General features: G+C 71.5%; 53 protein-coding genes and 1 pseudogene (2 of these 54 cut by a window edge). 23 read left to right on the top strand and 31 right to left on the bottom strand.

Translation table 11 applies throughout. The annotated features are described in order from the left end of the window. The 3 genes from ACFMQL_RS18925 to eccB form a co-directional block, all read left to right on the top strand. A protein-coding gene (locus ACFMQL_RS18925) for an FtsK/SpoIIIE domain-containing protein (protein WP_364059920.1) crosses the window boundary here: on the top strand, positions 1 to 1137 show its final stretch. The gene continues 3456 nt to the left of window position 1, outside the view; 1137 of the gene's 4593 nt are visible here — the last part of the coding sequence; the start codon falls outside the window, past its left edge; its stop codon occupies positions 1135 to 1137. A 123-nt stretch (positions 1138 to 1260) separates the two neighbouring features. After that, a complete protein-coding gene (locus ACFMQL_RS18920) occupies positions 1261 to 2166 on the top strand; it encodes a M23 family metallopeptidase (protein ID WP_364059917.1) in 906 nt (301 codons plus the stop codon). Positions 2167 to 2265: 99 nt separating this feature from the next. Beyond that, entirely contained in the window at positions 2266 to 3681 is a 1416-nt protein-coding gene (eccB, locus tag ACFMQL_RS18915) for a type VII secretion protein EccB (RefSeq protein ID WP_378786275.1), read from the top strand. Between the two features lie 134 nt (positions 3682 to 3815). On the opposite strand, the gene ACFMQL_RS18910 is transcribed toward eccB, so the two are convergent. Both ACFMQL_RS18910 and ACFMQL_RS18905 read right to left on the bottom strand, forming a co-directional pair. Continuing rightward, positions 3816 to 4613 (bottom strand): hypothetical protein, encoded by a 798-nt coding sequence (locus ACFMQL_RS18910; RefSeq protein WP_364059911.1) that lies wholly within the window; start codon positions 4611 to 4613, stop codon positions 3816 to 3818. Between the two features lie 4 nt (positions 4614 to 4617). Further along, positions 4618 to 5739: a hypothetical protein gene (locus ACFMQL_RS18905; RefSeq protein WP_364059908.1), complete on the bottom strand. Its 1122-nt coding sequence runs from the start codon at positions 5737 to 5739 to the stop codon at positions 4618 to 4620. A 100-nt stretch (positions 5740 to 5839) separates the two neighbouring features. Here ACFMQL_RS18905 and ACFMQL_RS18900 point away from each other — a divergent pair, with 100 nt between their 5' ends. The 6 genes from ACFMQL_RS18900 to ACFMQL_RS18875 are packed head-to-tail and all read left to right on the top strand — an operon-like array spanning position 5840 to position 10324. Further along, positions 5840 to 6262: a WXG100 family type VII secretion target gene (locus tag ACFMQL_RS18900; RefSeq protein WP_364059905.1), complete on the top strand. Its 423-nt coding sequence runs from the start codon at positions 5840 to 5842 to the stop codon at positions 6260 to 6262. Between the two features lie 18 nt (positions 6263 to 6280). Then, a complete protein-coding gene (locus ACFMQL_RS18895; protein WP_364059902.1) occupies positions 6281 to 6592 on the top strand; it encodes a WXG100 family type VII secretion target in 312 nt (103 codons plus the stop codon). 40 nt (positions 6593 to 6632) lie between these two features. Continuing rightward, the gene (locus ACFMQL_RS18890) at positions 6633 to 7019 is read left to right on the top strand and encodes a hypothetical protein (RefSeq protein WP_364059899.1); all 387 of its coding nucleotides are present in this window, start codon (positions 6633 to 6635) and stop codon (positions 7017 to 7019) included. Beyond that, entirely contained in the window at positions 7019 to 8485 is a 1467-nt protein-coding gene (locus ACFMQL_RS18885) for a hypothetical protein (RefSeq protein ID WP_364059896.1), read from the top strand. The genes ACFMQL_RS18890 and ACFMQL_RS18885 overlap by 1 nt, the downstream gene beginning before the upstream one ends. Next, on the top strand, positions 8482 to 8895 hold the full coding sequence (locus tag ACFMQL_RS18880; protein ID WP_378786274.1) for a hypothetical protein: 414 nt from the start codon (positions 8482 to 8484) through the stop codon (positions 8893 to 8895). The genes ACFMQL_RS18885 and ACFMQL_RS18880 overlap by 4 nt, the downstream gene beginning before the upstream one ends. A 19-nt stretch (positions 8896 to 8914) precedes the next feature. Continuing rightward, on the top strand, positions 8915 to 10324 hold the full coding sequence (locus tag ACFMQL_RS18875; RefSeq protein ID WP_364059890.1) for a hypothetical protein: 1410 nt from the start codon (positions 8915 to 8917) through the stop codon (positions 10322 to 10324). Between the two features lie 269 nt (positions 10325 to 10593). Here ACFMQL_RS18875 and ACFMQL_RS18870 read toward each other — a convergent pair whose 3' ends face one another. Continuing rightward, positions 10594 to 11031 (bottom strand): YbaB/EbfC family nucleoid-associated protein, encoded by a 438-nt coding sequence (locus ACFMQL_RS18870; RefSeq protein ID WP_364059887.1) that lies wholly within the window; start codon positions 11029 to 11031, stop codon positions 10594 to 10596. 29 nt (positions 11032 to 11060) lie between these two features. Next, on the bottom strand, positions 11061 to 12557 hold the full coding sequence (eccD, locus tag ACFMQL_RS18865; protein ID WP_378786271.1) for a type VII secretion integral membrane protein EccD: 1497 nt from the start codon (positions 12555 to 12557) through the stop codon (positions 11061 to 11063). 227 nt (positions 12558 to 12784) lie between these two features. Here eccD and eccCa point away from each other — a divergent pair, with 227 nt between their 5' ends. Genes eccCa through ACFMQL_RS18850 form a run of 3 tightly spaced genes read left to right on the top strand, consistent with a single transcriptional unit; the run spans position 12785 to position 18103 of the window. After that, positions 12785 to 16657 carry a type VII secretion protein EccCa gene (gene eccCa, locus ACFMQL_RS18860; RefSeq protein ID WP_378786269.1) on the top strand — a complete coding sequence of 1291 codons (3873 nt, stop codon included), beginning with the start codon at positions 12785 to 12787 and terminating at the stop codon, positions 16655 to 16657. Continuing rightward, a complete protein-coding gene (locus tag ACFMQL_RS18855) occupies positions 16644 to 16976 on the top strand; it encodes a hypothetical protein (RefSeq protein WP_364059878.1) in 333 nt (110 codons plus the stop codon). Before eccCa ends, ACFMQL_RS18855 begins: the two co-directional genes overlap by 14 nt. A gap of 23 nt (positions 16977 to 16999) precedes the next feature. Then, positions 17000 to 18103: a WXG100 family type VII secretion target gene (locus ACFMQL_RS18850; protein WP_364059875.1), complete on the top strand. Its 1104-nt coding sequence runs from the start codon at positions 17000 to 17002 to the stop codon at positions 18101 to 18103. Between the two features lie 98 nt (positions 18104 to 18201). Here ACFMQL_RS18850 and ACFMQL_RS18845 read toward each other — a convergent pair whose 3' ends face one another. From ACFMQL_RS18845 to ACFMQL_RS18835, 3 genes are all read right to left on the bottom strand, one after another. Next, positions 18202 to 20745: a protein kinase gene (locus ACFMQL_RS18845; RefSeq protein ID WP_378786267.1), complete on the bottom strand. Its 2544-nt coding sequence runs from the start codon at positions 20743 to 20745 to the stop codon at positions 18202 to 18204. Between the two features lie 232 nt (positions 20746 to 20977). Beyond that, the gene (gene mycP / locus ACFMQL_RS18840; RefSeq protein ID WP_364059869.1) at positions 20978 to 22120 is read right to left on the bottom strand and encodes a type VII secretion-associated serine protease mycosin; all 1143 of its coding nucleotides are present in this window, start codon (positions 22118 to 22120) and stop codon (positions 20978 to 20980) included. Between the two features lie 144 nt (positions 22121 to 22264). Further along, the gene (locus ACFMQL_RS18835; protein ID WP_364059866.1) at positions 22265 to 22537 is read right to left on the bottom strand and encodes a WXG100 family type VII secretion target; all 273 of its coding nucleotides are present in this window, start codon (positions 22535 to 22537) and stop codon (positions 22265 to 22267) included. 270 nt (positions 22538 to 22807) lie between these two features. Between ACFMQL_RS18835 and ACFMQL_RS18830 the strand changes: the two genes are divergently transcribed. Then, on the top strand, positions 22808 to 24556 hold the full coding sequence (locus ACFMQL_RS18830) for a biotin carboxylase N-terminal domain-containing protein (protein ID WP_364059863.1): 1749 nt from the start codon (positions 22808 to 22810) through the stop codon (positions 24554 to 24556). Positions 24557 to 24759: 203 nt separating this feature from the next. Then, entirely contained in the window at positions 24760 to 26130 is a 1371-nt protein-coding gene (locus ACFMQL_RS18825; protein ID WP_364059860.1) for a hypothetical protein, read from the top strand. A gap of 271 nt (positions 26131 to 26401) precedes the next feature. Here ACFMQL_RS18825 and ACFMQL_RS18820 read toward each other — a convergent pair whose 3' ends face one another. Continuing rightward, on the bottom strand, positions 26402 to 26812 hold the full coding sequence (locus tag ACFMQL_RS18820) for a VOC family protein (protein WP_364059857.1): 411 nt from the start codon (positions 26810 to 26812) through the stop codon (positions 26402 to 26404). Positions 26813 to 26969: 157 nt separating this feature from the next. Between ACFMQL_RS18820 and ACFMQL_RS18815 the strand changes: the two genes are divergently transcribed. After that, on the top strand, positions 26970 to 27500 hold the full coding sequence (locus tag ACFMQL_RS18815; RefSeq protein WP_364059854.1) for a GNAT family N-acetyltransferase: 531 nt from the start codon (positions 26970 to 26972) through the stop codon (positions 27498 to 27500). A gap of 124 nt (positions 27501 to 27624) precedes the next feature. Here ACFMQL_RS18815 and ACFMQL_RS18810 read toward each other — a convergent pair whose 3' ends face one another. The 11 genes from ACFMQL_RS18810 to ACFMQL_RS18760 form a co-directional block, all read right to left on the bottom strand. Beyond that, entirely contained in the window at positions 27625 to 27921 is a 297-nt protein-coding gene (locus ACFMQL_RS18810) for a gas vesicle protein K (protein ID WP_378786263.1), read from the bottom strand. Continuing rightward, entirely contained in the window at positions 27918 to 28109 is a 192-nt protein-coding gene (locus ACFMQL_RS18805; protein ID WP_364059848.1) for a gas vesicle protein, read from the bottom strand. The genes ACFMQL_RS18810 and ACFMQL_RS18805 overlap by 4 nt, the downstream gene beginning before the upstream one ends. A gap of 28 nt (positions 28110 to 28137) precedes the next feature. Next, positions 28138 to 29073, bottom strand: a complete 936-nt coding sequence (locus ACFMQL_RS18800; protein WP_364059845.1) for a GvpL/GvpF family gas vesicle protein — start codon at positions 29071 to 29073, stop codon at positions 28138 to 28140. Beyond that, the gene (gene gvpJ, locus ACFMQL_RS18795; protein ID WP_364059842.1) at positions 29066 to 29398 is read right to left on the bottom strand and encodes a gas vesicle protein GvpJ; all 333 of its coding nucleotides are present in this window, start codon (positions 29396 to 29398) and stop codon (positions 29066 to 29068) included. The genes ACFMQL_RS18800 and gvpJ (ACFMQL_RS18795) overlap by 8 nt, the downstream gene beginning before the upstream one ends. Position 29399: 1 nt before the next feature. Continuing rightward, positions 29400 to 29747, bottom strand: a complete 348-nt coding sequence (gene gvpO / locus ACFMQL_RS18790; protein WP_364059839.1) for a gas vesicle protein GvpO — start codon at positions 29745 to 29747, stop codon at positions 29400 to 29402. Between the two features lie 6 nt (positions 29748 to 29753). Next, positions 29754 to 29978, bottom strand: a complete 225-nt coding sequence (locus ACFMQL_RS18785) for a gas vesicle protein GvpG (RefSeq protein WP_364059836.1) — start codon at positions 29976 to 29978, stop codon at positions 29754 to 29756. A 13-nt stretch (positions 29979 to 29991) separates the two neighbouring features. Further along, a complete protein-coding gene (locus ACFMQL_RS18780; protein ID WP_364059833.1) occupies positions 29992 to 30786 on the bottom strand; it encodes a GvpL/GvpF family gas vesicle protein in 795 nt (264 codons plus the stop codon). Between the two features lie 16 nt (positions 30787 to 30802). Next, on the bottom strand, positions 30803 to 31219 hold the full coding sequence (gvpJ, locus tag ACFMQL_RS18775) for a gas vesicle protein GvpJ (protein WP_364059830.1): 417 nt from the start codon (positions 31217 to 31219) through the stop codon (positions 30803 to 30805). A 168-nt stretch (positions 31220 to 31387) separates the two neighbouring features. Next, complete coding sequence (locus ACFMQL_RS18770; protein ID WP_364059827.1) at positions 31388 to 32392, bottom strand: LacI family DNA-binding transcriptional regulator; 1005 nt, start codon at positions 32390 to 32392, stop codon at positions 31388 to 31390. After that, a complete protein-coding gene (locus tag ACFMQL_RS18765) occupies positions 32389 to 35178 on the bottom strand; it encodes a glycoside hydrolase family 3 C-terminal domain-containing protein (protein WP_364059824.1) in 2790 nt (929 codons plus the stop codon). Before ACFMQL_RS18765 ends, ACFMQL_RS18770 begins: the two co-directional genes overlap by 4 nt. A gap of 98 nt (positions 35179 to 35276) precedes the next feature. Then, positions 35277 to 36482 (bottom strand): ROK family transcriptional regulator, encoded by a 1206-nt coding sequence (locus tag ACFMQL_RS18760; protein WP_364059821.1) that lies wholly within the window; start codon positions 36480 to 36482, stop codon positions 35277 to 35279. A 274-nt stretch (positions 36483 to 36756) separates the two neighbouring features. Here ACFMQL_RS18760 and ACFMQL_RS18755 point away from each other — a divergent pair, with 274 nt between their 5' ends. The 3 genes from ACFMQL_RS18755 (at position 36757) to ACFMQL_RS18745 (ending at position 40438) form a co-directional block, all read left to right on the top strand. Next, positions 36757 to 38400, top strand: a complete 1644-nt coding sequence (locus ACFMQL_RS18755) for an extracellular solute-binding protein (RefSeq protein WP_364059818.1) — start codon at positions 36757 to 36759, stop codon at positions 38398 to 38400. A gap of 71 nt (positions 38401 to 38471) precedes the next feature. After that, positions 38472 to 39512, top strand: coding sequence for an ABC transporter permease subunit (locus ACFMQL_RS18750; RefSeq protein ID WP_364059815.1), 1041 nt, complete (start codon positions 38472 to 38474; stop codon positions 39510 to 39512). Then, positions 39509 to 40438, top strand: a complete 930-nt coding sequence (locus ACFMQL_RS18745) for a carbohydrate ABC transporter permease (protein WP_364059812.1) — start codon at positions 39509 to 39511, stop codon at positions 40436 to 40438. The genes ACFMQL_RS18750 and ACFMQL_RS18745 overlap by 4 nt, the downstream gene beginning before the upstream one ends. Before the next feature lie 4 nt (positions 40439 to 40442). On the opposite strand, the gene ACFMQL_RS18740 is transcribed toward ACFMQL_RS18745, so the two are convergent. After that, entirely contained in the window at positions 40443 to 40622 is a 180-nt protein-coding gene (locus ACFMQL_RS18740) for a hypothetical protein (RefSeq protein WP_364059809.1), read from the bottom strand. Positions 40623 to 40707: 85 nt separating this feature from the next. Further along, on the bottom strand, positions 40708 to 41244 hold the full coding sequence (locus ACFMQL_RS18735; protein ID WP_364059806.1) for a hypothetical protein: 537 nt from the start codon (positions 41242 to 41244) through the stop codon (positions 40708 to 40710). Positions 41245 to 41432: 188 nt separating this feature from the next. Here ACFMQL_RS18735 and ACFMQL_RS18730 point away from each other — a divergent pair, with 188 nt between their 5' ends. Next, positions 41433 to 41594, top strand: a complete 162-nt coding sequence (locus ACFMQL_RS18730) for a hypothetical protein (RefSeq protein ID WP_364059803.1) — start codon at positions 41433 to 41435, stop codon at positions 41592 to 41594. On the opposite strand, the gene ACFMQL_RS18725 is transcribed toward ACFMQL_RS18730, so the two are convergent. Genes ACFMQL_RS18725 through ACFMQL_RS18710 form a run of 4 tightly spaced genes read right to left on the bottom strand, consistent with a single transcriptional unit; the run spans position 41577 to position 45145 of the window. After that, a complete protein-coding gene (locus ACFMQL_RS18725) occupies positions 41577 to 42218 on the bottom strand; it encodes a VOC family protein (protein ID WP_364059800.1) in 642 nt (213 codons plus the stop codon). The genes ACFMQL_RS18730 and ACFMQL_RS18725 overlap by 18 nt on opposite strands. Then, a complete protein-coding gene (locus ACFMQL_RS18720) occupies positions 42205 to 43005 on the bottom strand; it encodes an alpha/beta fold hydrolase (protein ID WP_378786256.1) in 801 nt (266 codons plus the stop codon). Before ACFMQL_RS18720 ends, ACFMQL_RS18725 begins: the two co-directional genes overlap by 14 nt. Then, entirely contained in the window at positions 43002 to 43943 is a 942-nt protein-coding gene (locus tag ACFMQL_RS18715) for a Rieske 2Fe-2S domain-containing protein (protein WP_364059794.1), read from the bottom strand. Before ACFMQL_RS18715 ends, ACFMQL_RS18720 begins: the two co-directional genes overlap by 4 nt. Then, complete coding sequence (locus ACFMQL_RS18710; protein ID WP_378786254.1) at positions 43940 to 45145, bottom strand: flavin monoamine oxidase family protein; 1206 nt, start codon at positions 45143 to 45145, stop codon at positions 43940 to 43942. The genes ACFMQL_RS18715 and ACFMQL_RS18710 overlap by 4 nt, the downstream gene beginning before the upstream one ends. 51 nt (positions 45146 to 45196) lie before the next feature. On the opposite strand from ACFMQL_RS18710, the gene ACFMQL_RS18705 reads away from it, so the two are divergent. Next, the gene (locus ACFMQL_RS18705; protein ID WP_364059788.1) at positions 45197 to 46384 is read left to right on the top strand and encodes a cytochrome P450; all 1188 of its coding nucleotides are present in this window, start codon (positions 45197 to 45199) and stop codon (positions 46382 to 46384) included. On the opposite strand, the gene ACFMQL_RS18700 is transcribed toward ACFMQL_RS18705, so the two are convergent. The 3 genes and pseudogenes from ACFMQL_RS18700 to ACFMQL_RS18690 all read right to left on the bottom strand — a co-directional run bounded on the left by ACFMQL_RS18700 (position 46377) and on the right by ACFMQL_RS18690 (position 48588). Continuing rightward, positions 46377 to 47228, bottom strand: a complete 852-nt coding sequence (locus tag ACFMQL_RS18700; RefSeq protein WP_364059785.1) for an ABC transporter permease — start codon at positions 47226 to 47228, stop codon at positions 46377 to 46379. The genes ACFMQL_RS18705 and ACFMQL_RS18700 overlap by 8 nt on opposite strands. A gap of 508 nt (positions 47229 to 47736) precedes the next feature. Next, positions 47737 to 48165: pseudogene (locus ACFMQL_RS18695) on the bottom strand (ATP-binding cassette domain-containing protein); the annotation flags it as partial. A gap of 48 nt (positions 48166 to 48213) precedes the next feature. After that, a complete protein-coding gene (locus ACFMQL_RS18690) occupies positions 48214 to 48588 on the bottom strand; it encodes a hypothetical protein (protein WP_364059779.1) in 375 nt (124 codons plus the stop codon). Positions 48589 to 48895: 307 nt separating this feature from the next. Between ACFMQL_RS18690 and ACFMQL_RS18685 the strand changes: the two genes are divergently transcribed. From ACFMQL_RS18685 to ACFMQL_RS18675, 3 genes are read left to right on the top strand one after another with little or no spacing between them, the layout of a single operon-like run. Then, positions 48896 to 50179, top strand: coding sequence for a cytochrome P450 (locus tag ACFMQL_RS18685; protein WP_364059776.1), 1284 nt, complete (start codon positions 48896 to 48898; stop codon positions 50177 to 50179). After that, positions 50176 to 51051, top strand: coding sequence for a class I SAM-dependent methyltransferase (locus tag ACFMQL_RS18680; protein WP_378786252.1), 876 nt, complete (start codon positions 50176 to 50178; stop codon positions 51049 to 51051). Before ACFMQL_RS18685 ends, ACFMQL_RS18680 begins: the two co-directional genes overlap by 4 nt. Next, positions 51048 to 51233: a hypothetical protein gene (locus tag ACFMQL_RS18675; protein WP_364059772.1), complete on the top strand. Its 186-nt coding sequence runs from the start codon at positions 51048 to 51050 to the stop codon at positions 51231 to 51233. The genes ACFMQL_RS18680 and ACFMQL_RS18675 overlap by 4 nt, the downstream gene beginning before the upstream one ends. A 126-nt stretch (positions 51234 to 51359) precedes the next feature. On the opposite strand, the gene ACFMQL_RS18670 is transcribed toward ACFMQL_RS18675, so the two are convergent. The 3 genes from ACFMQL_RS18670 to ACFMQL_RS18660 all read right to left on the bottom strand — a co-directional run. Beyond that, complete coding sequence (locus tag ACFMQL_RS18670) at positions 51360 to 51704, bottom strand: YciI family protein (RefSeq protein ID WP_364059769.1); 345 nt, start codon at positions 51702 to 51704, stop codon at positions 51360 to 51362. 398 nt (positions 51705 to 52102) lie between these two features. Next, positions 52103 to 55036, bottom strand: a complete 2934-nt coding sequence (locus ACFMQL_RS18665) for an NHLP bacteriocin export ABC transporter permease/ATPase subunit (RefSeq protein ID WP_364059766.1) — start codon at positions 55034 to 55036, stop codon at positions 52103 to 52105. Next, positions 55033 to 56103: the 3' end of an NHLP family bacteriocin export ABC transporter peptidase/permease/ATPase subunit gene (locus ACFMQL_RS18660; protein WP_364059763.1), read on the bottom strand. It continues 1188 nt past the right edge of the window; the window shows 1071 of its 2259 coding nt (coding positions 1189–2259); its start codon lies beyond the right edge, outside the window; its stop codon occupies positions 55033 to 55035. The genes ACFMQL_RS18665 and ACFMQL_RS18660 overlap by 4 nt, the downstream gene beginning before the upstream one ends.

The raw sequence follows: 56103 nt of genomic DNA, 5'->3' as shown, positions 1-56103 counted from the left end.
GCCGAGTACCGGCAGGCCGGGCACCGGCTGCCGTGGCTGGTGTTCATGCTCGACCGGTGGGAGGGCTTCGTGGCCGCCTTCGAGGGCTACGACTACGGCCGGCTCATCGAGGCGCTGCTGCAGCTGCTGCGCGAGGGCCCGGCCGTGGGGCTGCGCGCGGTGGTCACCAGCGACCGCTCGGGGCTGCTCGGCCAGGTGTCCACGGTCTTCGACGACCGGCTGCTGCTGCGGCTGTCCGACGCCGCCGACTACGGGCTCGCGGGCTTCCCGCTCAAGGGCCTGCCGTCGGTGCTGCCGCCGGGCCGCGCGCTGTCGATGGCCGAGCACGGCATCGTCGAGCACCAGATCGCGCTGCTCGCCGCCGACCCCGCCGGCCCCGCGCAGGTCGGGGCGCTGCAGGCGCTGGCGCGCAAGGCGGGTCCCGCGACCGGGCGGCGCTGGCCGGGCGGGCCGCCGCTGCGGGTGGACGCGCTGCCGCTGCGCATCACCGCCGCGCAGGCGATGGAGCTGGACCCCCAGTTCGGCCCGCCGTCGCCGCTGTGGGCGCTGATCGGCGCGGGCGGCGACGCGCTCGCGCCGATGGGCCTGGACCTGCTGGCCCAGGGGCCCGGCGCGGTGATCGCCGGGCCGTCGCGCTCGGGACGCTCGTCGGTGCTGATGACCGCGGCCCGGTCGCTGATCGCGCGGGGCACGCCGGTCATCGCCGTCGCGCCCAGGCGCAGCCCGCTGCGGGACCTGGAGGGGGCCGTGGCGGTGCTGGACGGCGAGGCGACCGGGCTGCCCGAGCTGGTGGCCGACCTGCACGACTACGTGGTGCTGGTGGACGACGCCGAGCTGGTCAACCCGGACGGGCCGCTGGGCACAGCGCTGGAGGAGGTGCTGCGGACGGGCAGGGACGGCGACCACGGCCTGCTGATCGCGGGGACGACCGGGGATCTCGCGGTGGCGTACCGGGGGTTCGTGGCCGAGACGCGCAAGGCGCGCACCGGGGTGCTGCTCTCGGTGCAGGGGCAGACCGACGGCGACCTGTTCTCGATCAGGCTGCCGCGCGGCGCGACGGGCGGGCCGCAGGGGCGCGGCCTGCTGGTGACGGCGGGGACGATCACGCCGATCCAGGCGGCCCTACCGGACGACTGACCGGCCCGCTCCCCTAAGCCGCCCGGCTTTCCCCACACATATCCCGAAAAATCGACTCATTCCGGTGAACATCCCGCGAAACCGCTAGCCGGGCAGTGATCGGGAATGGCAGGCTTCATTGCCGTGCGTAACAAGATCCTCTTGGCGAGCGCGTGTGCCACCGCCGTGCTCCCCCTCCTCTGGGCGTCCCCCGCGACCGCGTCCACCGCGAGCGCCGGCGTCAAGTACCAGCTGCCCTTCCCCTGTGGCGAGAAGTGGGTGGGCAGCAGCAAGAGCTCGGCTCACACCGCCGGCTACGAGATCGACTTCAACGGCAGCGCGACGGACGGTGACGGCGACCTCGGCCGCACCGTGGTCGCCGCGGCGGCCGGCAAGGTCGTGATGTCGGAGTACCGCACCACCGACGGCTTCGGCAACGTGGTGAAGATCCAGCACTCCGACGGCACGGTCACCCTGTACGCCCACCTCAACAGCCGCTCGGTCGCCAAGGGCGCGACCGTCAAGCAGGGCCAGAAGATCGGCACGGTGGGCAAGACGTCGGCCAAGTACAAGATGGCCGCACACCTGCACTACGAGCTGCGCACCTCCGCCGGCAAAATCATCCCGGCCACCTTCAACGGCACCCGGTTCGGCTACCCGAACCAGACGCTGACCTCGAAGAACTGCGGTGGCGGCGGCACGACCGGCCAGAACCCGAGCATCGGCGGCAACAAGTACACCTCCACCCAGGTCTGCGGCGCGGGCTTCAAGGAGATCGACTCGGCCTCGCTGGGCAACCAGGGCCGCGTCGCGCTGCTCTACTCCGCCTCCACCGGCCAGAACTGCGTGGTCACGCTGCGCAAGAGCAGCTCAGGCAAGGCCACCATGAGCGCCTACCTGGAGGTCAAGGGCAAGAAGCGGCTGGCCGACAAGGGCAGCTTCCAGTACTACGCGGGCCCGGTCCGCGCCAAGGCGCTGCGCACCTGCGTCAAGTGGGGCGGCTCGATCGGCACCGCCAAGTACGACAGCCCGTTCGAGCACTGCGGCTGACGCTCGCGGACGTGGCCCTGCCGTCTCAGCGGTGCCGATGGGGCTGCTGGGACAGCAGGGCCTTTATGCTGAAGCGCGGGATTGTCGCAGGGAGGTGCCGTGCAGACCAAGAAGGACCTGTATCAGGCCCACCGGCTGCAGCAGCAGCGACTCGGCATGGCCCTGTTGCAGGGCGAGCCTGACGTGGCCGAGCCGCCCACCCGGCGGCAGAACGTCGCGACCTTCGGCGGCATCCTCGTCGGGGTGCTGATCACGGCCGTGTTCGGGATCTGGGGCATGATCAAGCCGGGCAACGCCACCAAGCTCACCGATCCCGGGCAGCTGCTGGTCGAGGAGGAGAGCGGCGCCAAGTACATCTACAGCGAGCAGCAGCGCCGCATCCTGCCGGTGGCCAACTACGTCTCGGCGCGGCTGGTGCTCGACTCGCCGGAGATCACGACCAGGACGGTGACCGCGGCCTCGCTGGCCGGCTTCGCACGCGGGCCGCTCATCGGCATCTCCGGCGCGCCCGACTCGCTGCCGGTCAAGGAGAAGCTGGTCAAGGCGCCCTGGTCGGTGTGCGTGGTGGAGGGGCCTGACAAGCTCACCGGGACGAAGTCGTACACGACCCTGGTGGGCGGACAGGACGTCAGCAGCAGGCCGGTCGGCACGGACGCGATGCTGGTCACCGACGGGAAGCAGAACTGGCTCATCTGGGGCGAGCGCCGCATGCGCGTGCCCGCGCACGGCGTGCGGGCGCTGAACGCGCAGCCCAGGAAGGTGCCGACGGCCTGGCTCAACGCGCTGCCCGTCGGCCACGACTTCGACGGCCCGAAGGTGCCGCAGCGCGGCAAGAAGATCCGCAGCGGCGGCAAGGTGGCGGCGACGGTCGGCCAGGTGTTCATGGTGCCGGCCGCGCAGGGCACGCCGGCCCGCTACTACGTGCTGCTCCCCGACGGGCTCGCGCCGATCTCCCAAGCACAGGCCACGCTCCTGCTGGAGAACCCCGAGAGCAAGAAGGCGTACGGCAGGTCCGCCGTCAAGGTCATCACCATCGACGCCGCCTCCGCCAACGCCTCGCCCTCCCGTACGAACGTCATGGACACCTCGCTGCCGCAGACCATGCCGAAGGTGATCGGCGTCTCCGGCTCGGTGCCTCTGTGCATCGTGTACGGCGGCACGGAGTCGGGCTCGCTGGCCACGAAGGTGACGGCGGGCAGCAAGATCCCGATCCCCACCCCGGCGTCCTCGGCCGTGCAGGGCAAGTTCGACCAGATCCTGCTGCCGCCCGGCAGCGCGGTCGTAGCCGGTCTGCTGCCCGGTGAGGGCCAGCTCGACGCGGTGACCAGCTCGATGTCGCTGATCACCGACCAGGGCGTGCGCTACCCGCTGCCATCGGGCGACGTGCTGGGCAAGCTGGGCTACGACGCGGGCGACGTCGCGCCGGTGCCGGCGAGCATCATGCACGCGATTCCTGAGGGACCGGCGCTCGACCCTGCCGCGGCCTGGACGCCCCTGACGCCGGGCAGCAAGTAGGCCGGGCGGCGAAACAAGGCGAGCGGCTGATGCCGGGCGGTGAATGAGACGGGCGCGGGCGGTGAATGAGACGGGCGGCTGAATGAAGCGGCGCGGCGGGCGGGGCTGCCCGCCGCGCGCTCCGGGGCTCCGGCTCAGAAGCCGAACTCGGGGATCGGCGACTTCTTGAGCTCGCTCTGGTCCAGCTCGGCGCCCGGCATGGTGTCGAAGTTCCCCGATGACGGGTTGTACATGGCACCGGCCTCCAGCAGGTTCGGGGTCTCTCCCTTGACGGCCTTCAGGCCCGGAAGGTCGTGCGTGAACTGGCTGTAGGCCACGCTCGCCGCGGTCAGCAGGAGCGAGCCCTTGAGCATGAACTTGCCGTGGTTCTTGAGCAGCTCCATCGCGCTTTTGTGCAGCATCCGCACTCCGAGGAGCGTGTAATTCGTGACGGAGGCGAGAGCGATGGGGTTGACCCGCGAGATCAGCACAGCGGCGGCCATGGCATCAAGAGCGAGGGCGAAGGACGTGAGGACCTGGAGGATGGTCGTGCTCCACTTGGCCGAGGTCTCCAGCGTGTTGCCGGCCGCCTGCCGGTTCCTGTCGAGCTGCTCCAGGTGCTTGTCGAGCACCTCGGCCTTCTCTTTGAAGGTGGCGTAGGACTGGCCCTTCCAGTCCTCCTTGCCGACCTCCTGGACCAGCTTCTTGAGCTCGGCCCGCAGGGTCGCGATGTCGCCGCCGCCGCCCGCGGCCGGCGCCTTGCCGTCGGCCGGCTCCACGCCGACCGGGGTCTTGTCGAGCCACTGGTCCGCGGCCCGCTGCTGCTCGGGCGGGTCCATGTTGAACAGGTGCATGATGGCGACCACCGGCGCCGCGTACGGCATGACGAGCGTGGCCGCCGTGGCGGTGTACAGAGCCCACTTGAACGTGGAGAGCTCCGACTCGTAGGCCATGCCCTTACTCCTCCTCGCTGCGGATGACGGCGGGACCGGCCTCTTCGTCGAAGCCCCAGGTGCTCTCGTCCTCGCTCAGGTACGGGCCGCTCTCACCGGTCTTCTCCTCCCGGTTCCCGGCCGCGGCGCCGCCCATGGGCGGCGGATAGATGGGCATGCCGGAGTTCAGCGCCCTGGAGATGCTGCCCGGCGGTGGCGCGCCGCCCGCCGCGCCACCGCCGGAGCCGCCGAACCCCATGCCGCTCTCGGGATAGAGGCTCGTCCGCGGCATGCCGTTCGTCGTGCGCGGGTCGAAGGCGGTGGCGTCGGGCATGCGCGCCTGGGGGATCTGGTTGGCGAGGTTGCGGTCGATGCCGGCCAGGTCGGTGGGCGACGGCTGGTTGAGCCCCTTGAGATCGGGGCTGTTGAGGTTGGGGGTGTTGAGCGCGGGATTCTGAAGATTGGGATCGTTCAGCCCCGGGGTCTGCAGGTTCGGGTCGTTGAGACCGGGGTTCTGCAGGTTCGGATCGTTCAATCCGGGATTTTGCAGGTTCGGGTCGTTCGGGTCGGGGGTTTGCAGGCGGGGGTCGTTCGGGTCGGGGATGTCGGTGCCGATGTCGTCGAGGTCGCGCCCGCCCTGCGGATCGAGAGCATTGGGGTCGGGCGTCGGCGTGTCGAACCCCTCGGGCATCCCGGTGTCGAACGAATCGGGCATCTTCGGAGACAAGGGCGTCTTGATCCCGCCGGTGTTCAGCCCGCCGCCGACGTTTTTCTTGATCTTGCTGGCCTCCTCGGCGGTCTCACCGTTGGTGGCGATGTCGTTGATCGCCTGCCGCCATGACTCCAGCACCTCCTTGCCCTGCTGGAACGCGTCGGCGGCGGCGTCGCGCACGGACCGGTGCGCCACGTTCAGACCCCCGCCGATCAGGCCGAAGGTGAACGTGTGCATGTCGATCGCCCGAGTCTTGTCGCTCAGGGACTGCATGCTCGGGGCGTAGTCGCCGACGCTCTTCCCCAGCTTCCGCACGCTGGAGTACTTCATGTGGAACTCGGGGTCCTGAGCGGCGGGACCGAACGAGCCGAGCGCGCCCCCCGCATTCCCTAGAGCGGTGGAGAACGGGTCACTTCCGGACGATGAGTTCGACATACGCCCCCTTAGTCACATCGCGCCCAAGACACGTTATCTGGCAAAACAGCACCTTCCACCCCATTGATATGGAAAATTAACGTGATCACGTGCGACCCTAGTGACCGATCTTCACTACTGTGACGACCGTGCCGACAGCGCGCGGTCGGCGGTAGTAAGCCGACCAGCAAGGAAGGGAGAGCCTGTGGGCGCTGAACCGCAGACTCAAGTAAGCCAATCCGATCTCATCGCGGCGGTGCAGCGCATCGAGGACGCGGCGATCCGTCTGCGCGCCATCCAGCGCAACCTCGACAACGCCGGCATCGAGCTCAAGCACAGCTGGGTCGGCCAGTCGGAGGCGGCCTTCGCCGCCGTGCACAGGATCTGGCACGAGCGCTTCGACAAGGTGATGGAGAGCCTGCAGCGGCTGGCTGAGAACATCACGACCAGCAACAAGAACTACGTCCAGTTCAACCAGGAGCGCGAGGAGGCGACCAACAAGATCGCCGCCGCGATCAACGCTGGTTTCAACAGCCGTCTCTGACGCACTCCGGAGGACAACATGCCTGCAGATGACATCTTCGATATCACAAAGGTCAACTTCTCTGGCCTGGGCAAGGGCGAGGAAGCCTTCGCCAAGGCCTTCAACGACATGGTCACCTGCCTCGAAGACCTCGAGCGCGACCTGCTGGCCAAGAGCGCGATCTGGCAGGGCCAGACCAAGACCGTCTTCGACGAGGTCCGCCGGCTCTGGCAGGCCGAGGCCCGCGACATGTCGCAGTTCGTTGACGCGCTCAAGACGAACATCAACGTCACGAACATGAACATGCAGCAGGTCGAGATGATCAACACCCGGATCTTCGACCACAGGTAAGACCCAGGCGTACGTGCCGGGGCCCTGACGAAGGGGGAGCATGGGCACCGATCGTGGAGTGGACCTCAGCAGGCGAGCGATCAAGGCGGCGAAGACGGACCTGCAGGAAGCCCTCGAAAAGCTGGCCCCGGAGAAGACCGGCGGCAAACTGGCCCCGGAGAAGACCGGCGGCAAACTGTCGCCGGTCTTCACGAACACCGGACCGGTCGGCCGGCTGAGCGCGGACACTCATGCCATGTCCGGCTTCTGGCCTGCCGCAATGGGCTTCCAGAGGAGCGCCTACAACGGCATCACAGCGGTCACCAGCGCGTACGCCGGCATCGTCACCCAGCTGGAAGCCGCCATCGAGCTGCTCGATCAGGCCGTGAAGAACTACGACGGCGCCGAGCTGGACAGCTCCCAGCGCTCCAAGTCCATGCAGGTCTGATGGCCGAGCAGCAGTCACCCATCAGGGCGCAGATCGATCAGACGGAGTTCGACGGTGCCACCACGCAGATGGTGCGTGATGCGCTGACCGCGAACAAGCCGGACCTGATCCGCGAGGCGGCCGGTGAGATGATCACCGCCAAGCGGCGCCTCGACGACCTCGTCGAGGTGATCGACCACCACCTGCGCGTGCTGAACGAGCGCTGGACCGTGGGCAAGGACGCCAAGACGGTCAAGAAGGCGCTGCGCAAGCTGCGCGACGCGGCCGCCGACGTGTCCACCACGATCAGCGACCAGCCCGTGAACGCCCAGCAGTGCCCCGCGCACCCCAAGGGCGTCGCCCCCGCGCTCCTGCTACAGGCGCACACGCTTGCCGCCTACAGCGGGAAGAACCTGCCGCAGACGCCCGACCGCGACGTCGACTTCCTTGAGGCCGCCTTCCAGGGAGGAATGACGGGAGCGGGCGTGGGCGCGGCCGTGGGCGCGCTCGCGGGGGGTTTCGGCGCCGGGCCGGGCGCGGTGGTCGGCGCCATCTTCGGCACGGTCGCGGGCGGCGTCACGTCCTTCTTCACCGACGGCCCCTTCGTCAACATCGTCGGAGAGTCCAAGGAGGAGAAGGACAGGAAGCTCGCCAAGGAGCACCTCCGGCTGCTCAGCGAGGCCACCGCGGCCAACAACCAGGTGTTCCCCGCGGAGCTGCGGACCGATATCCCGATCTTCGACGGCCTGCCGACCCCTCTGCCGGACCTCCCGTACGACGTCAGCAACGTCAGGTTCGGCGACCACAAACGGACGGGGCCGGGCATGGACGGCTTCGAAGCCCCTGGTCAGGACGGCCTCTTCGACCCCAGCCGGCACCGGATTCCCGGTTCCTACGGGATCGGCGACCCCGGCAACGGGCAGGACGGCACCGGCCTGGACAGGACCGGGCTCCGCGACGTGAACGTCCCCGACGGCACGGGCCTCGACGGGACAGGGGCGGACGGCACCGGCCAGAACGGCTCCGGGCTCGACGGGACGAACGCGCTCAACGGCGTGAACGTCCCCGACACCAGCGGGCTCGACGGCACCACCGGCCTGCCCGACCCGCCGAGCACCTCGCTCGCGGGCCTGCCGGACCCGTCACAGCTCGGCGCCTACCCCAACCCCAATCTCGGCGGCACCCCCACCACCAACGGGATCGGCAGCGGCTACGTCACCGGGCCCGGCACGGGAGGCGGTGGCGGCTACGGCGGCGCCTTCGGCGGCGTCGGCGCCCCCGGCGGTGCGGCGGCCACGGCCGGCATGCGCGGCCTGGGCGGCGGCATGCCGATGATGCCGTTCCTCCCCGCGGGCGGCCAGAAGCGGGAGGAGCGGAAGAACGAGATGGAGCGGGCCGCGTACGTATGGGATGACGAGGACTACTTCACCAGCGATGTGCCGACCACCGAGGCGCACATCACCGGTGAATCGAAAGGCAGGGCATGAGACCGGTTGACGACGGCGGATCCCCCGTTCCCGAGCTGGAACTGGCCAAGGATTTCCCGGGCATCGAGGACGACGGGCGGGGCCCGTACGTCGACCACACCGAGGTCAGGAAGGTCGTCTCGCGGCTGCGTGAGCAGCTCGGCGCGCTGCGCGGCAACGCGCCCGCGAACATGAGCGCCACCTGGAGCGGCCCCGGCACGATCGGCGAGGTGTCAGGGCTGGGCAACGTCGGCCCCGCCGAGACCGGGTCGTGGGAGGTGGCCAGCAGCTTCGGCTACAACACCGAGCAGGCGTACAAGGTGTTCGGCGGCAGCTACGGGCAGCTCATCGACTACGTCGAGAAGTGGGCCGACGCGGTGGAGCGGGCCATCGCGAACTACGAGAAGGGTCACGCCGACAGCAGTGCGTGAGAAGCGGCAGGGATGAGAAATGGCCGATCAGTGGGAGCCCATCAGGATCTACAGCTACCTGGGTGCCACCAAACCCGACATCAGTGTCACCCGGGAGCGCGTGGTCAGCTACCTGAACGGCACCGACCCCGACAGAATCGAGGCCGCCGGTAAGAGCTACGTCGAAGCGGCCAAGCTGATCAAGGGCGAGGGCGGCGTGCAGGGCGCGCTGATGAAGGCGGCCAAGGACCTGTCCGAGGTGTGGCGCGGCCCGAGTGCCCGGCAGGCGATGAAGGCGCTGCGGCTGCTGCACGCCAGCGCGGGCGCGCTCGGCGATGCCATGCAGAAGACCGGCGAGCCGATGAAGAAGTACGCCGAGCGGGTCAGGCACTACCGCTCGACCGTCCCCGCCCCGGCGGTGGCTCCCGGCCTTGTCAACAGGGGCGTGACAGGTGGGCAGTCCGGCGGCGGCATCGGTACGGACGGCACCGCGCCGCCGCTGATCACGGGCAGCGGCCTGAACGGCGGCTCGTACACGCCGCTGGCACCGCTGGCCGACGAGCAGGCCAGGCGGCATCTGGAGAACCTCAACATCGAGATCGTCGACATCAACCTGCAGATCGCCGAGGGACTGGCCTTCCAGCTCCCGGAGATCACGCCGCTGACGGTGGACACCCAGCCGGCCAAGAAACTGCACGTTCCCGGGGTCACCGACACCTCGGGCAGCGGCGGCGACGGCCGGTGGACCGGCGGGTCCGGGTCGGAGGGCTCGTACGGCACCGGCGGCTCCGGCCACACGGGCGGCTCCGGCAACGGCGGCACGGGCTCCGGCGGCACCGGCGACGGCTCGAACGGCACGGGCACCGGCTCTGACGGCAACGGCGGCACCGGCGACGGCACCACCAAGCCGCAGGACCCGGGTCAGCAGGGCCAGGACGACCCGTCCAACGGCGGCGACCCCACCACCCAGCAGCCGGGCACGGGCGACCAGCAGCAGCAACAGCCCGGCCAGGACCAGCAGCAGCAACCGGGGCAGGAGGAGGCTCCCGCGGTCATCGGCGGCCCCGACAACCAGCGCACGGAGCTGGCGCAGACCCCCACGGCGACCCAGCCGCCGCCCACGACGACCACACCGAACCCGTACACCTCGACGCCGAACCCCTACGTCTCGACGCCGCCCACCATCTTCCCGAACACCCAGCCGCCGGGAAGCACGCCGTACGGCGGCACGGGCGTGGGCCCCTGGTACGGCGGGGGCGGCGCTCCCGCCACCAGCCCGTCGGTGCTGCGCAGCACCCCGGGCAACGGGAACGGTTTCATGGCCTTCCCGCCCGGCGCGATGGGGGCCGGCGGGCAGAACAACAGCGACGAGCACACCAGGGAGTACTACGACTCCGAGGCCGACATCTGGTCGCCCCCGGTGGAGACCAGCCCGGACAAGCTCGGCTGAGCGCTCGGCCGGGCCCTGCGAAGGGCTTGGAGAGCCGGCCCTGCGAAGGGCTTGGAGAGCCGGCCCTGCGAAGGGCTTGGAGAGCCGGCCCTGCGAAGGGCTTGGAGAGCCGGCCCTGCGAAGGGCTTGGAGAGCCGGCCCTGCGAAGGGCTTGGAGAGCCGGCCTCGCGAAGGGCTGAAAGCGGACGGCCGGGCCTCGCAAGGGGCCCGGCCGTCCGGCTCGCGTGAGGTCCGGCGTCCGGCTCGCGTGAGGCCCGGCCGCCGCCCGGTCAGCCCTCCATGCGGTTGCGGATGCGGTCGAGCTCGCCCATCGCGTCCTCGAACATGCGGTTGGCGACCGACTCCGCCCGCCGTACGAGCTCCATCTGGCTCTCGGGGTCGGTGGCGAAGCGCATCGGGTTGTTCTCGCCGAACTCCTCCTCCATCACCTCCGACAGCTGCCGCTGCAGGTCGGCGGCGGCCTCCTCGAAGGCCCGCTTGATGCGCTCGGCCAGCTCGCCTGAGGTCAGGCGCATGGCCTTGGGGTGCAGGATCAGATCCTTCAGCCCCGTCTGGCCCATCTCCACGGTCACCAGGCCGTCCTCGTCCTGCGCGCGGCCCACGAGGCCGCCCAGCGTCTCCTGCAGCGCCGCGACGCGGGCCATCCGGGACTCGGAGTCCTTCACCAGCTGGTCGATGTCGATGCCGCCGAAGTCACTCTCGATCATGCGGTCGTTCAACCCTCTCGTATACGGGATCAGCCGGACAGGCCGCGGATCCAGGTGTAGACGTCGAGCACGCCGAGCGCGAGCGGGAACAGCGCGATGAGCAGGATGACGTCCACGATCTCGCCCGCCCGGCCCCAGAACGGCGACAGCCGCCCGGACGGCAGCCACAGCCCGAGCCCGACGACCAGCATCGACAGCCAGAGCAGCGCCATCACCACGGCCGCCGCGCCGACGGTGCCCGCGCCCGCGCTGAGCGCGACCGCCATCGCGCCAAGCCCGGCGAGCCCGGTGCACAGCAGCCAGAGCCGCTGCCCGAGGCCGCCGAACACGCGGGCGCGCAGCAGCAGCACCAGGCAGAGCACGACGGCCATCGAGCCGGACATCCAGCCGGGCTCGGTGACCAGGAAGATCAGCGCGCCGATCGCGGTCATGGCGATGCCGGCCACCATGCCGGTGGCGTACCGGCTGGCCTGGGCGGTGCGGGCCAGGATGCCCTCGCTGTCGATGCGCTGGTTGTCGGAGCGCAGCTCCTCGGCGTTGGTGGGCAGCGGCGGCAGCGGCACCCTGGCGATCTTGAACGACAGGGTCGGGATGAGCGGGCTGAGCGAGATCAGCACGGTCACGGTCATGGCGGCGGTGCCCGCGGCGGGCACGCCGAACACCATCACCATGGCGGCGGCGATCGCTCCCGCCAGGGCGGCGATGGCCGTGCCGAGGAAGCCCGCCACGCCGTCGGCGACGACCGTGCCGCCGATCGTGGCCACCAGCGCCGTACAGGCCATCGCGGCCAGCAGGTGCGGCGCGCCCACCCCGGACAGCGTGGCGCCGCTCATGAGGCCGTACAGGCCCGCCACGAAGGCGTACGGCAGCGCCGCGTACCCGATGAGCGCGCCGGCCGATGAGTCGCCCACGGCCCGCGACAGCGCCGCGCTGACGCCGATCAGCAGCAGCGCGAGCATGCCGGCCACCACGGTCACGCCCAGCGGCTCGCTGGCCGACAGCATCAGCGCGGGCACGCCGAGCACGAGCAGCACGGTCGCGGCCCCGGCGCCCAGCAGCCTGGTGTGGCGGCCCTCCCACTTGCCGGTGCTCTCCGAGACGCCGGTCGCGACCACGTCGGCCACGTCGTCGTAGAGCGCGGGCGGCAGCGCCGCCTCGCGCGGGCGCAGGTAGAGGATCTCGCCGTCCAGCACGCCCAGCGCGCTCAGCGTCTGCCCGAGGTCGAACGGCGCGCCGCCGAGCCGCTGCAGCACCCAGCCCGGTGCGGCGGCCGCTTCGCCGTCCGCCTCGCCGACCGCGCGCAGCAGGCCGGGCAGCACGTGCGGCAGCGGCACGTCGGCGGGCAGCGCCAGGTCCACCCTGCGGCGCGGCGCGACGATCGTGACGTGGCACAGCGGGGCCAGCGGCGCGTGCGGCCGGGGCTGCCCGCCCTGCCCGACCTGCCCGCCCGGTCCTGCCGGTGGCATGGGCGGCATGGGCGGCACAGGTCGCATCGGCTGCATCGGCTGGTGGGCGAGCGAGGTCACGACCACTCCAGAGGCTGGCTGGCTAAATCCGACATGGCGAACATATAGGGACGGCGTCTCTGGTAAGAAAGTGTCTCAGGTGACAGGAGGGTTGTCCCGCCAGTGAGCATCGTTGTCGTACGGCGGCCAGAACGCCGCCCGAGTCCTCAGCCACCGCGCGGAGAGATCCTTCTGGAGTCGCCGCCCGAGATCCCCGAGGTGCAGCCTGCGGCTTCACCGGCGTCCTGATGTACGTGCCCATGCTGGCCGGCGCCGCCGCCATGGGACTGATGTTCACCGCCGGCGGCAATGCGAACCCCATCATGTACGTGGCCAGCGGCCTGTTCGCCGTCTCCATGGTGGGCATGACGATCGGCCAGCTCGGCCGCAACTCGGGAGAGCGCAAGAACCGGCTCAACGGCCTGCGCCGCGACTACTTCCGCTACCTGTCGCAGATCCGCAAGCGGGTCCGCAAGGCCGCGCTCCAGCAGCGCGAGGCACTGGAGTGGAGCGGCCCGGCACCGGACACGCTGTGGTGGGTGGCCATGGGGCCGCGCCTGTGGGAGCGCAGGCCGCGCGACGACGACTTCGCCACCGTACGCCTGGGCACCGGCGTGCAGAAGCTGGCCGTGCAGCTCGTGCCGCCCGACACCAAGCCGGTCGAAGACCTCGACGCGCTGACCGCGGGCGCGCTGCGCCGCTTCGTCAGGGCGCACTCCACGGTGGCCGGGCTGCCGGTCGCGGTGGCGCTCAACTCGTTCGCCAGGATCCGGCTCACCGGCGAGCCGCGGGCGATGCGCGCCCTGGTCAGGGCCATGATCGCGCAGCTCGTCACCTTCCACTCCCCCGACGACATGCGGGTCATGGTGTGCGCGAGCGGCGAGTGGATGCCGCACTGGGACTGGGTGAAGTGGCTGCCGCACGCGCTGCACCCCGACGAGGTGGACGCGGCGGGCAAGGTGCGGCTCATGGCCGAGAACATGAGCCACCTCGACAAGCTCGTGGGCGACGAGCTGAAGGAGCGGCCCAGGTTCCGGCCGAACGCGGGGGCCGACGCGCTGCCGTACCACGTGGTGATCGTGGACGGCGGGCACGTGCCGCACGACTCGCAGCTCGGCACGGACGCCATCCAGGGCGTCACCGTCATCGACCTGTCGGACGCGACGGGACCGGTCGAGGAGGCCGCCACGCTGCGGCTGGACATCCAGCCCGACGGCTTCCACATGGTGAAGATCGACCACACCGGCAAGCGCACATCGACCCGGCTCGGCGACCCCGACCGCCTCGACTACGCCAGGGCCGAGGGGCTGGCCAGGCAGCTCGCGCCGCTGCGGATCTCGGTCGGCTCCGACGGCGAGACCCAGGACCTGCTGGGCACCAGCATGAACCTCACCGACCTGCTCGGCGTGGGCGACCCGGCGCAGATCCAGCCGGCCGTCACCTGGCAGCCCAGGGCAGGGCGCAACCGGCTGCGGGTGCCGATCGGCATCGGCTCCGACGGCCGCGTGGTCGAGCTGGACATCAAGGAGTCGGCGCAGGGCGGCATGGGCCCGCACGGGCTGGTCATCGGGGCCACCGGTTCAGGAAAGTCGGAGCTGCTGCGCACGCTGGTGCTGGGCCTGGCCATCACGCACTCGTCCGAGATCCTCAACTTCGTCCTCGTCGACTTCAAGGGTGGTGCGACGTTCCTCGGCCTCGAGGGGCTCTCGCACGTCTCGGCGGTCATCACGAACCTTGAGGACGAGCTGCCGCTGGTCGACCGCATGCACGACGCGCTGCACGGCGAGATGGTGCGGCGCCAGGAGCTGCTGCGCGCGGCCGGCAACTTCGCCTCGCTGCGCGACTACGAACGCGCCCGGGAGCAGGGCGCCGACCTGCAGCCGCTGCCGACGCTCTTCATCGTGCTCGACGAGTTCAGCGAGCTGCTCGCGGCCAAGCCCGAGTTCATCGACCTGTTCGTGATGATCGGCCGGCTCGGTCGTTCGCTGGGCGTGCACCTGCTGCTGGCCTCGCAGCGGCTGGAGGAGGGCCGGCTGCGCGGCCTGGACACGCACCTGTCGTACCGGATCGGTCTGCGCACGTTCTCGGCCATGGAGAGCCGGGTCGTGCTGGGCGTGGCCGACGCGTACGAGCTGCCGCCCGCGCCCGGCAACGGCTACCTCAAGTACGACACGACCGGCATGACGCGGTTCAAGGCCGCGTACGTGTCCGGCCCCCACCAGGCCGAGCCCGGCCGGTCCAGCGCATCGGGCGACCAGGCGCCGATCCGCGAGATCGTCGAGTACAGCCCCGCCTACATGCCGCTGCCCGAGGTCCCCGAGCCGGAGGAGCCCGACGACGAGGACGAGACGCCGGAACCGGCCGCCGCGGGCCAGCGCAGCCTGCTCGACGTCGTCGTCTCCCGCCTGACCGGGCACGGGCCGCCCGCGCATCGCATCTGGCTGCCGCCGCTCGCCGAGCCGCCCACCCTGGCGCACCTGCTGCCACCGCTGTCGGTCACCCCCGATTACGGCCTGACCACGACCGGCTGGCAGGGCCGGGGCAGGCTGCACGCCGTCATCGGCATCATCGACAAGCCGTTCGAGCAGCGGCGCGACCCGTACTGGCTGGACATCTCCGGCGCGGCCGGGCACATCGGCGTGGCCGGCGGCACGCAGAGCGGCAAGAGCACGGTGATCCGCACGCTGATCACCGGCATGGCGCTCATGCACACCCCGCGCGAGGTGCAGTTCTACTGCCTCGACTTCGGCGGCGGCGCGCTCGCGTCGCTGGAGGGCCTGCCGCACGTCGGCAGCGTGGCCAACCGGCTCGACGCCGAGCGGGTCCGCCGTACGGTGGCCGAGATCGCCTCTTTGCTGGAGCGGCGCGAGCGCGAGTTCGGCGAGCAGGGCATCGAGTCGATGGCCGCCTACCGCCGCATGCGCCAGGAGGGCAAGATCGAGGGCGACGGCTGGGGCGATGTGTTCCTGGTCGTGGACGGCTGGCTGACGCTCAGGCAGGAGTTCGAGTCGCTGGAGCCGACCATCACCGACCTCGCCGCCCGGGGCCTCGGCTACGGCATCCACCTGGTGGCCGCGACGAACAAGTGGTCGGAGTTCCGGCCCAGCATCCGCGACCTGTTCGGCACCAAGATCGAGCTGAAGCTGGGCGACGCGTACGAGTCGGAGGTCAGCAGGAAGCAGGCGATGGCGGTGCCCGAGGGCACGCCGGGCCGCGGCCTGACCAAGGACGGCTTCCACTTCCTGTCGGCGCTGCCCAGGATCGACGGGGTGCAGAACTCCTCCGACCTGGCCGCCGGCGTGCGGGCGCTGGTGCAGGCCGTACGCGAGTCCTGGCAGGGCCCGTCCGCGCCGCCCGTGCGGCTGCTGCCCGCCGTGCTGCCGGTCTCGGCGCTGCCGAACGACCCCGACCGCATCCCCATCGGCATCGACGAGAACTCGCTGTCGCCGGTGCTGCTCGACTTCGACGCCGACCCGCACTTCGTGGTGTTCGGCGAGAACGAGAGCGGCAAGTCCAACCTGCTGCGGCTCATCTCCGAGCAGCTCGTCAGCAGGAAGCAGCCCAGCGAGGCGATGCTGATCGTCATCGACTACCGGCGCTCGCTGCTCGACTCGGCCGCCACGCCCCACCGCATCGGCTACGCCGCCTCGAGCGCCGCCGCCTCCAGCCTGATCAACGACGCCAAGGACGCGCTGCTCAGCCGCCTGCCCCCGGCCGACCTGACGCCCGAGCAGCTGCGCGACCGGAGCTGGTGGCAGGGCTCCGACCTGTACGTCGTCGTGGACGACTACGACCTCGTCGCGACGTCGGCGAACCCGCTGGGACCGCTGGTCGACCTGCTGCCGCAGGCCCGCGACATCGGCCTGCACCTGGTGCTGTCGCGCCAGATGGGCGGCGCGAGCCGGGCCATGTTCGACCCGGTCATCCAGCGGCTGAAGGACATGGCGACGCCCGCGCTGCTCATGTCGGGCAGCAAGGACGAGGGTTACCTGTTCGGCAACGTACGCCCGCAGCCGCTCCCGCCGGGCCGCGGCTTCCTGGTGGACCGCCGCTTCGGCTCGCGTCTGATGCAGACGGCGTTCCTGGACGCAGAAAGGGGGGCCGACCATGGCCGACCTTGAGATCCACTTCTCCGTGCTGGACCGGTGCCGCACCGCCATCAAGAAGGCGGCAGGCCAGTACCAGGACACGCTGGTCGAGCGTAATCCCGGCGAGCTGACGTACGACGCGAAGGGCGAGATCCGCAACAACCGCACGCCCATCAGCGCCGACACCTTCGGGCACCTGCCCAGCTCGGCGGGGCTCGCGTCGTCCGCCAACGCCGTCTGGAGCGCGCTCATCAGCGAGATGGACGAGGCGCGCAAGAAGCTCGCGGCCACCGAGCGAGGCCTGAGCGAGGTGGAGGAGAACATCCGCCGCGCCCACCGGGCCACCTCGTGAGCGGGAACGCCGTGGGTGATTCCGTGAGCGTCGGGCACCTGCCCGGCGGCGCCGCGCTCGACGAGATGCTGCGCAAGGTGACCGGCTCGCCGGGGTCGATCGACACGATCGCCTCGCAGTGGCGGACCTCGTCGGGCGACGTCCAGGAGTTCGGAGGCGCGCTGGCGTCGGCGGTCCAGAACGTGGCGGACGCCTGGAACGGCCGCTCGGCGGAGGCGTTCGACTCGTACATGCGCGAGTACGGCACGGCCGCGGAGAGCCTGAAGTCGGCGCTGAGCGACTGCGCCGCCTCACTCGGCGAGGCCGCCTCCGCGTTGCGCGAGTCGCACACCGAGATCTCCTCCATCTGCCGCGACCTCAACACGAACGCCGCGAATTACCGCACCCGCTACCTGGCCGATCATCCGGACGCGACCGAGGCGGACATGCGCAGCGGGCTGTCGGCGCTGGTCGAGCGGGCCAAGAAGGACGCCAAGCCGTGGGTGGACTCGGCCGAGGCGGCCGTCTCCAAGGCCAAGCAGGACATCGATCGCCACCTGCGCGACCGCAAGCTGACCTTCCGCGCCATCCCCGACGTCACCAAGCAGGAGTTCGTCGCCGAGAAGGGCCCGAACCTCGACTGGGTCGCCGACCCCGACTACCGGCCCGACGGCGGCGTCTCCGTGCAGGGCGGCCGGGGCGCGCCGGTCACCACCGCTGGGCACTCGGGTGGCTTCTCCGGTTACGGGCCCAGCGGCCCGCCACCTCCCGGCGGCGGCGCCGCGCCGCCCGAGCGGGTCAGGGAGTGGATCGAGGAGGCGGTCAGGATCCTCGCCGCCAGGGGCGTGCCGACGTCCAAGATGAACGTCAACGACATCTGGCTGATCATCCAGCACGAGTCCGGCGGGAACCCGCACGCCATCAACAACTGGGACTCCAACGCGGCCAGGGGCACGCCGTCCAAGGGGCTGATGCAGACGATCGACCCGACGTTCAACGCGTACGCGCTGGACGGGCATCGCAACATCTACGACCCGGTGGACAACATCATCGCGGGCGTGCGGTACGCGATCGCCAGGTACGGGTCCGTCTCGAACGTGCCCGGTGTGGTGAACACCAAGAACGGCCTGGGCTACGTGGGCTACTGACCCCTGCGTGTTCCTGGCGACGGGACGCGCCCTGGACACCATGACGCCCCCTGGCCGGTCGCTCACCGGCCCAGGGGGCGTCACCGTCAGGAGTGGCGTCAGTTGCAGTTGGCCCAGTCGCTGCTCGACCTGCCCGAGCCGACGTAACCGGAGATGCGCACGCACTTGCCCTTGGCGCTCACCTTCACCGGCCCCGCGTAGTACTCGAAGTTGCCGTTGTCGGACTGGGTGCCGCCGCCCTGCGCCTCGAGCGTGACGCCGGTCGGGGTGCTCTTGCCGACGTCCGCCGTCTTGATGGTGACCGCGCAGTTCTGGCCGGTGCTGTTGTTCCAGAGCTGGTACGTCACACCGCCGGAGAACGAGATCGACCGCTGCACCGAGAACCCGGAGCCGCACACCTGCGTGGCCGTGTACGGGTTCTTGACCGGCGTGGACGGCTTCGCCGTGGTCTTCGTCGGCGCCGGCTTGGCCGTCGTCCTGGTCGGCTCCGGCTCGGGCTCAGGCTGCCGCGTCGGCTGGACCGGCTTCCTGGTCGGCGTCTTGGTCGGCGTCTGGGTGACGGTCTTGGTCGGCGTCGGCTGCACCGTCTTGGTGACGGTCGCCCGCGGCTTGGCCGTCTGCGTGGCCGTACGCTTCTTCGTCGGCTGTGCCCGCTGCGTCACCGTCACCGGCGGCTGCGTCGGAATCGTGACCGGCTGCGACGGCAGCGGGGCCGGGGTGGTCGGCGCCGAGGTCAGCTCGGGCACGTCAGGCGTGGCCGACGACCACTCGGTGGGCAGCACGAGCGGGCCCACGTCGTTGGGATCGCCGCTGGCCGCCCACGGGACGGTGGCCTCGGCGGTCGCCTGCGGGTTCCCGGGGCCGCCGGTGCTCTGCGGCGCAGGGGGCGTCGTGGTGGCGGTGGGCGTGGGGATGGCGTCGCTGTTCGCCTGCTGCGCCACCAGGGACGGGTCGACCTGCTGGAGGCGTACGTACCGGTTGGCGCCCCACAGGCCCACGGCGGAGACCAGCGCCACCGTGGCGACACCCGCGATCAGCCCCAGCGGCAGCCCCCTGCGCGGAGCGGGCGACGCGGGCTTTTCGATCCTGATCTGGGCGGGCGGCTGCGGCGGGTCGGACTCCGGCGGCCCCCACATGGTGGCCTCGGGCGTGGCGGGATGGCCCTGGTGGCCCTGGGCGTGCACGTGCGGCTCCAGCCCGCCTGGGCCGGGCATGCCCGGCCCGGCCTGCGGCGGCACGTTCGGCGGGCCCTGCATGGGCGAGCCGTGCATCGGCGGCATGGGCGGGCCCTGCTGCGCTCCCTGGGGCGGCGGGCCCTGCATCGGCGGCCCCTGAAGGGGACCGGCCTGGGCGGGCACGTGCGGCGGCATCGGCGGACCCTGCGGGTGGCCCTGCGGCGGCACCGGCATCGGGCCGCCCTGACCGTGCGGCGGACCCTGGTACCGGCCCTGCGCAGGCATGCCCTGCATCGGGGGGCGGGCGATCGGCACGCCCTCAAGCGGCGGGCCGTCGGGGGCCGGCCGGGGCGCGGGCGGCTGGGGCGCCTCCGCGCCGGGCTTGCCCTTGCCGGCTGCAGGCGGCTGCTGCGGCCCACCCGCCGCAGGCGCCTCCGCCCCACTCGCCGCAGGCGCGTCCGGCTTGGCGGCCGCAGGCTGCTGCGCCCCGCTGACCGGAGGCGTCCCCGGCTTGCTTGCCGCAGGCTCCTCCGCCCCACTCGCCGCAGGCGTCCCCGGCTGACCCGCCGAAGGCGACCCCGGCCCGTTCGCCGCAGGCGGCTTCTCGTTCGGTGCGGACTCGGGGGACTTGGCGGTGGCCGCCTTGGTCGCATCCGCGGCGACTCCGGCGGCCGCCGCAGACGCGGACTTGGGCTTGGCGGCCGAGGCCGGCTTCGAGCCGTTCGGGGCGGGGGCGTCGCCGAGTACCTGCATGAGCGCGCTGTACGTGGTCGGCCGGTCCCCGACCTCCTTGGTCAGGGCCGACAGCAGGACCCGGCGCAGCGGCTCGGCCTCGATGGCCACGTCGGGCTCGCCGTTCAGCGTCGCTTCCTCGTCGGCGAACGGCGGGCGCCCGGTGCCGGCGTACACGATGGTGGCGGCCCAGGCGAAGACGTCGGCGTAGGGGCCGTACTCGAGGCCCTTGAGCTGCTCGGGAGCCTGGTAGGCGGGGTCGCCGGCGGGGTCGCCGATGGCGGCGTCGGTGACGCGCGGCCCGTCGGGGCTGAGGATCACGTTGTGCGGGGTGAGGGCGCGGTGCGCCAGGCCGGCGAGGTGCACGGCGGACAGCGCAGTCAGTACGCCGACGGCCACGCGTTCGAGCGCGTCGCCCTTCAGCGGCTCGCCGCCGGCGACGGTCTCGGCCAGGCTCTTGCCTTCGACGTACTCGCGCACGATGTACGGCCGGTCGCCGAGGTAACCGGCGTCGAGCACTCTCGCCACGTACGAGCTGGAGACCCGCTTGACCCCGAGGTACCGGTCGAGCTCGCGCTCGGAGTCAGGCTCGGCGGGGAGCAGCTTGATGGCGACCTTGGGCGCGTCCTCGGACTCATGCCCGAGGAAGACCTCCCCTCTCGGCCCCTCTCCCAGCAGCCCGACAATGCTGAAAGCGCCGATCCGCTCTGGATCCCCAGGGCGCAAAGGGTGCATGCCCGAACCTTTCACCAGCAAAGCATGATTGATCACATTGAACCAGATCCGTCACATCAGCATCAGGCGTTTCGGACGCTGGTCAACAAAACGCAGTGCCGTTTTCTTGCAATCGCAGTCATCAGGCCGACAACTTCAGCGCGGTAATGCGGAGGATCGCGGCCGCAACAGCGCCCTGACGGCACCTCGCCCAGCGCGCCGATCGCGCCTCAGCCGTACGCCCCACTCGCGATCACGTCGAACGTCCGGGACGCCATCCCCTCCTGCGCCCCATCGGAACCACCACCCGCAACGCCAGCACCAGCAGCGCCAGCCCCACCGCGCAGACCGCGATGACCACGGCCAGCTCGATCGCCTTGTGGTCGACGGGCGCGGCCTTGGTGACGGCGCTGCTCGGGAGCGGGCTCGGCGGTGGCGGCGCGACGACGGGCGCGTTCTCTGGCTCGAACGGCAGGACCGCGCTCACCGCCTGCATCGGGTTGACCATGCCGGCCCCCTTGCCCGCGCCGGTGGCGCCGTCGGCGGTGGCGATGATGCGCCGGCGTACCTGCGCCTGGTCGAGCGTGGGATAGCGGGCCCTGACGAGCGCGACGACGCCCGCCACGTACGGCGCCGCGTAGCTCGTACCGTCGAGCCCCTTGAAGTAGGAACGGCCGGGCCAGGTCGAGACGAGGTTCTGGCCCGGCCCGAGCACCGACACGGGCGTCTCTTTGTTGGAGAACTCGCTCAGGGCGCCGTCCGGCCCCGCCGCGCCCACCGCGAGCACGCCGTCGTAGCTGGCCGGATAGGCGGGCGAGGGCGTGCCGTCCCTGCGGGATACGTTGCCGGCCGCGGCGACGATGACCGCGTCCTTGGCGAGCGCGTACCGTACGGCCGCTTCGAGCGCGGGGTGGTCGAGGGTCTTGCTCGACACGTTGATGACCTTGGCGCCCTGGTCGGCGGCGGCCTTGATGCCCTTGATCAGGAGCTCGGTCTTGCCGTCGGTCTCGGAGTCGGTGAACTTGTACGACAGCAGCCGCACTCCGGGGGCCATGCCGTGGAACAGCACGCCCCTGACGTACTGGGCGCCGATGATGCCCGCGACGGCGGTGCCGTGGCCGACGCAGTCGTTGTAGCCGGAGCCGACGAGGTCGGCCTTGCCGGCCAGGCGGAGCTGCGGATGGGTGAGATCGACGCCGGTGTCGATGACCGCGACGGTGACGTTCGCACCGGTGGACAGCGACCAGACGCGTTTGGGGTCGAGCCGCTTCTGTGCCCAGGACTCGCCGACCTCGACCGTGCCCCTGGGCGGGTTGCACCGGTCGGGGGCCGCGACGGCGGGAACGAGCGGAGCCTGCAGGGCGAGCATGCTGGCCAGGAGGGCGCGACCAATCATGGAGAAAAAGGGTAGCCCGCCCGATTCGCCGCAAAGCTACGTTCAGCCGGTATCCGATCGGCACAAAACGATCAAGCCGAATTCAGATCCGGTTCCGCGAACGGCAAGAAGCCCCGGCCACTTCGCCAGGGCCTCTTGCGTTGATCATTTCGTGGCGGACTCGATGTTCTGCCGGTAGGTCCCGATGACCCGAGCCGCCTCCTGCAGCTCCTCCGTCATCCGCTGGAATGCCGTGCGGTAGTTCTGCCATGCCTGCTGGAAGCGCTGCGCCCCGGGGCCCGTCCACGCGGTGCCGACCTTCGCGGCCTCACGGTCGAGCGCGGTCATGGTGGTGCGGACCGCCTCCGACTGCTGCGTGAACTGGCTGGACATCTGCTGCATTTCCGCGAGGTCGCCGCCGAACATGCTCTGGCTCATGCATACCCTCCTGGGGAACCTGTGAAAGCGCCCTCACCCTAAGGAAAGGCCACCGCCCGTCGCCGGAGATATGCCAAGCGGCTATGGTCTACCCGAGGAATGCTCGGATCTCATGGGATACCGCCCGCACCTTCAGGAAGCCGGGATGACCAGCGGCGACAGGGTCTGCTCCCGGACGCCTGAGCCGGGCGCGTCCCGGGGCAGGATGCTCGACGCGAACGACGGCGCGCACGCAGGGGCCGCCGAACCTAGCAGGAAGGACGAGAGCCGGTGCGGAAGGTTCTGATCGCCAATCGCGGCGAGATCGCCGTGCGGGTGGCACGCGCGTGCAAGGACGCAGGCATCACCAGCGTGGCCGTCTACGCCGACCAGGACCTCGACGCCCTGCACGCCAAAGTCGCCGACGAGGCGTACGCCCTCGGCGGGCGCACCCCTGCCGAGACCTACCTCGACGCGGGCAAGCTCCTCGACATCGCACGCCGCAGCGGTGCCGACGCCGTCCACCCCGGCTACGGATTCCTCGCCGAGAACGCCGGCTTCGCCCAGGCCGTCATCGACGCCGGTCTCATCTGGATCGGCCCGCCGCCCGCCGCGATCGCCGCGCTCGGCGACAAGGTGCAGGCCAGGCACATCGCGCAGAAGGTCGGCGCGCCGCTGGTCGCGGGCACCAAGGACCCGGTGAGCGGGGTCGCCGAGGTGCTGGCGTTCGCCGAGGAGCACGGCCTGCCGATCGCCATCAAGGCCGCGTACGGCGGCGGCGGGCGCGGCATCAAGGTCGCCCGCAGGATGGAGGAGGTCGCCGAGCTGTACGAGTCGGCCGTCCGCGAGGCGGTGGCCGCGTTCGGGCGCGGCGAGTGCTTCGTCGAGCGCTACCTCGACCGGCCCCGCCACGTCGAGACCCAGTGCCTGGCCGACGCCCACGGCAACGTCGTCGTGGTGAGCACCCGCGACTGCTCGCTGCAGCGCCGCCACCAGAAGCTGGTGGAGGAGGCGCCCGCGCCGTTCCTCACCGACGCCCAGCTCGACGTCCTCTACTCCAGCTCCAAGGCCATCCTGAAGGAGGCGGGCTACGTCGGGGCCGGCACCTGCGAGTTCCTCGTCGGCCAGGACGGCACCATCTCCTTCCTGGAGGTCAACACCCGGCTCCAGGTCGAGCACCCCGTCACCGAGGAGGTCGCGGGCATCGACCTCGTACGCGAGATGTTCCGCATCGCCGACGGCGAGCCGCTCGGCTACGACGACCCGGCGCTGCGCGGCCACTCCATCGAGTTCCGCATCAACGCCGAGGACGCCGGCCGCGGCTTCCTGCCCTCCCCCGGCACGCTGACCACGCTGCGCGCGCCGTCCGGGCCCGGGGTGCGGCTCGACTCCGGTTACGAGGCGGGCATGACGGTGCCGGGGACGTTCGACTCGCTGGTGGCCAAGCTGATCGTCACCGGCCGTACGCGGCAGGAGGCGCTCGAACGCGCCCGCAGGGCCCTCGCCGAGTTCGAGATCACCGGCATGCCGACCGTGCTGCCGTTCCACCGGGCCGTGGTCACCGACCCGGCGTTCACCTCCGAGCCGTTCTCGGTGCACACGCGGTGGATCGAGACGGAGTGGGAGAACACGGTGGCCCCGTACGAAGGGGACGTCGCGACCGCCGAGGAGACCCCCAAGGAGACCGTGACGGTCGAGGTGGGCGGCAAGCGGCTGGAGGTCGTGCTGCCCGCCGGGCTCGGCGCGTCCGCACCCGCGCCGGCCGCCCGCGCCAAGGCGCCGAGGCGCGCCGGCGGAGGCGCGAAGAAGCCCGCGGCCGGCGGCGACGCGCTGGTCAGCCCCATGCAGGGCACGATCGTCAAGGTCGTGGCGAACGACGGTGACACGGTGAACGAGGGCGACACCGTCGTGGTCCTGGAGGCCATGAAGATGGAGCAGCCGCTGGCCGCCCACAAGTCCGGCACGGTCACCGGGCTGACGGCGGCGGTCGGGCAGACGGTCAGCTCGGGCGAGACGATCTGCGAGATCAAGGACTCCTGACCGTACGTACGGGACTCCACGGCTTCCACGGAGAGCGTCCCCCGGCGGAGGGTTTGGCCGGGGATCGACCCTGCCCGGACCCAACCGGTGCCAGGCTGTTGCGCCACGGAGCGCTCCTGCGCGGCTCCGGACGGGTAGCGTGCCTCTTGAGGAACTTTGCCGACCGCCCATTCGTCCTCAAGGGCGAAGGAGGCTTGCTGCCCATGACCCATTCGCTGCGCCGAGCAGGGGCCGCGTTCGCGGCTCTGATCGCCGGTCTTATCGTCGTTCTTGCGCTTTCCCCTGCCGCCAACGCGGCGGCTCCCCCGGATGCCGACACCGTCGTGTCCAACTGGAAGAAGGCGCCGCTTTATGTGGTGGCCGGCTCATCCTTGTCGTCCGGCCAGGAGAGTGAGATCAACGACGCGCTCAAGGACGCTGACACCAAGATCTACGCTGTGGCGCTGCCCGATGGCACGATTGACCAGTCCAATGTCAGGACTTACATGAGCCAGCTCAGCTCCGCGTTGAGCAAGGCGGGACGTCCTCGTGCGACCATCGCCGTCCTCGACGGCACGACCCTTTTCGCCGGTTCGAGCGCCCTGCGCACCGGTGTCGCCGGTGAGCTGGCCAACCTCGCCGTCAACGCCAACTCGGGCGACGTCGTGGCCGGCATGAAGGACTTCGCCAACCGCGTCGACATGGCCGCCAAGGGCGACCGTTCGGCGCTCGACAGCGGCAGCCAGGCCGACCCCGGCTCCGGCGGCACCGGAGCGCTGATCGCACTCGGCGCGCTGGTCCTCGTCGGCGGTGGCGGCTACTTCCTCTACTCCAGCAAGCAGAAGAAGAAGCGGGCCATCCAGGAGGCCAAGGAGCTGGAGGCGGTCAAGCAGACCGTCGAGGAGGACGTCACCAAGCTCGGCGAGGAGATCACCGCCCTCGACACCGACGTCAAGCTGGCCGGTGAGGGCGGCAAGCACATCGACGAGTGGCAGACGGCGCTCGACGCGTACGAGAAGTCGAAGACCCAGCTCGCCGGCGTGCAGCGGGCCGAGCAGATCCGTGAGGTCACCCAGACGCTCGAAGACGGCCGTTACGCGCTCGCGGTGGTCAAGGCCAAGGTCAACAACGAGCCGGTGCCCGAGCGCCGGGCGCCCTGCTTCTTCAACCCGCAGCACGGCCCGTCCGTCCGCGACGTCCGCTGGGCTCCGCCCGGTGGCACCGTCCGCGACGTGCCCGCCTGCAAGATGGACGCCGAGGCGGTCGAGCGCGGCTTCGACCCGCAGATGCGCGAGGTCATGGTCGACGGCCAGCGCCGGCCCTACTACGACGCGGGCCCGGCCTACCAGCCCTACGCCTACGGCTACTACGGCGGCTTCGGCGACATCATGACCGGCATGTTCATCGGCACCATGATGGGCAGCATGCTGAGCGGCGGCTGGGGCATGGGCGGCTACGGCGCCGGTTACGCCGAGGGTTACGCCGACGCCGGCGGTGACTTCGGCGGTGGCGGCGACTTCGGCGGCGGCGGCTGGGGTGACTTCGGCGGCGGAGGCGACTTCGGCGGCGGAGACTTCGGCGGCGGCGACTGGTAATCCGCCCGGGTCCTAGAGCACGACAGAGAAGCCCCGGTTCAGGTTCGCCTGAGCCGGGGCTTCCCCGTGCCGGCACACTTCGGGCTGCGGCGGACCGACGCTCCAGGCGGCGAGCCGACACTTCGGGCGGCGGGTCGAACCGTAGACGCCGCACGAATCGCCGGTGGAGCGCACCGTCTTGCCGGCAGGGTTGCGGAAGGCCGGGATGTCGTGCGTGACAGGTCGGCCGGCGGATCGCACTCAGACGTCCTCGGCCTGGCCCCGGCCTCAGTTACCGCTTGAGTGGCTGGTGGAAGCGGACCGTGTTGCCGGCGGGGTCGCGGAAGGCGGCGTCGCGGACGCCGTAGGGGCGGTCGATGGGCTCCTGGAGGACTTCGGCGCCGGTGGCGCGGACGCGCTCGAAGTCGGCGTCGAGGTCGTCACTACTGAAGACGATCATCGGCAGGACGCCCTTGACGAGCAGTTCGCGCAGCGCGTCGCCGTCCTCCTGGGAGCGGCCCGCGTACGGGCTGGAGAGCACCAGCTCGGGCCCGCCGTGCACCGGGTCGGACAGGCTCACCCAGCGCTGCTGCCCGGGCCCGTTGTCGCCGGTGACCTTGAAGCCGAGCGCGTCGCGGTAGAAGGCGATCGCCTCGTCCATGTCGTCCACGGTGATGTGACAGTACTGAAGTGCGAGAGTCATGCCGCCACGCTAGGAGGCGCCGCCCCGGGAGGCTTCTTCAAAGCTGACCGCTTCACGATCACCGTGCCGGCGCGCCGCTGCCGTTCGCGGCGCCGTTTCCGGTCGTACGGGACAAAACGGCCTGGCGCTGTCGGGGGTGGCCTGCAGAATGGCGGATGTGATCTATCTTGCCGAGGGTGAGCGGGTGGCGCTGCGCTACCTGTGCCTGCAGGACTACGAGGAGCTGACGGCCCTGCACAGGGAGAGCGCCGAGATGCTCGCCCGCTGGATGCCGGGCCCGCCCATCGTCACGTACGAGGCTTTCGTGAGCTACCTGTCCAGGTTCGACGGGCCGGCGAACGAGGGTTTCCTGATCTGCCGGCGCGACACGGGCGCGATCGTCGGCCGGGTCAACGTCAACGACATCATCAGGGGCACGCACCAGAGCGGCACCATCGGCTACTGCGCGTTCGCCTCGACGACCGGCCGCGGCTACATGACGGAGGGCCTGCGGCTGCTGGTGAGGCACGCGTTCGGCGAGATGGAGCTGCACCGGCTGGAGGCGAACATCCAGCCGCGCAACACCGCCTCGATCAACCTGATCAAGCGGGTCGGGTTCCAGCGGGAGGGCTTCTCGCCGAGATTCCAGTTCATCGACGGCGCCTGGCGCGACCATGAGCGCTGGGCCCTCACGGTGGAGATGACATGAGAGAGCCGGCCCGGGTGCTGCTGCTCGACCACGGGTGGCGGTGAGCGAGCGCGGCTGGACGCGCGAAGGGCGCCACCCGGGCTCGCCTCGCTGCTGGGACGCCGCATCGCCCGCCTGCGGATCGTCAGGTCGTGGGAAGGAGGGTGCCCAGGGGGCCGAGGTCGAGGTTGAGGTCCTCGGGCGTGAGGTCGAAGCGCTCGCACAGGTCGGCCATGGCCTCCTCCAAGCGCATCAGCGTGACGCCGAGCGTCTCGATCTGCTCGTCCGTCAGGCTGCCCTCCTCCATGCGGCGTACGCACTGGCGCTCCACGAGCTGGCGGACCAGCTCGATGATGGTGAGGACGAGGCGGGACAGGTCGCGCTCGACCGTCTCAGGGTCGGCGGTGATGCGCCGGCATGGTGCCTCCATGGTGACCGTCACAGGCTCCCTTCCAGCTCGTCGACCGAGGCGATGACGGCGTTCAGCGAGATGCGGACGAGGTCGATGTCGGCGATGGACAGCACGAGGTCGCCGGTCAGCACCACGCCGCCGGCGAGCAGCCGGTCCAGCAGGTCCACCAGCGCGATCCGCTCAGGGGGGAGCTGCTCCAGCGCCACCACGTCCCGCATCACGCCTCCCCAGCCGCGCTGTCGCGGATCACGCCGTCTCCATGACCGTGAACGAGTACGGCGCCCACGGGCCGGTCAGCCTGACCTCGACGCCGTCGCCGCCCAGCGTGCCCGCCAGCTCGGTGAACTCCGCGGCGCGCGCCTCGTCCACCAGGTACGCGCCGTTCAGCAGCATCCAGTCGTTACGGCCGGACAGGCGCGGGTCCTGGGGGCGGTGGCGGCAGCCGTCGGCGGCCAGGGCCGACAGCGTGCGGTGGATGTGGTCGGCGCGGCGCAGCGCCTGCGCACGGAGCTGCTCACGACCGCGCAGGCTCGCCCGCCGCCGCTCCAGGTACGCCCGCCCCGGCCGCGATTCCCGTTCATCGCCGTTCCGGCACCGCGCCGCACGCGCCTCACCGTCCCGGTCGCGCCGGTCCTCCTCCACGGCCGCCCCGCCGGACGACACGGCGGCGCCGGAGCCTGCCCGTTCGGAGGCGTCCGTCGCGGCGGCGGCGCGCGCAGTCGGGCCCGTCGCCGGGCGGCCGACCGCGGTGAGCTCGGCCGCGGCGGGTTCGGGCACGGCGGGTTCGGGCGCGGCGGTGTAGACCTTGACGCCCCATTCCTGGCGGCCCGTCACGTGGGACAGCACCCGCTGGAACGCATCCCCGCGCCGTTCCAGCAGGTCCACCACCTGGTCGTCGCCCGCGTAGACGGTGACGAGCCGGACCGGCGCGGTGGTGGTGACGGCGGCGACCGCGTCGACCACGCGGTGGTGGGCGCGGGCGGTCTCGGCCAGCCAGTCCAGATCCTCCAGGGAGCGCCGCAGCGGCTCCTCGCCGAAGCTGTCGAGCGGCACCGTGCTCACGTACGCCACGAGCCCGTCGTGGACGATGGTCCGCACCGGCGCCCCCGACACGCCGGAAAGGATCTCGCCGACCGGCAGCGGCTCGCGGGCCACCGCGTACAGGTACGTGCCGTCAGCCATGGTCCGCCTCCCGTCCCTCGGCGATGGCCAGGCGGCGGCGCAGCCTGCGGTTCTCCTCGACCAGCTCGCGGTCCCGGCCGGAGAGCCAGGGGTCGTGCGCCCACCAGTCGATGCCCAGCTCCCTGGCGGTGTCCACGGACGCGATCAGCAGCCGCAGCTTGATCGTGAGCAGCTCGATGTCCAGCAGGTTGACCCGGATGTCCCCGGCGATGACGATGCCCCGGTCGAGCACGCGCTCCAGGATGTCGCCGAGGTTGGCGGGCTCGCGGTTGCTGGGTCCAGCACCGTACGAGGGGCGGACGACCGGACCGGATGAGGCCACCATGTCACGCCTCCCCGAAGTCGGCGTTCGACCGCCGGTAGCGGCGGATTCTCCGATATGACAGCAAGCTGCCCCCCTTATCCATCTCCACCCGGTAGACGGCGAGCATGTCGCCCGACGACGGGATGCGGCGGTCCTCGACGATCTCGACCTCGACCAGCCAGCCGTCGTCGGCGGGCATGACCGAGGTGATGCCCTCGGGCTCTTTCCTGGTCAGCTCGGAGATGAGGCGCAGGCCCGCGCCGCCCGCCGCGGCGGCGTCCAGCTCCCCCACCTCGGGCTCCTCCGATTCGAAGTCCTGCTCCTCGGTCTCCACTACGTACCTGCCTGAGGCGGGCCGCTTGGCGCTCACCCCGGCTCACCTCCCCGTCGCCAGGCGCAGGACCTCTTCGACGGCCCGGCGTTCCTCTTCCTCCGAGATCTGGCCGGCCTGCCTGGCCGCCTCGATCGCCTCAAGCCGCCTGCGCACGGCCGCGGGGTCGCGCAGCTCGCGCTCGGCCTGGTCCTGAATCATCTCGGCCAGCCGGACCAGGCCGCGCATCGGCGCCAGCGGCCAGGTGAAGATCAGGGAGATCAGGCCCACGCGGCGCACCCCCTCACGCCTGCGCGATGACGAAGTCGTACGGAGCCATCGGGCCGAGCAGCCGCAGATCGACCCGGTCGGTCCAGCGCTCGCCGAACTCCTTCAGCGCCTGCTCGAGCTCCTTGCTCTTATCGGCCTTGACGAGCAGGGCGACGTGCGCGGCGTCCCATTCGTGCGACGGCTCCCGCAGCGACGCCTGCAGGTAGTGGCCGGTCAGGCCGTCGAGCAGCAGGCGGGTGTCCATGTCGCGCTTGGCCTCGACGGAGGCGGTGATGATCTCGCCGAGCCTGATCCGCTCGTTGCGGGTGGCGTCCTCGGAGGTGCCGCGGATGGCCTCGCGCAGCGAGGCGGCCTCCGGGCTCTCGGCGAGGATCTCGGCGAGCACGGCCCGCTCCTGGTAGCGGCCCTTGACGACGTACTGGGTGGTGCCGGTGAGCTCGTCGAGCGCGGCGCGGAAGTCGTCGTGGTGCGGCCCGAGCAGCTCGTCCACGACGGCGCCGGTGCCGGAGAGCACCGCGCCGAACCGGAACGGCAGCACCGGCCCCTTGGCGGCCATGCCGTCCAGCAGCTCCTCGTGCGCGAGCAGGTCGGCGGGCCTGCCGAGCGGCCGGTCCACGTTCACGTCGCTGACGACGGCGGCGATGTCGCGGTGCGTGATGAGCCGCACCTCGCTCGGAGGCTCGCCCAGCCCCTTCTGGTCGCGGCTCACCTCGGTCTCGGCGGGGACGATGCCGTAGACGTAGGTCGCGAGGTTCTGGGCCTCCTGGGTGGCCTGGCCTGCCCCGGAGACGTTGGTCGAGCGTCCCATGGCGCTGCTTGTCCTCTCACTTGAAACGCATCTTGGTGGGGGCGCTCCGGGGTTGCTTGCGCTGGTGTTCCTCGTCCGAGCCGCCGAGCTCGCGCGGCTCCTCGTCGCCGCCCTCGACCATGCCCTGGATGACGTCCTTGGACTTGTCCTGGCCGACCGCGCCGGTGACCGTGCCGACGGCCTCGGGCAGGCTCTGCTCGGTCTGCGACAGGTCGAGCCGGTTGGCGGCCTCGGCGAAGCGCAGATACGTGTCCACGCTCGCCACGACGACGCGCGCGTCGATGGTCAGGATCTCGATGCCGACGAGGGACACCCGGACGTAGGCATCGATCACGAGCCCTCGGTCGAGGATCGTGTCGATGACGTCGGCGAGGCCGGTGGGTCCCCGCCCGCCGCCCTGCCCGGCCGACGCCGGTTGCACAGACGTAGTCATTGTGTGGTTCTCCCTCCGCCTCACCCGGCCTGCCCGATGAAACCGACACGGAACCACATATGACTGAAAACCGGACAGATTTGGGGTGCGCCTCGCTTACGAGCGGTGACGCACCGCGATTCTTGAGCCCGGAGGGTGTTTATCTCACAGACGCCGGCACCTGAGAGCTCAGGTGCTCGCGCGTACGACGAGCTGCGGCGCGAGCAGCGTCGAGTCGGGCACGCCACGGCCCTCCAGCTTGTCCATCAGCAGCCGCACCGCCTCCCTGCCCACCTCCTCGGCCGGGATCAGCACCGAGCTCAACGGCGGGCTGGCCCGCTCGGCGACGTCGTCGGGGCAGATCGCCACCACCGCCACGTCGTCCGGCACCCGGCGGCCGAGCTGGCGCAGCGCGGCCAGCACGTGACCCACCGCCGACTCGTTGTGCACGACGAGACCCGACAGGCCGGGGTGGTCGAGCAGCAGGTCGCGGACCGTCTCGTACACCTCGTCGAACGTCTCCTCGCAGGGCAGCGCGACGCCCTGGACGCCGTGCGTCTCCAGCGCCTCCACGAAGCCCTCGCGGGTACGGGTGGCGAAGCCGGTGCCCCGGTCGTACACGACGGAGGGGGCGCCGAGCAGCGCGATCTCCTCGTGCCCGCGCTCGGCCAGGTGCTCGACGCAGCGCGCGCCGGCCGCCGCGAAGTCGAGGTCGACGCAGGTCAGCCCGGCCGGCTCGGCGGGGAAGCCGATGAGCACGCTCGGCTCGGGCAGCTCGCGCAGCAGCGGCACCCGCGTGTCGTCCAGCTCGACGTCCATCAGGATCAAGGCGTCCACCAGCGCGCTCGCGGCCACCCTGCGGATGCCCGCGGTGCCCTCGTCGGCGGTCAGCAGCAGCACGTCATGGTCGTAGCGACGGGCCGCGGTCACGACCGCGCCGGCGAACCGCATCGCCACCGGCACGTGCATGCCGGCACGCAGCGGCAGCACGAGCGCGATCACGTTGGAGCGCTTGCTGGCCAGCGCGCGGGCGCCGGCGTTGGGGTGGTAGCCCAGGGCGCGGACGCTGTCGAGCACCCGCTTGCGGGTGTCGGCCGAGATCGTGCGCTTGCCGCTCAGCACGTACGACACCGTGCTCACGGCCACGCCCGCGTGCTTGGCCACCTCCGCGATGGTGACCGTGCGCCCGCTCAAGCCTCGGCTCCTAAGTCGATCACTGTCAGCGTCACGCCTTCGTTCTCGAACACCACATACAGATCGTGCACCCCGTCCACGGCTTCGAGGGAGGCCGGAATGGCGTGATGCTCGTACCGGCCGGTGCGGGGCACGGGGAAGGCGGCCAGCTCCCGGCCGTGCAGCGGGTCGCCGAGCCGTACGGTGATCACGCCGCCCTCCGTGCTGCCCGCCGTGACCACACACGTGGTGGCACCGGTCAGATCGACCTCGCGGAACAGGATCCAGGCGCCCTCGGCCTCGGAGCGCACGGCGTCGCCGTCCAGCCGGCTCTCGTCCACGAACGTGATCGCGTCGTAGGCGTCGTGGCAGGCCGCGCGCAGGGGCCCGCGCTGCGGCGGGATGTCCTCGCCCTCGACCTCGAAGCCCGCGCTCAGCCGCAGGTCGGTGGCGCTGCGGCCGACCATGAGCCGGTGCGGCGCGCGCTCGACGACGAACCTGCCCCTGGTCACGTCCCAGAACGCCAGCTCGGAGACCGGCAGCCGCAGCTCCACGGTCCGGCTCTCGCCCGGCTCCAGGCGTACCTTCTCGAACCCGCGCAACCGGCGCAGCGGCTGCTTGACCCGGGAGCGCTGCTGGTGGGTGTAGAACTGCACGACCTCGACGCCGGGCCGCGACCCGGTGTTGGTGACCGTCACCTCGGCCCGCAGCTCGTCGCCGTCGAGGCGGACGCGCAGCCCGCTGTAGCCGAACGTGGTGTAGCTCAGCCCGTGGCCGAACGGGTGCAGGGGGACGCCGCGGAAGTACTGGTAGGTGGCGTCGGAGGTGACGATGTCGTAGTCGAGCAGGTCGGGCAGCTCGTGTTCCGAGCGGTACCAGGTCTGGGTCAGCCGGCCCTCGGGGTCGGCGTCGCCGAACAGCACCTCGGCCAGCGCGTGGCCGTACTCCTGGCCGCCGTGCGCCGACCAGAGCACGGCGGGCAGGTCGCGGGCGGTCCAGGTGAGCGGGTAGCCGCTGGTGAGGACGAGGACGGTGCGCGGGTTGGCCGCGCGCACCGCGCGTACGACGGCGTCCTGTGCGGGGGCCAGCGCCAGCGTGCTGCGGTCCTCGGTCTCGCGGCCGTTGACCAGCGGGTGGTCACCGGCCACCACGACCGCGACGTCGGCCTCCGCGGCCAGCTTCGCGGCCTCGGCGGCGCCGCTCCTGACCACGTCCATGGTCAGCCAGAGCGCCTGGTCGGCGTCGTCCACCAGGCGCAGCACGCCGTCGTCGCCCGCGCCGACGTAGCTGCCGGTCGCGATGTGGCGCAGGGCGAGCATGCCGCGCGGCCGCTCCTCCATGCGGAACGTCTGGCGCACCTCCCACCCGTTCGGCCCCGGCTGGTCGTTGACCAGGGTGGTGCCGTCCACGGAGACGAACCTGCCGGTGACCACGGCGCGCAGCGCGTACGAGCCGCCGCCCCAGTCGAAGACGTCGAACAGTCCCGCTTCGGACGCGCCCACGGTGAGCGGCCCGCCCGCCGGGTCGGCGGCGACGGGACCCGCCTCGGCGGTCAGCGTCACCCGGTCCACCGCCTCGCAGAACACGGTCTCGCACCGCTCGGCCAGCCCGGCGCGGGCGGTGACGGCGTACGGCAGCGTGCCGCTGTACCAGTCCTCCATCAGCGTGTCGCCGAGCTGCCCGAGCACCGCGATCTTGCGGACGTCGCGCAACGGCAGCAGCCCGTCGTTCTCCAGCAGCACGAACGAGCGCCGCGCCGCCTCCCTGGCCAGCGCCCGGTGCTCGGGGCAGTTCACCACGCTGTCGGTGATGTCGTCGTACGGCGTGGCCGGGTCGAACTCGCCGAGCCTGAACCTGATGGCCAGGGCGTGCCTGGCGGCCTCGTCGATGTCCCGCTCGGTGAGCAGCCCCTGGTCGAGCGCGGCGCGCAGGTGGCCGAGCGTGGCCTGCGCGCGGTCGTCGTCCTGGGTGAAGCTGTCCAGCCCCGCCTTGACCGCGTGCGCGTACGCCTCGGGCAGCGCGTCGTAGTAGCCCTGCAGGCCGGTGAGGTTGCCCGGCGCGTACGCGTCGCTGACCACCAGCAGATCGCCCGGCGCCCAGGCGCGCAGCACCTGCCCGATGAGCGGGCTGAGGTGCGCGGGCCGCCCGTTGACCAGGTTGTACGACGGCATGACCGCCACCGCCGCGCCCGACTCGATGGGCCCGCGGAAGGCCGGCAGCTCGTACTCGTGCAGCACCCTGGGCGGCAGGTTGCTGGAGGTGGTGCAGCGGTCGGTCTCGTTGTTGTAGGCGAGAAAGTGCTTGAGCGTGGGCGCGGTCTTGAGCACGGCCGGGGGCCCATCAGCGTCGGGAGCGCTCCCATTCAAGCCGCGGGCGTACGCCGTGGCCAGCAGAGAGGTCAGCCACGGATCCTCGGAGTAGCCCTCCTCGTTCCGCCCCCACCTCGGGTCGCGCAGCGGGTTGACCACCGGCGCCCACACGTTGCGCCCGGCGCCCGCCGGGTCCTTGTGGTGGAAGGCCAGCACCTCGTCGCCGGTCGCCGCGCCCACCCGGTGCAGCAGGTCGGGGTCCCAGGACGAGGCCAGGCCGATGGCCTGCGGGAAGACGGTGGCGGGACCGAGCCAGGCCAGCCCGTGCAGCGCCTCGGTGCCCGTACGGAAGGGGCCGATGCCCAGCCGCTCCACCGGCGCCTGGTACTGGTGCAGCAGGCCCAGCTTCTCTTCGATGGTCAGCCTGCTCAGCACGTCGTCGATCCGGTCGTGAAGGGGGACCGCTGGGTCGCGGAAGGGGGGTTCTTGCATGATCATCCCTCTGAGAGTGTCGAAGCGCTTCGACGACCGGCCTGGGGAAGTTACGCGGACATTTCGGTGGATTGACTGAAGGGTGCACGTCCCCGTGACCGAGGTCAAGAGGTCTGCGACAATCCTCCCGGCAATCTTCCGGAATCGAGCGAGTCGAGCACCCGTGCCGCGCCCCCGAGCGCGGCCGCGTCGTGCCCGAGCGTCGAGGCCACCACCTCCGGGCCGCCTGGCGCCACCACGCGCCGGCCCAGCTCCTCGTGCACGGCGGGCAGCACCCACGGCGCCAGCGGGACGTAGTAGCCGCCGAGGATCACCACGGCGGGATCGAGCAGGTTGGCCAGGATGGCCACGCCCTGGCCCAGGCCCGCGCCGACCGCGGCGAGCCGGGCGAGCGTGCCGGGGTCGCCGGCCCGCGCCTGGCGGACGACCTCCTCGATCTCGGCCTGAGTCTCGGCCGGTGACAGGTCCTTGCGCAGCACGGCGCCGATGCCGGCCACCGCCTCCAGGCAGCCGCGGCGGCCGCAGTGGCAGGCGGGCCCGTCGGGGTCGAGCTGCACGTGGCCGATCTCGCCGCTGTAGCCGTGGCCGCCTCTGCGCAGCCGCCCGTCGAGGATGATGCCGGCGCCCACGCCGAGCCCGCCGCTGAGATAGACCAGGTCGGCGGCGCCCGCATGGGAGCCGAAGCGCTGCTCGGCCAGGGCCGCGAGGTTGGCCTCGTTGTCCACCTGGATGGGGAAGCCCGGATCGCGCAGCGCCTTGGCCAGGTCGCCGCCGATGTCGGCGTCGTGCCAGCCGAGGCTGGGCGCCAGGCGTACGGTGCCCTGCACGTCGACCAGGCCCGGCACGGCCACGGCCAGGCCGAGCACCTGGCGCTCCTCCTTGGCCATGCGGTTGACCACGCGCCGGATGATCGCGCCGACGCCGGCCACGCTCTGGCTGACCGAGTCGCCGCCCGAGAACGCCCGCCGCCAGGTCAGCAGCCGCCCGCCCGCGAGGTCGGTGGCGATGGCCGAGACGGTGTCGACGCCGATCTCGACCCCGATGGCCGCGTAGGGTGAGCCGTCGAGCACGAGCATCGTGGCCGGCCGGCCGACACGGTTCTCCGTCAGCCCGGTCTCGCGGACCAGCCGGCGGTCGATGAGGTCGGCGACCAGGCTGGAGACGGTCGCCTTGTTCAGCCCGGTGGAGGCCGCGATGTCGGCGCGCGAGCACGGCGCGTGCTCACGGACGAAGCGCAGCACGACCGCCAGGTTGGTGGCCCGTACGTCGGCGAAGTCGGCCGGCTGAGGGCCGGTCGTGGAAGTGATCAATATCAGCCCCGTTCCCGCCAAGAAGTGATCCCAGCATGCCGCATCGCCGGCTTTCTCCACCAACCGGAGAGCGGCGGCTCCGGCGCTTCGTCATGCGGGTTGCTCATCGGCACCAACCTGTGACCGTCGCGATCCCTTGTGGCTGCAGTCACACTCTACTAATTTGTTTGGTCGAAATACCAACTAATTGTAGGTGGGGCGCGGCCTGCGGTCCACCGCGGGCAGCGGCGTTCCGCGCCCTGAGGCCCATCCCACCCCGAGGAGGGACCCAGTCATGCCGACACCCAACCCGACCCGCCGCGGTTTCCTCGGCCTGGTCGGCGCAAGCGTCCTGGTGGCGGGCTGCGCCGAGAAGAGGCAGGCGCCCAAGGGCACGGCCGTCGCCGCCGACAAGCTGTCGAGCCTCGTGCCGACGCGGGTGCCGTACGAGATCCCCGGGCTGAAGCCGGACCTGCCCGGGTCCGAGTTCGTGCAGCCTGGCTTCCTCAAGCGACCGGCCGAGATGGTGCAGGCCGTCACCACCCCGCCGCTCACCAGCGGCAAGGAGGTGACGGCGATGACGCCGCTGTGGGGCACGGTGCCGCCAGGGCTCGGCAGCAACTCCTACTACGACGAGGTCAACAAGCGCCTCGGCGGCGTCGTCCGCTTCAACATCTCCGACGGCAACACCTACGGTGACAAGCTCAGCACCGTCCTGGCCAGCGGCGACGTGCCGGAGATGGTGATGATCCCGCAGTGGGAGCTGACCAAGATCGGCCACTTCACCGAGGCGGCCAACAAGCTGTTCGCCGACCTGTCCCCGTACCTGGCCGGCGACAAGGCCAAGGAGTTCCCGCTGCTGGCCAACTACGACACCGCCGCCTGGCAGTACGGCGTCTTCGGCGGCGTGCTGCAGGGCATCCCGTGGCAGAACGACCCGTACCCGTTCGCCACGTTCGTCCGCGAGGACATCATGAAGAAGCTCGGCCTCGAACACCCCAAGAGCGCCGACGACCTGGTCACGCTCGGCAAGGCCATCACCTCGCCGAAGGACAAGCGCTGGGCGTTCGGCGGCGGCATGGAGCAGGAGGTCCAGCGGGCGTTCGGCGTGCCGCGCGAGTGGCGCAAGAAGAGCGACGGCACGCTGGAGTACAAGTACGAGACCGAGGAGTTCGCCGCCCACATCGAGTTCGTCACCAAGCTGTTCGAGGCCGGTTACGTTCACCCGGACGTCGTGGCCAACAAGGACGCCGACAACAAGGCGATCTTCGGCAGCGGCGAGATCGTCATCTACCGCGACGGCCTCGGCGCCTGGCACGAGGCGCTCGGCCGCTTCCAGGCCGACAACCCCGACTTCGACATGCAGATCGTCGACCCGTACCCGGCGAAGCCCGGCGGGCGGCTCATCATGTGGCGCAACGAGCCCGCCAGCATGTTCGTCTTCATCAAAAAGGGCCTCGGCGACGCCCGCACCCGCGAGCTGCTCGCGCTGTCGAACTGGGCCTCCGGGCCGTTCGGCACCCAGGAGTACGAGCTGTGCTACAACGGCGTCGAGGGCAAGCACTACAACGTCGTGAACGGCCAGGTCAAGCAGACCGCGCTCGGCCGCAAGGAGGTCGCACCGACCTACCTGTTCCTGTCCGGCCGCCCCAACGCCAACGCGATGAGCCAGTACGACGGGCTCGTGCAGTCCCTGTGGGACTGGCAGACCAAGGCGTCCAAGATCCTGGAGAACGACCCGTTCGTCGGCATCCGCGTGGAGACGCCGTCGAAGATGGCCGGCATGGCCACGCCCACCGAGGACAAGATGCAGGAGATCTTCCGCGGCAAGCGGCCGGTCTCCGAGTGGCCGAAGATCCTCAAGGAGTGGCAGGAGCAGGGCGGTAACGAGGCGCGCGAGTTCTACATGAAGGTCGCGCGCGAGAACGGGCGGCTGTGACGGCGCCACGAACGGGTCCAGAGACAGGCACAGAGATCGGCACAGGGACCGGCGAGAGCACGAACGCGGGCATGAGCACGGACACGAGCACAGGCGCGGCTACGGGCACGAGCACGGGCGGGGCCGCGGGCGCGGGCGGCGGCACGGCGACGATCAAGAAGCCACGGCGCCGCCGCGCGCCCGCCCACGAGGCACCGGGGCTGACCTGGCGGGCCAAGCTGCGCAGGGACTGGCCGCTCCTGGTGATGAACCTGCCGATGCTGCTCATCGTGGTCGCCTTCTGGTGGATCCCGGCGCTCGGCAACGTCATCGCCTTCCAGGACTACAACCCGTACACCGACGGCATCCTCGGCAGCCCCGTCATCGGCTTCACGAACTTCGCGCTGCTCTTCGAGGATCCGCAGTTCCTGCGCGCGATCGCCAACACCCTGTCGATCACGGCGTTCCAGCTCGTCTTCTACTTCCCCGTGCCGATCCTGCTCGCGCTGCTGCTGAACAGCATCGTCTCGGCCCGGCTGCGGGCGTTCGTGCAGGGCGTCGTCTACATGCCGTTCTTCTTCTCCTGGGTGCTGGTCATCGCCATCTTCCAGCAGATGTTCGGCGGCGCCGGCCTGCTCGCGCAGATCCTGCGCGAGCACGGGTACGAGGGCGTGGACTGGATGACGAACTCCGACACGTTCATCCTGCTCATCACCTCGCAGACGATCTGGAAGGACGCCGGCTGGGGCGCGATCATCTTCCTGGCCGCGCTCAGCACCATCGACCCGCACCTGTACGAGGCCGCCGCCGTGGACGGCGCCCGCCGCTGGCGCCGGATGTGGCACATCACGCTGCCCGGCCTGCGCCCGGTGATCGTGCTGCTGCTGATCCTGCGGCTCGGCGACGCGCTCAACGTCGGCTTCGAGCAGTTCATGCTGCAGCGCAGCGCGGTCGGCAGCGAGGCGTCCGAGGTGTTCGACACGTTCGTGTACTGGTCCGGCCTGCGTACCGGCGACCTGGGGTACGGCGCCGCGGCCGGGCTGTTCAAGGGCCTGGTGGGGCTGCTGCTGATTCTCGCGGCCAACCGGGTGGCGCACGCCATGGGTGAACGAGGAGTGTATTCGCGATCATGACGGCTTCGACGCTCTCGCGCCGGCGCGGCGGGCGGCGCCCGTCCCGGCTGGCGCCCTGGGAGGAGCCCCCGTCGGCGGCCGGGCGGCTCGGCAAGGGCACGCTGATCACGCTGATCCTGGTGGCCGTGCTCGGCCCCCTCTACACGATCGTGCTCACCAGCCTCAGCTCGGCGAAGACGGTGACCGAGGCCGGCGGGCTCGTGCTGGTGCCCGACGGCATCACGTTCGAGGCGTACCGGCAGATCTTCTCCGACACGGTGGTCAGCCGGGCGATCCTGGTCAGCACCGGCGTGACCATCGTCGGGACGCTCATCAGCGCCGGGGTGAGCGTGCTGGGGGCGTACTCGCTGTCGCGGCCCGGCTCGTTCCTGCACCGGCCGCTGCTGTTCAGCATCCTGCTGATGTTCGTCTTCTTCCCCGGCATCATCCCCGTCTACCTGATGGTCAGCGGGCTGGGGCTGAAGGACAGCTACTGGTCGCTGATCCTGCCGACGGCGGTGTCGGCGTTCAACGTGGTGGTGCTGCGCTCGTTCTTCATGAACATCCCGAAGGAGATCCTGGACAGCGCCCGCATCGACGGGGCGGGCGAGTTCCGCATCCTCTTCCGCATCGTGCTGCCCATGTCGAAGGCGGTCACGGCGGTCGTGGCGATGTTCTACGCGGTCGGCTACTGGAACGCGTGGTTCAACGCGATGCTCTACATCGACGACACGCGCAAGTGGCCGCTCGCGCTGATCCTGCGGCAGTACGTGGTCGACTCCAACCCGCTGCCGGCCGCCACCGCCGGCGTGACCGGGGACGCGCCGCCCACCCTCGCCATCAAGATGGCCATCGTGGTGATCGCCGTCATCCCCGCGCTGATCCTCTATCCGCTGGTGCAGCGCCACTTCACCAAGGGGGTGATCGTGGGCGCGGTCAAGGGGTGAGCACTCACGAATAGAAGTGCATGACGATGGCCAGGCCGACGAAGTGCACGAGCACCACGATCGTGATCAGCGAGATGAACACGAACTTCGCCGGGCCGTGCTCGAAGTGCTTGCCCTCCTTCAGGGGGCGCAGCTTGGCCTGACGCTCGGCGATGCGCTCCTCGATCGGCTTGCGGTAGAACACGGCGACGTCCCTTCAGGGGCGGGGCGAAATCTTCAGGCTTTCTCCGACAAAGGTACCCGGCCCCGCCCCCGCCTCCGGCACGCGGTCAGTAGAGGCGGCGCAGATCCATCTGGAAGTTCTGCCGCCAGGTCGCGCCGCCGTCCGTAGTGGTCTCGCCGATCTCGTGCCAGGTCGTGTCGGTGAAGGTCAGCGTGTAGCGGGTGGTGAAGGCGGGCGTCTGCAGGCTCCACTCGAACCGGTGGTCGCCGACGACCGGGGTGACGGTGGTGACGTGTCCACGGGAGAACGCCTCCCAGCGGTACTCCCCCGTCACGTCGTTGTAGTTGATCACGGCGAGCGCGCTGTCCACGATCGTGCGCGGGTCGGCCTTGTCCCGCCCCTGCCCCTCGACCGAGATGACCAGGTCGCCCGCCTGGTAGCGGATCCACTCCGTCTGCAGGAACTCCTGGCGGGCGCCCGACGGCAGGATGGTCCAGCCCGTCCCCGCCCACGCGCCGACCATGAACGACAGCCGCCGCATCGCCTCGGCCTGGGTGAGCGGCTCACGGGCGGCGGCCATGGCGGGGGCCGAGGAGACCAGCAGCAGGAGGCAGGCCAGCGAGAGTAACAGGCGTGACTTCATGGGAGACGTCCTCCACGGTCGTGCGGGGTTTCGAGTGACGCGTACGCCGGCGCGCACCGCGCCCGCGGCGTACGTATGCCAGGGCCCTGATGCGTAATTTGATGCGTAAAAGCGGCCGCTCTCCTGGACCGCGGGGAACGGCGCACCGATGATGCGGATGAAGTCCGCAATCTCGTTAAGGAGCGCTCATGGGAGTGAACCTCCGGCTCGTCGTCCCCCTGGTCTACGCGGCGGCGGTCATCGTGGCCTTCCTGATCGGCCAAACGGTGGGCACGGTGGTCACCATCGTCGGGGCGCTTCTCGTGGCGGCGTACTTCCTCTTCATGGCCAGGTCACGCCAGCGCCAGTAACGCGCCCCAGGGGTCGTACACGATCGTCGCGCGGCCGCCGTCCGGGGCGCCGGGGACGATCGTGGCGCCCAGCTCGACGGCCCGCGCGGCCGTCTCGGCCCGGTCGGCGGTGGCGAAGAACGTCACCCAGCGCGGGCCCATCCCCTCCGGCGGCGGCACGACCTCGACCCCGTGCAAGTCGGGATAGCAGGCGGCGTCGCCGGTCCACAGCTCGTGCCGGCACCACGTACCCGGCTCGTCCACCAGCACGATCCCGGACGGCCGGTGGCCCTCCCACAGCCCGAAGACCGCGCCCGAGGAGTCGAGCGCGAGCAGCAGCCGCCCGTCGTCCCCCGCGGGCACCGGCCCGAACAGCACGCTTCCCCCGCGCTCCTTCACCCGCGCGGCCGCCGCCTGCGCGTCCTCGGTCGCCAGGTACGTGTTCCAGGACGCGGGCAGCCCGGCGGGCACCCGGCCGAAGCCGCCCACGACGCGGCCGTCCAGTTCGATGAAGGCGTAGCCGCCCGCGTCGCGGAACGTCCAGCCGAACAGCTCGCCGTAGAAGGCGCGCGCGCCCGCGGGGTCCAGCGCCCCGTAGTCCACCCAGCAGGGGGTGCCGGGCGTGTAGTGCTCATGAACCGGCATGCTGCACCTCCGGCGCCGCCGTGCTCAGGTGGGCGGCGATGGCGGGCGCCACGGCACCGGGACGTTCGATCATGCACAGGTGCCCGGCGTCGGGGACGGTGACCACCCGGCAGCGCGGCACGGTGACGCGCAGCCGTACGGAGGCGGCGCGGAAGGCCGGCATGTCCTGCTCGCCTACCAGGACCAGCGTGCGCGCCGCTATGCCGCGCAGGTCGTCCGCGGTGTGCACGTGGCCGCTCAGGCCGGCCATGGCGCCGTCGCGCAGCTCCCGCCACGAGTGCCCGGCCACGATCGCGCGCAGCCTGGCCCGCAGCTCGGGATGGGCCTCGGTGCCGCGGAAGATGTCGGGCGGCGCCGCCATCCACACATCGGCCAGCCGCTCGCCGTTCACGCCCATCCTGGCCAGCCCGGCGAGCGTGCGGTAGCGCTCGGCGGTGCCCGGCTCGGCCGGGGCGCCGGCGATCGTCGGTGAGCCGACGATGAGCCCGCGCACGTCGTCCGGGTGGTCGATGGCGAGCTGCAGGGCGACCATCGAGCCGATCGACTCGGCCACCACCAGCGCGGCCCGCTCGGCGCGGGCCAGCTCGGCGAGTTCCGCCGCCAGCGCGGGCAGCGACGTGCCGGGGCGCAGCGGGTGCGAGCGGCCGTGCCCCGGCAGGTCCACGCCGACGTGCCGCCAGCCGGGCAGCAGCCGCCACAGCGACTCCCAGACCGAGCCGTCCATCGTGTAGCCGTGGATCCACAGCACCGAGGGACCCTCGCCGCGGGTCCGCACGTACAGGGTCATGACAGCGCCCCCGCGGGGGCGAAACCGTCGCAGAAGCGGCGGAAGGCGATCACGGAGGTGTCGGCCGCGTCGTAGCGCTGCGGCGCGTGCACGTCCAGGTGGTCCCAGACCACCCGGTCCTGCTGGAAGGCGTACTTCGCGCCGTGCACGAGCGCGGGAAGCGAGGCTGTCCTGTCGGGCCGCACGCCGATGACCACCCGGCCGACGCAGCCCGTCCCGTCCGGCACCGCTCCCGTGATGATCGTGTACGGCGCCTCCGCCGTGCCCAGCTCGGTCAGCACGAGGTGCGGGCTGTAGGCGCGGGCCACGAAGCGGGAGGCGAAGTTGAGCTGCCTGTCCTTCTCCCCCGGCCGCTCCCACGGCGGCGCCTTGGTCCGGAACTCGCCCTCGATGACCAGCTCGTCGTGCTCCCCCATGCTGACGCGCATGCCCTTGACCGCGGGCACCAGGTGGACGGTGCTGAAGTGCTCGGCGTCGAAGGCGTTCTCCACCACGTACTCGGCGGGCACCGCGACCTCCTGGTGCACGGCGGGCACGAACGTCAGCTCCCCGGCGGCCTGCTTGATCGCCTGCTCGAAGCCCCGGTCGTCGCCCGGATCGTCGGACAGCCGGGCGAACAGCGCCGACCCGGCGTGCAGCGTCCGCACCTCGGGCACCGACCAGCGGCGGGCGGTGTCGCCGAGCGCGATGCGCTTGCCGTGGAAGGGGCAGATGACGCACTGGCCGTCCAGCGTGCCGCCGTAGCCCAGGTGGGCGCCCCGGTGCGGGCAGGTCGCCGCGAACACGCGGACGCGGTCGTCGTCGCGCACCGCGATCAGGTTCCGCGCGCCGAGTTTGAGCGGGGTGATGCCGGGGCCCAGCTCGTCGTCGAGCGCGAGCAGGAACCATCCGCCGTGCAGCTGATCGGGGGCGGAACGTGACGTCGTCTGTTCGATCACCTCAGTGCTCCGATCACCTCAGTGGCCGCGCGCTCGCCGCCGGCCATCGCCATGTGCGCCATGGGCGGGCCCGCCGGGCCGGTCGTGGCCTCGCCGGCGAAGAAGAGGGTCCCGTCCATCGGTTCGGCCCAGGCGGCGGGCGCCCACAGCGCCCCCACCGCCGGGTAGGTGTACGCGCCGCCCGCCCACGGATCGGCGCCCCAGTCGGCCACCCGCGTACGCTCCGGCGCCCGGCCGCCGGTCCACGGCAGCGCATCGGCCAGCAGCGCGGGCAGGGTTCCCGCCTGCCAGGCGGCCCTGGCCCGGCCCGCCGCGCCCGCCTTGGCCACGACCACCGCCTCGGGACGCCCGGCCGTGACGGTCACGAAGCCCAGCCGGCCGCCCGGGTCGAAGATCACGGCCGACTCGGGAGCGGGCACGGGATAGGTGACCACGGCGCACCAGGCGTCGCCGGGGCGCAGCTCGCGGGCCGCCGCCTGCTTGCGTACGGGGAGGTCGTCGATGACCAGCCGCCGGTCGGCGACGACCTGCGGCGGCACCGTGACGACGGCCGCGGCGGCGTCGGCGCGACGGCCCGCCTCGGTCACGGCGCGGACGCGTCCAGGCGACCAGCTCAGGCGGACGACCGGGTCGCCGAGCCGGAGGTGCAGCCCTTGCGCCAGCCGCTCCGTCAGCGTGCCGAAGCCGCCGGGCAGCACGAACTCGCCCCGCCCCACGGCGTCGGCGCGGCGGGCGGCGGCCAGGCCGAGCGCGCTCAGCGCCTCAGGCTCGCCCGCCCAGTTCTGCCTGAACCACTCGGCGGCGGGCTCCAGGGCGTCGGGAACGCGCGCGGTCGCCTCCTTCAGCCATCGCGCCACCGGCACGTCCCCGGCCGCGCTCGCCGCCAGCCGCGCCTCCAGCAGCGGCGGCGGCGGGCGCAGCGCCGACAGCGGGCGGGGCGCGCCGTCCAGCAGCACCCTGGCGGCGTGGCGGGGCAGCGGCACCGGGGCGGGCAGGCCGGGCAGCGCGCCGATCGGGTTGCGGTCGCCGTGCACGACCTGCGCCCCGAGCTCCAGTCCCGAGCGCTCGTCGGTGTGGATCCTGCCGCCGATGCGCTTCCTGGCCTCCAGCACCGCGACCTGGAGGCCCGCGTCCGCCAGCGCCCTGGCGGCGGCGAGCCCGCTCACGCCCGCGCCGATCACGACCACGTCCAGCTCTGTCACCGGCCCGTCCTCTGTAGTAGGTTGTCGTCGCCTTGATCACGAGGAGATGCGATGACGGCACCCCGCACGCTGCCCGCCCACCTGGCCCATCCGTTCTCTCCTCGCGGACGGCCGGATCCGTATCCGGCGTACCGGTGGCTGCGGGAGAACGACCCCGTCCACTTCGACGTCACCTCGCGCATGTGGCTGCTGACCGCGCACGCCGACTGCGCGCTCGCGCTGCGCGACCCGCGCTTCTCGGCGGCGCTGGGGCAGCGGGAGCGGGTCAGGGACGACGAGCTGCCGCCGTCGATGCTCACCACCGACCCGCCTGAGCACCAGCGGTTACGCTCGCCCGGAGCGCTGCTCATGGGGCCCGCCGCGATCCGCGGCATCTCCGGCGGCATCGAGGCGGAGATCGGCCGGGTGCTCGACGGCCTGGCCGGGCGTGAGCGCATCGAGGCCACGGCCGACATCGGTGAGCCGCTCGCCACGGGCGTGCTGGCCAGGCTGTTCGGGCTGCCGTCCGCCGACCGGGCCGCGTTCGCCGAGCTGGCCGCGCGGGTCGCGGTCAACCTCGACCCGCTGGCCGGGCCGCAGGCCGCGGCGGCCGGGCGGGCCGCGATGGGCGAGCTGACCCGCTTCCTGGGCGAGCGCGCCGACGCGGCGGCCGCGGCCGTGAGAGCCGGCGGCGAGGCGACGCCCTTCGGACGGCTGGCCGCGGACGACCGGCTGACCAGGGCGGAGATGCTGGGCATAGCGTCGCTGACCGTCGTCGGCGGGTGGAAGCCGCTGGCCGAGATGGTGGGCAACGCGCTGCACTGGCTGCTGCCCCGCGAGGAGGCCGCCGAGCAGGTGCGCGGCGGCCACGACACGGCGGTGTCCGCCGTGGACGAGCTGCTGCGCCTGGAGTCGCCGATCCCGTTCACGGCCAGGGTGACCACCGAGGAAGTACGCCTGGACGGCGGGGTGATCCCGGCGGGCGCCAGGGTGCTGGCCCTGGTGGGGGCCGCCAACCGCGACCCGGCGGTGTTCGCCGATCCCGACGAGCTGGTGGTGACGCGCTCGCCCAACCCCCACCTCGCCTTCGGCGCCGGCACCCATCTCTGTCTCGGCGCCCCGCTGGTCAGGCAGGCCGGCGCGCTGCTGCTGCGCGGCCTGCTGAGCAGGTATCCGGGGCTGCGTCCCGTCGGGGAGCCGCCCTCGTGGGCCCCGAGCCTGGTGCCCAGGCGGCTGACCGGCTTCACCCTCGCTACCTGACGTTCGCGCCGCGCCAGCGGAACGTCAGCAGGGTCAGCAGCAGCGCCGCCGCGCACCAGGAGCCGAGCACGACGGCGGTCCTGCCGAGCTCCCACGTGTGCGCCGGCTCCACCACAGCGAAGTCGGCGGGCAGGAAGACCGAGCGCAGCCCTTGCGTCATCCACTTGAGCGGAAAGAACGCCGCGATCGTCTGCATCCAGTGCGGCAGCTCGCTGTAGGGGAAGAACACCCCCGAGATGAACTGCAGCACCAGGAACGGCAGCGTCACGATGGCCGATGCCGATCTGGCGTTGGGGATGACCGCGCTGAACGCGACCGCGAGCAGCGAGCAGGCGGCGGCGCCGAGCAGCAGCACCCACGCGAACGTCAGCCAGTGGCCGGTGTCGGACGGCAGCGGCAGGTGGAACAGCGTCACCCCGACCAGCAGCAGGATCGCCGCCTCCAGGACGCCGGTCACCACCACGCGGACGATCTTGCCGATGAAGTACGCGGTCTTCGGCATCGGCGAGGAAGCCAGGCGGCGGATCATGCCGTTGTCGCGCTCGATCGCGATGTTGATCGCCAGGCCGTTGAAGCTGACGCTCATGATGCCGCAGGCGATGATTCCGGCCACGAACATCTGCTTGAAGTCGGTGTGGGTGCCGGGGACCGTGCCGGAGAAGATCGAGCCGAGCACCAGCAGCAGCACGATCGGCAGCAGCAGCGTGAAGAACAGCGACTGCCGGTTGCGGAAGAACGACTTCAGCTCGACCGAGGAGCGGGCCACCGACGCCCGCCATAATCCCGAGCCCCCGCCGTACGCGACCGCGCGGCTCTGTTCGGCGACCATGGCGTTCGAGCTCATGACGCTTCCCCTGGTTCTCGCGGATCAACTTGAGATAGACGTCCTCCAGCGTCGGCCGGTGGACGCGCAGGTCGGGCAGCTCGCCGACGCCGGCGGCGGCCGCCCACGGCAGCAGCGCGGCCAGGACCTGCGTGGGCCGGTGGGTGTGCAGCACGATCGCGTCCCCGTCGGAGGGGGTCACGGTGGTGCCGTGAGGCAGATCCGGCAGGGTCGCGGCGCTCAGGCCGCCGGTGGCGGTGAAGCTGACCGTGGCGGGCACCTCGCGCCGCCCGCCCAGCTCGCTGACCGCCCCGGTCTCCACGACCGCGCCCGCGACGATGACGGCGGCCCGCTGCGCCAGCGCCTCCACCTCGTCCAGGTAGTGGGTGGTCAGCACGGTCGTCTTGCCCTGGTCGGCGAAGAAGCGCACCAGGTCCCACGCCTCCGCCCTGGCCTCCGGGTCGAGCCCGGTGGTGGGCTCGTCCAGGAAGATCAGGTCGGGGTCGCCCACGATGCCGACGGCGACGTCGAGGCGGCGCAGCTGGCCGCCCGACAGCGTCTGGGCCTGCTTGCGCTCCTGCTTGCCCAGCCCCACCATGCCGATCACCTGATCGACGGGCAGCGGCGCCGGGTAGAAGGAGGCGAAGTGCTCGACCACCTCGCGCACGGTCAGGTCGGTGTACGCGCCGGTGGTCTGCGGCACGATGCCGATCCTGGCGCGCCAGCTCGGCGCGTCCTCGGCCGGGTCGCGGCCGAGCACCCGGACCTCGCCGCCCGAGCGCCTGCGCACGCCCTCGAGGATCTCGACCGTCGTCGTCTTGCCGGCGCCGTTGGGGCCGAGTAAGGCGAAGACCTCTCCTTGCCGGACGTCCAGGTCCACACCCCGCAGGGTGTGGCTGGCGCCGTACTGCTTGCGCAGTCCCCGTACGCGGATCGGGTCGGCCTGATCGTCGGACATGATCTCCTCATTCCTCTCGGGCGTGCGAGACCTTGGCGGCGGCTCAGGTCAGGTGCAGCAGCAGCACGGGCAGCAGCAGCAGTTGATGTCGATGCCGGCCGCGATGGAGTCGAGGTCGCCCTCGCTCAGCTCGGCCATGTCGATCTGCGGCGTCTCGGGGATGTGGAACTCGTACACCCCCGTCTCCAGGCCGCGCTCCCAGAGGGCGACCTGAACGTCGATGTTGGAGTCGTGGGCGTTGTCGGGGATGTTGCGCACCACGTTGATCTGAGCGTCCGCGGGAACCTCGAGACCGGATTCCGCCAGCGCCTCGCGCGGATTGTTGTCGAGCTTGGCCGAGAACTCCTCGCTCGACCACGCCGTGATGAGAACCCGGGTGTAGGCGTTGACGAATTCCGTCCGCTCTCTGGGATTCAGAGCCATTGCTTCCTCCTGGGAGCTTTCCCCATCGGCGCCGGTGCGCCGTCTCGGAATGGAGTCTTGCACGCCTATTTCCAGGTTGCCCAGACTTAATTTCCGGGGCACTCGATTAAGTATTGAGGCCCCTCCCGTCAAAAGGTACTCTGCAAATGCGCGGGCCGGAACCGTACGAAATACTTATACGTATTCAGCGGCCGGAAATGCGTATTCCGAATTCCATTTACGTAAGCCATCGGGAGTGCTCATGTCCGGGACGTACGTATCCCCCCGGGTGCCGCCTGGACCGGCGGGGACCCAGAGCCTGCGCGCCATGCGGGACGCGCCGCTCGCGTTCGTGACCGCGATGGCGGCACTCGGGGACGTGACCCGCCATGACGCCGACGGAGAGCCGGTCTACATGCTGAACCGGCCGGACCTGGCCAGGTACGTACTCAAAGAGAACGGTACGAACTACACCAAGGACCGTACGCCGGACGACGACATGCTGCGCCCGCTGCTCGGCAACGGCCTGCTGACCAGCAACGGCGCCGAGTGGGCGGCGCAGCGCCGCATGTGCGCGCCCGCCTTCCGGCCCTCCGAGGTCACCCGCTTCGACCAGGTCATCGTGGAGGCCGCCGAGCACCTGGCGCGGCAGTGGCGGGGCGCCGCGTCCGTACGCGTGGACCACGACCTGACCGCGCTCACCCTGACGGTGATCGTCAAGGCCATGCTCGGCACCGACATCGGCGGCGCGGGCGAGGGGTTCGGCCGGGCCGTGGACGCGGTCAACCGGTTCATCGGGCACTACGTACCGACGGACGACCCCGATCCGGCCGACACCGCGGCGCGCTACGCCGGATTCCAGCGGGCGCGGGCCTTCCTCGACCGGGTGACCCGGGTCATCATCGCGGCCCGCCGCACGGGCGGCGCGGGCGACGACCTGCTGAGCGCGCTGCTCGCGGAGGCGCACCCGGGCGGGACCGGCCACGGCGCACCCGCGATGACGGACGCCGAGCTGCGCGACCAGGTGCTGACGATCATCATGGCCGGGCATGAGACCACGGCCAAGTCCCTGACCTGGACGCTCTACCTGCTCGACCGCCACCCGGAGGCCGCCGCGGCGGTCCGCGCGGAGATCGACGAGGTGCTGCGCGGCCGGGCTCCGAGCGCCGCCGACCTGCCCGCGCTGCGCAGGTGCCGGCAGGCCGTCCAGGAGGCGATGCGGCTCTATCCGCCGGTCTGGCTCATCTCGCGGCGCAGCGTGGCGGCCGACGTCATCGACGGCTACGACATCCCCGCCGGGTCGCTGGTCTGCATCAGCCCGTGGGTGCTGCACCGCGACCCGCGCTTCTGGGACGAGCCCGAGGCCTACCGTCCCGAGCGGTTCGACCCGGAGGCGGTGGCGCGCCACCTCAGCCACCAGTACCTGCCCTTCGGCGGCGGCCCGCGCATCTGCCTGGGGCGGCACTTCGCGATGGTGGAGGCCACGCTCGTGCTCGCCGTGCTGCTGCGCGACCTGCGCATGGAGCTGGCCGAGGGGTTCCCCGTCGAGCCCGAGGCGCTGGTCACGTTGCGGCCGAGGCACGGCATGACGATGACGCCGAGGCCGCGGTGAGCGCGGGCCTGGCGGGCTCGTACGACGTCGCCGGCACCACCTTGGGCGGCGTGCCCGGCGAGCTGGCCCGTCTTGAGGCGCAGGCGGCGCTCTCCTTCGACGAGGAGCTGCGCATCATGCGCGACCTCGGGCTGACCCGCGCGGGGCCGCTGCTCGAACTGGGCGCCGGCTCGGGCGCGGTCACCCGCAGGCTGCGCGACGCCGAGCCCGGCCTGCCGGTCATCGCGCTCGACGTGGACGCGGGACTGCTGCGTCACGCGGGCGGCTGCGGCGCCCCGCTCGTGGCCGCCGACGGCGCCCGGCTGCCCCTGCGTACGGGGAGCGTGGGAGGCGTACTGCTGCGATACGTACTGCAGCACCTCGCCGACCCCGCGCCGATGCTGGCCGAGGTGCTGCGCGTGCTGCGGCCCGGCGGCACCGTGGTCGTCGTCGAGGTCGACAGCATGCTGTGGGGCCTGGCGGACCCGATGTACCCCGAGCTGGCCCACGTGCACGCCGCGATGGCGCGGGCGCAGCGCGAGGCGGGCGGGGACCGTCAGATCGGCAGGCGGCTCACCCGGCTGCTGCGCCGCGCGGGCTTCGCGGACGTGCTGCTGCGCACGTTCGCGACCACCAACGACACCCACCCGACCGCCGCCTTCGCCCCGCATCTCGGCCCCGAGCGCCTGGCGCCGCTCGTGGCCGCAGGCGTGCTGTCGATGGCCGAGCTGGCCCTGGCGGCCGACCGCTGGCGGCGTTTCCTGGCCGACCCGGACGCCTGGGTCATGCTGCTCGGCTTCGCCGCCGCAGGGACCGCGCCGCCAGGCCCGGCCCCCTCAGTACCGGAGAAGGATCCGGAGAAACCCGCAAGGTTCGGGAGGAATGCACAATGAGTCCGTTCTGGAAGATCTTCGTGGCGATCTTCTGCTACATCAGCGGGATCGTCGGCCTCGGCCTGGCCGTGGTGAACGCCAGCCAGCAGCCGCCCGCCACCACCCCGGCCATCGTGTACGGCGCCGCCGGCCTGCTCTTCCTGGCCGCGGGCATCGTGCTCAGCCGCCGCCCCAGTTACTGAGGCGCTGTTACCGACGCGCTGTTACTGAGGCGCTCGCCCGGCCCCGGTGACCGTCCCCGCGGCCGCCGGGGCGCCGGGGTTTCGCCTCAAGCCGTAGAGTCCCGCCTCAAGCCGTGAGGTCGCGCCTCAGGCCGTGGGATCGCAGGGCCTGACCTCGACGATGTCGCCCGGTGCGTACGGCATCTTGCGCGCCCACGACTCGGCCTCCTCGGCGGAGGCGACGTCGATGATCCAGATACCGCCGATCTGCTCGCGCCCGACCGCGTAGGGCCCCTGGACGGCCGGGCCGTCCGGCCGCACCAGCCTGCCCTCGCGGGACCTGGTGAGCCCCGCACCGTACTTGACGTTGACCCCCGCCTCCACCATCTCCCTGCCGAACCGGCGGTGGGCCTCGGCCATGCGCCTGCGCTCGCTCTCGCTGAAGGCGTCCCAGAGCATCTCGTCGCCGTGGATCAGCAGCACGAAGTCCATCAGTCGTCCACCTTCCTCGGACATCCGCCCACGGGATCGGCGAGAGGCGGGCAGCGGCCCCGGTCGGCACTATCGTGACATCCTGCCACGTCGCAGCGCTGCTCGTCTGCCCCCAGCGCCCCCTTCGCGCGGCGGAAGGCACCCCTGCCGCGCGCCCGGGGCCCGCCCCTGCCGCGCAGCCGGAAGCGCCCCGCCCCACGCCCTGGAGCGCCGTCGGGGCATGCCCCGGGAGCACCGTCGCCTCAGGTCCCGGGAGCGCCGTCGCCTCGCGTCCCGGGAGCACCGTCGCCGCGTGTCCCGGGAGCGCCGTCGCCTCGTATCCCGGGAGCACCGTCGCCTCGCGTCCCGGGAGCGCCGCCGGCCGGGAGGAGCGTCGGCCGGGAGCGCCGTCGCCGCGCTCAGATCTGCCGCCGTGCCAGGCGCGCGAACAGTCCCTGCTCATCGGCCAGCAGCTCGTCGTAGGTGCCCTGCTGGACCACGCGGCCGCCGTCGAGCACGAGGATCTTGTCGGCGTCCCTGATCGTGGACAGCCGGTGGGCGATGACCACGCGGGTGGCGTTGAGCCTGCGGGTGCTCTCGGCGATGACGTTCTGTGCCGGGTTGTCGAGCGCGCTGGTGGCCTCGTCGAAGAAGACGATGCGCGGACGTGAGACCAGCGCCCTGGCGATCATGATGCGCTGCCGCTGCCCGCCCGAGAGCGTGTGGGTGCCCTCCGACAGCACGGTGTGCATGCCCATCGGCATGGCCGAGATGTCGGCGTCGATGCCGGCCATCGCGGCGGCCTCCCAGGCGTCGTCGATGGTGTGGCCGGTGCTGCCGACGATGTTCTGCCTGATGTCGCCGGCGAGCAGCGCGCCGTTCTGCAGCACCACTCCGCACTGCCGGCGCACCGCGCCGAGGTCCAGCTCGGCCAGGTCCTGGCCGTCGTACATGACGCTGCCCGAGTCCGGCTGCTCGAAGCCGAGCAGCAGGCGCAGGATCGTGGACTTGCCGCTGCCCGTCGGGCCGACGATCGCGACGAACTCGCCGGGCTCGATCGACAGGTCCACGTCGATGAGCGCCCTCGGGCCGTCGGCCCCGTAGCGGAAGGAGACCTTGGACATCGTGATGCGGCCCGACAGCTCGCCGGGGTCGGCCTTGCCCGCGTGGTCCTCGGGCTCGACCTCCAGCACGGGTGCCAGTTTCTCCATCATCGGCACGATGCTCATGGCGGTGATGGCCGCGCCGGTGAACTGCAGCACCGAGGCGATGAGCAGGTTGAAGGCGGTGAAGAAGGCGAGGAACGCGGCGATCGGCAGCTCCCCGCGCAGCGGCCCCGCCGCCACCGCGAAGATCACGAACGAGCAGACGAGCGGGAAGCCCGCGTTGAAGGTGGTCACCAGGTTCTGCAGCCGCCTGGCCTTGGCCGAGGTGGCCCTGGCCTTCATGAAGTCGCGGTTCCACACCGAGAACGCCTGGTCCTCGGCGGCGGCCACGCGCAGCTTGGGCACCGCCGACAGCAGCTGGAACACCCGCGACGACAGCCGCTGCTCCTGCTCGTACAGGCGGCGCTGGAGGCGTACCTCGAAGAATCCGGCGACCGCGCACACCAGGATGCCGATCAGCACCAGCAGGGTCGCGAGCAGGGCCAGCCGGACGTCGTAGACGTAGACGAGGACGAGGTTGGCCAGGCCGCCGAACAGCCCCAGCGTGGCCGTCGTCATCACGCCGGAGAGCATCTCCTGCGCCGCGCTCACGCCGAGCACGGTCGTGCCCAGCTCGCCGGTGGAGTAGCGGCCGAAGAACGTGACGGGCAACGACAGCAGCCGCGTCCACGCGCCCGCCTGCACGCGCGCGGAGGCGCGGCCCTCGATGCGCAGCGCGGCCACGTTCTGCACGATCGACAGCGCGGCCGCCACGAAGGCGCCGCCGATCACCAGCGCCGCACCCTGCACGATGAGGTCGCGCTCGGCGCGCGCCACGAACGTGCCCAGCACCAGCCCGGTCATCGCGGGCACGAGCAGCCCGATGACGGCCACGAGCGTGCCGAGCGAGGCGAGCACGAACAGGTCGCGGCCGTTGCGCGCGAGCCCGAAGCGCAGCAGCCCGGCGACCGTGCGGACGTCGGGCGGCAGCGGCTCGTACAGCACGTCGGCCTTGTTGGCCAGGGTGGCCGCCACCGCCCTGGTGACGGGCGTGACCCGGCTCTGCCCCGGCTGGGCGAGCACATAGCGCGAGCCGATCGGCAGCAGCGCCACGGGGGTGTCATCCTCGCGCAGATAGCCGACCATGGGGCCGATGTCCCGCTTCCACCAGCCGTCGTCCAGCCGGACGGAGCGCGTGCGCACCCCGGAGGCCAGGGCGATCGCCTGGAGCGAGTCGACGTCCCTGCCTCCGCCGGGCGGCGGCGCGACCACGCTGAAGCCGCCGTGCGAGGCCACCAGCCTGGCGGCGGCCAGCATCGGCGGGTCCGCGGTGACGTCGGCCAGGCGTACCCGGGCCTCGGTGTCGCGGACGAGCGTGTCGAAGCCGCGCCGCGCCGCCACGGCGACGCCCGACTCGCGCTCCTTCCTGCGTTCGAGCGAGCGCAGCTCGTGGGCGCGCTGCCGCTCGACGCGGCGGTCCACGGTGTAGAGGAAGCGGATGGCGTGCTCGACCCAGCGGCTCCACAGCGTCTCGTCCGCCAGCAGCTGCCAGGTCGAGCGGGCGCGCAGCCGGGCCTGCGCGGTGGCGACCACCCAGTCCCGCTCGGTCACCGCGAGTTCGGCCCCCGCCGTCAGCACGCCGGCGACGCCGTCGGGCATCTCGACCGCGCCCTCCTCGACGGTGAGCCACTGCACGCCGTCCACGGACCTGGCGGCGCGGCCGCGGTCCAGCTCGGTGACCGCGTCGGAGGCCAGCGGGACGAACTCGCGCGGCGGCAGCCCGTCGCGCAGCGCCGTGGCCAGCGACACCATGCCGGCCTCCACGCCGCGGACGAGCTGCTTGACGGCCAGCCCGTAGCCGGTGGTGGACATGGTGGCCGAGCGCCCGGCGCCGGCCAGCTCGCGCAGCCTGGCCAGCGGCACGCGGGAGACGCGCGAGCCGAGCACGGGACGCCCGACGATGCCGTGCCGGGGCCCGCGCGGGGCGCCCGGCAGCAGCGTGCCCTCGCGGACCCGGCACAGGTAGTTCCAGCGGCCGACGGGGCGGCCGTTGTCCAGGCGTACCGCGAACAGGTCCACCTCGCCCCGCTCGACCAGCAGCACCTCGCGCACGCCCGACATGACGAACAGGTTGTCGGCGGAGTAGTCCACCGGCGTAGCCGCGTCGGTGAAGAACGGCGAGAACGCCGAGAGCATCGGGGTCGTCACGTTCCCTCCCCGTTCCTGCGCGAGCTTCTCAGCAGCTCGGCGTAGTGACCGTCCAGCGCCAGCAGCTCGGCGTGCCGGCCGCGCTCGACCACCTCGCCGCGGTCGAGCACGATGATCTCGTCGGCGTCGCGCACCGTGGACAGCCGGTGGGCGATGATCAGGCAGCCACAGCCGCGTCTGCGCAGGTTGTCGGCGATGACCCGCTCGGTCTCCGGGTCGAGCGCGCTGGTCGCCTCGTCGAGTATCAGCAGGGTCGGCCTGATGGACAGCGCCCTGGCCAGCTCCAGGCGCTGCCGCTGGCCGCCGCTGAAGTTGCGCCCGCCCTCCAGCACGCCGCTGTTGAGTCCGCCCGGCCTGGTGGCGATGAGGTCGAACAGCGCGGCGTCGCGCAGCGCGGAGACCACCACCTCGTCGGGCAGGTCCTCGCTCCACAGCGTGAGGTTGTCGCGCACGGTGCCCTCGAACAGCGTGATGTCCTGGTCCACGTACGCGACCGACGCGGCCACCACCTCCCTGGGCAGCTCCTCCCTGGGCAGCCCGTCGAGCAGCACCCGCCCCGACGTGGGCACGTACAGGCCGGCGGCGAGCTTGCCCGCCGTCGACTTGCCGCTGCCGGAGTTGCCGACGATCGCGAGCCTGCGCCCCGGCACCAGCGTGAACGACAGGTCCTTGATGACGGGGTCGGCCGTCGCGCTGTAGCTGAAGGTGACCCGGTCGAACTCCAGCCGCCCGTCAAGCCGGCCCTCGGCGCGCTGCCGTACGGGCGCGTGCCGCTCGAAGACCCTGGCCACCGGGTACTTCTCGACGTCGTAGAGCCGGCAGACGTCGGCGGAGATGTCCTGGAGCTGCCCGCCCAGGTTGGTGAGCTGCGTGACGGGCCTGGACAGCGAGCTGAGCAGCGTCTGGAAGGCCACCAGCATGCCGACGCTGATCACGCCGTCGACCACGCGCAGCCCGCCGATCAGCAGGATGAGCCCGCTGTTGACGCCGGCGAGCAGCGGCGGCACGACGGTGAGCATGGCGGTGGTGACGCCCAGCCGCTGCTTGGCGGTGACCGCCTTGGCCAG

Origin of the sequence: Nonomuraea fastidiosa, assembly GCF_042751225.1 — a bacterium.
Taxonomy (GTDB): Bacteria; Actinomycetota; Actinomycetes; order Streptosporangiales; family Streptosporangiaceae; genus Nonomuraea; species Nonomuraea fastidiosa.
This window is presented reverse-complemented; position numbering and strand designations above follow the sequence as displayed.

Bases quoted from the DNA above. Each gene is read 5' to 3' on its own strand.
- ACFMQL_RS18910 (WP_364059911.1), bottom strand. From the start codon at position 4,613: ATGGCCTACGAGTCGGAGCTCTCCACGTTCAAGTGGGCTCTGTACACC.
- ACFMQL_RS18905 (WP_364059908.1), bottom strand. From the start codon at position 5,739: ATGTCGAACTCATCGTCCGGAAGTGACCCGTTCTCCACCGCTCTAGGG.
- ACFMQL_RS18895 (WP_364059902.1), top strand. From the start codon at position 6,281: ATGCCTGCAGATGACATCTTCGATATCACAAAGGTCAACTTCTCTGGC.
- ACFMQL_RS18890 (WP_364059899.1), top strand. From the start codon at position 6,633: ATGGGCACCGATCGTGGAGTGGACCTCAGCAGGCGAGCGATCAAGGCG.
- ACFMQL_RS18885 (WP_364059896.1), top strand. From the start codon at position 7,019: ATGGCCGAGCAGCAGTCACCCATCAGGGCGCAGATCGATCAGACGGAG.
- ACFMQL_RS18880 (WP_378786274.1), top strand. From the start codon at position 8,482: ATGAGACCGGTTGACGACGGCGGATCCCCCGTTCCCGAGCTGGAACTG.
- ACFMQL_RS18875 (WP_364059890.1), top strand. From the start codon at position 8,915: ATGGCCGATCAGTGGGAGCCCATCAGGATCTACAGCTACCTGGGTGCC.
- ACFMQL_RS18870 (WP_364059887.1), bottom strand. From the start codon at position 11,031: ATGATCGAGAGTGACTTCGGCGGCATCGACATCGACCAGCTGGTGAAG.
- eccCa (WP_378786269.1), top strand. From the start codon at position 12,785: ATGTACGTGCCCATGCTGGCCGGCGCCGCCGCCATGGGACTGATGTTC.
- ACFMQL_RS18855 (WP_364059878.1), top strand. From the start codon at position 16,644: ATGGCCGACCTTGAGATCCACTTCTCCGTGCTGGACCGGTGCCGCACC.
- ACFMQL_RS18845 (WP_378786267.1), bottom strand. From the start codon at position 20,745: ATGCACCCTTTGCGCCCTGGGGATCCAGAGCGGATCGGCGCTTTCAGC.
- mycP (WP_364059869.1), bottom strand. From the start codon at position 22,120: ATGATTGGTCGCGCCCTCCTGGCCAGCATGCTCGCCCTGCAGGCTCCG.
- ACFMQL_RS18835 (WP_364059866.1), bottom strand. From the start codon at position 22,537: ATGAGCCAGAGCATGTTCGGCGGCGACCTCGCGGAAATGCAGCAGATG.
- ACFMQL_RS18825 (WP_364059860.1), top strand. From the start codon at position 24,760: ATGACCCATTCGCTGCGCCGAGCAGGGGCCGCGTTCGCGGCTCTGATC.
- ACFMQL_RS18820 (WP_364059857.1), bottom strand. From the start codon at position 26,812: ATGACTCTCGCACTTCAGTACTGTCACATCACCGTGGACGACATGGAC.
- ACFMQL_RS18805 (WP_364059848.1), bottom strand. From the start codon at position 28,109: ATGCGGGACGTGGTGGCGCTGGAGCAGCTCCCCCCTGAGCGGATCGCG.
- ACFMQL_RS18800 (WP_364059845.1), bottom strand. From the start codon at position 29,073: ATGGCTGACGGCACGTACCTGTACGCGGTGGCCCGCGAGCCGCTGCCG.
- gvpJ (WP_364059842.1), bottom strand. From the start codon at position 29,398: ATGGTGGCCTCATCCGGTCCGGTCGTCCGCCCCTCGTACGGTGCTGGA.
- ACFMQL_RS18780 (WP_364059833.1), bottom strand. From the start codon at position 30,786: ATGGGACGCTCGACCAACGTCTCCGGGGCAGGCCAGGCCACCCAGGAG.
- gvpJ (WP_364059830.1), bottom strand. From the start codon at position 31,219: ATGACTACGTCTGTGCAACCGGCGTCGGCCGGGCAGGGCGGCGGGCGG.
- ACFMQL_RS18765 (WP_364059824.1), bottom strand. From the start codon at position 35,178: ATGATCATGCAAGAACCCCCCTTCCGCGACCCAGCGGTCCCCCTTCAC.
- ACFMQL_RS18755 (WP_364059818.1), top strand. From the start codon at position 36,757: ATGCCGACACCCAACCCGACCCGCCGCGGTTTCCTCGGCCTGGTCGGC.
- ACFMQL_RS18750 (WP_364059815.1), top strand. From the start codon at position 38,472: ATGAGCACGGACACGAGCACAGGCGCGGCTACGGGCACGAGCACGGGC.
- ACFMQL_RS18745 (WP_364059812.1), top strand. From the start codon at position 39,509: ATGACGGCTTCGACGCTCTCGCGCCGGCGCGGCGGGCGGCGCCCGTCC.
- ACFMQL_RS18735 (WP_364059806.1), bottom strand. From the start codon at position 41,244: ATGAAGTCACGCCTGTTACTCTCGCTGGCCTGCCTCCTGCTGCTGGTC.
- ACFMQL_RS18730 (WP_364059803.1), top strand. From the start codon at position 41,433: ATGGGAGTGAACCTCCGGCTCGTCGTCCCCCTGGTCTACGCGGCGGCG.
- ACFMQL_RS18725 (WP_364059800.1), bottom strand. From the start codon at position 42,218: ATGCCGGTTCATGAGCACTACACGCCCGGCACCCCCTGCTGGGTGGAC.
- ACFMQL_RS18720 (WP_378786256.1), bottom strand. From the start codon at position 43,005: ATGACCCTGTACGTGCGGACCCGCGGCGAGGGTCCCTCGGTGCTGTGG.
- ACFMQL_RS18705 (WP_364059788.1), top strand. From the start codon at position 45,197: ATGACGGCACCCCGCACGCTGCCCGCCCACCTGGCCCATCCGTTCTCT.
- ACFMQL_RS18700 (WP_364059785.1), bottom strand. From the start codon at position 47,228: ATGAGCTCGAACGCCATGGTCGCCGAACAGAGCCGCGCGGTCGCGTAC.
- ACFMQL_RS18690 (WP_364059779.1), bottom strand. From the start codon at position 48,588: ATGGCTCTGAATCCCAGAGAGCGGACGGAATTCGTCAACGCCTACACC.
- ACFMQL_RS18685 (WP_364059776.1), top strand. From the start codon at position 48,896: ATGCGGGACGCGCCGCTCGCGTTCGTGACCGCGATGGCGGCACTCGGG.
- ACFMQL_RS18675 (WP_364059772.1), top strand. From the start codon at position 51,048: ATGAGTCCGTTCTGGAAGATCTTCGTGGCGATCTTCTGCTACATCAGC.
- ACFMQL_RS18670 (WP_364059769.1), bottom strand. From the start codon at position 51,704: ATGGACTTCGTGCTGCTGATCCACGGCGACGAGATGCTCTGGGACGCC.